Source organism: Nonomuraea sp. ZG12 (genome assembly GCF_052068115.1).
Classification (GTDB): Bacteria; Actinomycetota; Actinomycetes; order Streptosporangiales; family Streptosporangiaceae; genus Nonomuraea.
On record NZ_JBQHCW010000041.1, the window covers coordinates 1 to 56,214 of the forward strand.

Genomic DNA, 56,214 nt, shown 5'->3' on the forward strand with positions numbered 1-56,214 from the left:
CTGCTGCGGGCCGCGAGGTAGGCGGGTATGCCGCCCGGCGGCAGCTCGCGCTCCACGTACGCGACCACCCGGGCCGGTCCCGATCCGTCGGAGAGCTCGACCCTGCCCAGGACCGGGGCCGAAGCGTCATCGCGGGTGCTTCTCCCGGAAAATCTCACGGTCAGTACGCTGCTCACCCGACGCGCTCTCCTTCGTGCATGAGGCAGGTACGGCTCCAGTCAGGCCCACTCGGCATCTGTCAGACAACCCGCCCACAGGGGGCGAACGATACACCGGCCGACGGCCGGTCAAGGCACGCGGCCGCGGCGCGGGGTGACGCTGGTGGCAACGGGCTCGGGCATCGGACGCGCTGCCCTGGCCGACCTGTCCCCCACCCCGCCGATAGACTACGCCTGCGGTTCCGTCACGCTGGCCTCGTGAGGTTTACCCGCATCACCCGCCTCCCGCGAGGGGCCAACCGCCGCCGCGGGAGGGCGCTTGGGGCTCAGGCCCACATCCGAGCGCGTGAGCCCGGCTTCAGACTGACGACGCGCAGGCATGTGCGAGCCCATACCAGACCTGACGACGAAGGGAAGAAACATGACGATCGACCAGAACAAGGCTTCCGTCAAGAAGCTGGTAGAAGGCCTAGGAACGAACGGCAGCCCCGACGCCTTTGACCTTCTTCACGAGAACGCGGTGTGGACCGTCATGACTGACGCTGCCACTTTCCCGGTCTCCGGCGACATGTCGAAGCCCGCGTTCATCGAACACATGAAGAGGTTTCACGACTCGCTTCCCAGTGGTATACACATGTCGGTGACCAGTGTAATTGCAGATGAAGCCAATGCGTCAGTGGAGGCGACGTCGAACGCATTCCTCGTTAATGGGAAGACCCTCAATCAAGTATATCACTTCGCATTCGAACTAGTGGACGGCAAGATTGTCGCAGCACGCGAATACATCGATACGGCCCGCGCCCTCGCCGCGTTTTCCGGGTGAGTGATCTGTTGGCGACTCGACTCAGGCGTGATTGAGAAGATCGCCTCGCCCAGAGGAAGCTCTCGATGTCGTACGATTCCGGCCCGGCACTGCTCATATAGCCGCACCGCTGCATTGAGATCCCGCCGGTAAGTCACTCTTGAGACCCGTAACGATGAGGGACCAGAGTGAGTCAATCGTGTCGCTCTCTTCACACCCGAGAATCCGAACGTAGTCGACGGAGAACTCAATCGCGCCCTTAATGTACTTGTCCCGCGAAAAGTGAGCGCCACAACTTTCGACCGGCACAAACTTTCCCGAACCAACGCGTGAAAGTCCGCACCTTCGTAGCCACAGACTTGCCAGACCTTTCGTTCGGCGTCCACTAAGTAGAGGACTTCATCGGTTTTTCCACGCGGGCGATCGCGGAAGACCGGGTGCTGCGCGGCGATCCGCTCGTCCGACCTCTTCCGGGCGTACGGACTCGGTGCGGCCGTGCCGCAGCACCGCCCGCCCCTCGGCCGCGCGGACGTTGTGCACCCAAAGAAGGCATCCGTCCTGGACTGTGCCTATCAGGTCTTTTCAGCCCCAACAGCAAGACCATCATCTCCGCCCCCGACCAAGTCGTCGACGAATCCTCCACCGGCAAGCGACTGGTCTCGCCCAGCCCGGGACTGAATCACCCCATAGCGCTGAGTGGTCACGTAAGGGCGCGAAAGGCGGGTGCGTGCTCGGCCACCCACGACCGGAACGTACGCGCCGCGCTCGCGGTCACCTCCTCCACCGTGGCGGTGACCGGTGCCGGGCCGAGAGTCATCTCCGCCTGAGCGTGCAGGATGCCGTCCACGACCTCGGCCGGCCAGCCTCGGGCCAGCATCTGCTGCCGGGCGTCCTGGACGGAGGTCTCCGCCCAGCGCACCGGGCGGCCGACCACCTCGCCGATGACGCGTACCTGCTCGGCCTGGGTCAGTGAGTGCGGGCCGGTCAGTTCGTGGACGGCGCCGGCGTGTCCGTCCTGAGTCAGCGCCCGCACCGCGACCGCCGCGATGTCCCGCTCGTCCACCAGGGACATCGCGGCCTGGCCGTACGGCCCGCGCACCACGCCCTCGGCGCGAATCTGCTCGGCCCAGCGCAGCGTGTTGGCCGCGAAGGCGTGCGGGCGCAGGATCGTCCATTCCAGCCCGGATCGTTCGATCAGCTGCTCGGCCTGCCGTTCGTGGTCACGTATTGCCGCCGATGACAGGTAGACCACCTGGCGGGCATGCTCGGCCAGCATCGTCAGCACCGCCTCCAACCCCTCGGCCGAGGCGAACGGCCACACCAGGAAAACCGCCTCGATTCCCTGGACAGCGGCGCCCAGGGAATCGGCCACCGACAGATCACCCCGCACCTGCTCAACGGCAGGCGGGAGATAGGCCGGCCCGCGGGTCAGCGCGCGCACCTCGACCCCGGCCTCCAGCAGTTGCGCTGTCACCTGACGGCCGACAGTGCCGGTCGCCCCAGTGACCAAAATCTGTCCTGACATCCAACGCCTCCTATCGCGATCAACTGATAGTCGAACGTAGGCGAATCATTCGAGATGCCCAATACTTCGGAAGCCGGAATTCATACGCCATCGTCTGAGTGCTAGCTTCTTCCTGTGGATGTGCTCAGCGACGTGATCGCCGTCATGCGCTCCGGACGGCCTCGCTCCGCGCGTGTCGCCTGGCGCGCGCCGTGGGGGCAGCGCTTTCCCTCAGCTCCCGGATCGGCGGGCTTTCAGGTGATCCTGCAGGGCTCGTGCCGGCTCATCCCACCTTCTGGTGATCCGGTCGCGCTCAGCGTCGGCGATGTGGTGTTCTTCCCCCACGGTCACGCGTACGGTCTCGCCGACAGTCCATCGACGCCACTGGCCGAGCCGGTCTGCGACCCGCTGGAGGACGCCGAGCTGTTCGCCTCCGACGTCGTGGGGCAGGAGGGGCCCGTCACGGTGACCCTGTGCGGCGGTCATCAACTCTCCCCCGGTCACACTCACCCGCTGCTGCGCGACCTGCCTGAGGTGATCCACCTGCCCGCCCGGCTCGGGCACCACCCCGAGCTACGCGCGGCCATCGACCTGCTGGGCAACGAGATCGGCAACCCCCGTCTCGGCGCGGACACCGTCGTGCCGGCGCTGCTCGACATGCTGCTGCTGTACATCCTGCGCACCTGGTTCGAGAATCCACCTACTCCGGACACCGGCTGGGCTCCAGCACTGGCCGACCCGGCCGTCAGCGCCGCCCTGCACGCCATGCACCGTGACCTCGCACGCCCCTGGACCGTCCAGACCCTCGCCGCGCAGGCAGGCCTGTCCCGGGCCACCTTCGCCCACCGCTTCACCACCCTGACCGGTCGGCCGCCCCTGACGTACCTGACCTGGTGGCGTCTGACCGTCGCGGCCAAGCTCCTGCGCGAATCCGACGCCCCGCTGCACGAGGTGGCCACCCGCATCGGCTACACCTCGGAGTTCGCCTTCGCCAACGCCTTCAAGCGCCGGTACGGCATCGCACCCGGCAAATATCGCAGGCAGAGCGCTGTGATTCGGCCGTAGTGGACGGGGAGCCGGGTTACCAGTTGTCGGCGGGGGTGACGCGGAAGACCGGGTACTGCGCGGCGATCCGCTCGAACTCCGCCGGCGGCGCTTGCGGGTCCACTCGGATGTGGGTGCGGCCACCCGGTGAAAGCTCCAGGTAGCGGCGCAGGATCGGCGCACGGTCGCCGGGATCGACCTCTTCCAGGCGTACGGATTCGGTGCGGCCGTGCCGCAGCACCGCCTGCCCTCCGGCCGCGCGGACGTTGTGCACCCAGTTGGTGTCCTGGCCGAGCATCGCCACCAGGTAGCGGTCCCCCTCGTGATCCGCGACGACCAGCGGGAAGGAGATGACCCGGCCGGTACGCCGGCCCGGCACCTCCAGGGTCACCATCCGGTCCGGCTGCAGGATCCCGGCCGCGAACACGGTGGCCCAGGCCCGGTTGATCGCTCGCGCCAGGCGGTTGGGACGGCCACCGCGATACAGCCAGTGGTCGAAGCGGTGCGTGCGCGGGGGTTCGGTGCGGCTCATGTGGTGGCTCCTTGGGGATCTTGCCTGAGACGAGAAAGTACTTCTGAACAGTCCTGTACGTCGTTCATGAACAACGTACATGTACATTGCTCAGAAGACCTTGTAGCCCGTACAGTTGTCAAGTGACTCCGGAGAAGCTGACCCGCCAGGCCGTCATCGAGCAGGCGTTGAAACTCGCCGACACCGAAGGGCTCCAGGCGGTCACCATCCGCCGCCTCGCCACCGAACTCGGCGTCGCCCCTACGGCGCTGTACTGGCACGTCAAGAACAAGGACGAACTGCTGTCCGCGCTCGCCGACCGCGTGATCGCCGCGCTCGTCGCCGACGTGGACCCTGGCCGGCCCTGGGACCAGCGTCTCCGGACGATGATCACCGCGCTGGTGGACCAGACGCGCGCGCACCCGTACCTGTCCGCTCTGCTGCCGATGATCGACAACAACGCGACCGAGGAATTCCGGCGGGCCACTGACAGCCTGATCGGCCTGCTCACCGAGGCCGGGTTCACCCTCCAGCAGGCCGACCAGGTGGCCACCTACCTCGTCCTGGGGGTCGCGGCCATGGTGTCGTGCCAGCCTGGCGGCCTGGACGGCGACGACAAGGAAAAGGCCGCGGAGCTCCGGCGACAACACCGCCTCGACCTGGAACGCCTGCCCCCCGGCCGCTACCCCCACCTGACCGCGTTCGCCACCACCCTCAACGACCCCCCTGACCTCGACGCCTACTACACCTTCGGCATCGACCTGCTGCTGTCAGCGGTGGAGAGCACGGCCCCCATGGCAAGAAGAACAGAATGACCTGATGAGCCTTTCCGAGTGACAGTCGGTTGCGTTGGATGGTGGCACGGATACCGCTGCTCTTCCGTGGACAGAGCTGACGTTGTGTGAGCTACGGGCGAAACCTGTCAGGCTCGCGGAGCACGGCGTCCGCCAGACGGTGCGGGAACATACGCCTGACACTGTCTGCATAAGCCCCACCATCGGCGGGCTTCCTCACCTGATCTCCATCCACTCGCACCGGCATGGAGAGCCCTCCCGACGGAACGTCGGCCGTTGGCGTCATCTCGCAGATTGCCCAGGCAAACGATGAAGAGCCCTCTTTGCCGATTAGCCGGACCTTGCAGGTGCCCGTGCCCCAAAGCAACTCGTCTGGCAGGAGCGCGGCGAGGCGTTTCTCCTCAGCCAGCACAGCGGGCGTATTGCGGTCAGGCAACTGATACGGCGACTGCGAGCAACCGGACATCACCCCGATCACCACTCCAATGCCGACGACGTATCGATGAGACATTTCTCGATGATGTCATCTCCGCACAGCCTATTCGCAAAGCCCTACCACTCGGATTCCGCCGGGATGGCCACCTGCCGGACGGGTCGAAGGGCCGGGACAGCGCGGCTCAGCGGGCCGGTTTGGAGGAGGTCTTGGCGGCGGGCGGGGGCTTGACCGTGACCTTGGCGCCCCAGCCCCTGTAGCGGGTCTCGACCTTGTACGTCCTGTCCGCCCCGCCGAGCAGCCCTGTCGCCTCCCACGCCGTGCTCAGACGGCTCGGCAGGCCCTTACCGTCGAGCGTGAGGTCGTACGTGATGTCGGTGTCAGGCGCGGCGAAGATCGGCTTGTCGGCCCGGAGCGAGCGAGAGACCTTGCTGAGTTCCTTGAAGGTGAGGGTCCCGCTGTAGCCGGATGTGCCGCGCTTGCCGTTCTTCACCAGGGCGGCGAGGGTCGAGGGCTCGGCCGGGTTCACCACCTGGGTCACCAGCCCGGTGATGCCGCCGCTGGCGAGCGCGCCCGACCGCTTGTACCAGGTCTTGCCCTTGGGCAGGCCCGACCGGTAGAGGCCGCCCGACGTCCACGAGGTGCGGCCGATCGTGATCGTCCGCTCGGGCTTGTTGCCCTTCCCTGAGGCGAACGTGCCCGTGACGTCGGAGGCCACGACCTTGCCCTTGCCGAACTGCAGGGTGCCGGAGCGCCGCACCACCACGCTGGACGTGCCGTCGCCCACCTGTTTGACCGTCTCGCTGAACCGGACACCGTGACCGGCCACCAGGTGCGCCTTCACCGCCTTGACCGGGTCCTTGGGGGCGGCCTGCGCCGGAGCCGACGCGATGAGCACGGCCGCGCCGGCCACCATGATCGGGAGGAGGAGTCTCATGGCGCGTGATCTTGCCAGGGACGGATCACGGTGGCGTTTCGATCTGCCCCAGCCGACTATGGGTGGTCGAGCACGTCCGGGAGTCTGGCAGGGGCGGCGTCGTGCACCTGCTGGAAGATCACCGAGGTGCGGAAGCCCGCGATCTCCCGGCGCTTGCTGAGCCGGTCCAGCAGGAAGGCGTGCAGGTGGTCGAGATCCTGGACCGCGACGTGGAGAAGGAAGTCGTCGCCACCGCCCAGCACGAAGACGCTGAGCACCTCGGGCATGGTGCTCGCGGAGTCCTTGAAGGTGTCGATGACGGTACGGCTGAGAGGGCGTACCTGCACCGAGACCATGGCCTGGACGCCGCGGTTGAGCGCGGCCGGGTTGATCTCGGCGTGGTAACCGCGGATGACGCCACGACGGGTGAGCGCCCTGACGCGTTCCAGGCAGGTGGAGGGCGCGACGCCGAGCGTGCGGGCCAGCTCGCGGTTGGACTGCCGCGCATCTGTCTGGAGAAGGCGGATGATTGCCGAATCAAGTTCGTCCATGTACGGGATTCTGTCATTGATTCCGATCATTCGTACGGCTGAACCTCCCTCCTACGGTCGAATGCCCGATGCTTGTCATGAGGCAACGCTCGTATGAACACGGAGGTTCGATGACATGTCCACCCTCGACCACGAACAGGTCCTGATCCGCACGGGACCGCGCTCGGGCCTGCCGGTCATCGTCGCCGTGCATTCGACCACGCTCGGCCAGGCGGTGGGCGGATGCCGGCTCTGGCGCTACGCCGACTGGCGGGACGGCCTCGCCGACGCGTTGCGCCTGTCGGCCGGCATGACCGCCAAATGCGCCGTGGCCGGGCTCGCGAACGGAGGCGGCAAGACCGTCGTCGCCATACCCGAGGGCGCCGAACTGGACGCGGCCATGCGCCGCGCGGTGCTGGACGACGTGGCCGACGCCATCGCCTCACTGGACGGGATGTACGCGACCGGTCCGGACGTCGGTACGACTCCGCAGGACATGGCGGTCATCGGCGAGCGCACCCCGCATGTCTTCTGCAGGCCGGCCCAGCATGGCGGCAGTGGCGACTCCTCGCCGGCCACCGCGCTCGGCACGCTGGCGGCGCTGCGCGCGACCAGTCGGCGTCTCCACGGCACGCGCGCGCTCGCCGGTGTGCGCCTGTCGCTGGTGGGGCTGGGCAGCGTCGGCATGCGGCTGGCGCATCTGCTCGCCGATGACGGAGCCGACCTCCTGGTCAGCGACGTCGACCCCGCGAAACGGGCGAAGAACAAGGGACTCCGCGCCACCTGGGTCTCACCCGAGCAAGCCCTCACCGCGGACGTCGACATCCTGGTCCCGGCCGCGCTCGGCGGCCTTCTCACCGAAGATGTCGTGCCGTGGCTGCGCTGCTCCGCCATCGCGGGGCCGGCCAACAACCAACTGGCCACCGCGGCCGTCGCCGACCTCCTGCACCGGCGCGGCATCATCTGGGTGCCCGACTACGTCGTCAGCGCGGGCGGAGTCATCAACGCGCTCACCGTGGAACTGCACCATGAAACCCCCGACAAGGCACGCGAACGCGTCGAGGCCATTGAGCACACCGTCACCGACCTTCTCGACACGGCGGACCACCGACAGGTGACCCCCGCCCAGGCCGCGGCAGAACAGGCCCGGCTCCGCCTCGACACCCCGCGCCTCGCATCCACCTGAACGAGAACGGAAGATCCACCATGTCTCTGGCCACGAAGCTGGTCCTCGTCGTCCGCGACGACCTCGATCCCGCGCTGGCGGTGAACGCGGCGGCGGTGGTCGGGCTCAGCCTGGGCGCGCGCCTGGGCCAACCGCTCGGCGCCGACGGCGCCGACGCGTCCGGCCGGTCCCACGCGGGCCTGAACACCCATCCGGTGCCCGTGCTCACCGCCCCTGCCGACGAATTGCGGGAACTGCACGACCGCGCCCAGGCCCGGGAGGACCTGATCGCTGTGGGCTTCAACGAGGTGGCCCGCCGCGCCCGTGACTACGACGACTATCTCGCCACGTTGAAGACAACGTCCGCAGCGGACGTCGACTTCGTGGCCGTCGCCGTGTTCGGGCCACGCAACCGCGTGACCGCCCTCACCAAGCGCCTTCCCCTGCACGCCTGATCGGATGCCACCGGTCACGGTCATGGAGTGCGGCTTGCACGGCGGCCGGGACGCCGGATTCTGTCGGGGCGCCCTCCTAAGCTGGGGTCATGGCACGGGCAAATGACGAGGCGGCCGCCGCCCTCCAGGAGTACGCCGAGCTGTTCGCGTTGACGGGCGGTGACGCGTTCCGGGTGCGCAGCTATCAGAAGGCCGCCAAGGCGATCGCCGGGTTCCCCGAGGACATCGCGGCGGTCGACGTGCGTGGCGTTCCGGGTGTGGGCGAGGCGATCGCGAAGAAGATGGAGGAGTTCCTGCAGCGCGGGAGCTTCCGACAGCTCGACGACCTGCGCGGGCGGGTGCCCGACGGGGTGCGGCGGCTGACGCGGGTGCCGACGCTGGGGCCGAAGACGGCGATCATGCTGTTCGAGGACTTCGGCATCGACTCCCCCGCGGCGCTCGGCGAGGCGATCGCGGCCGGGCGGCTCGACGGGGTCAAGGGGCTCGGGCCCAAGACACTGGCCAATCTGACCAAGGGCATCGAGCAGCTTGAGCAGTCGGGGCTGCGGGTGCACATCGGGGTCGCGACGGGCGTGGCGGAGCAGGTGATGGCTTCGCTGCAGGCCGAGCGCATCGCCTATGCCGGATCGCTGCGCCGGATGAAGGACACGATCGGCGACATCGACATCCTCGCTGTGGGGCCCGATTCGATCATGGAGGCTTTCCGCGCTCAGCCGTACGTCGCGGAGGTGATCGCGGCGGGCGACAAGAAGACTTCTGTACGGACCACATCCGGCATGCAGGTGGACCTGCGCCTGGTGCCGGCGGAGTCGTGGGGCGCGGCGATGCAGTACTTCACCGGTTCCAAGGAGCACAACGTCGCCATTCGGGAGATGGCGGTCAAGAAGGGCTGGAAGCTGTCGGAGTACGGCCTGTTCGAGGGTGAGCGGGTGATCGCCTCGGAGTCCGAGGAGGAGATCTACGCCGCGCTCGGCATGCAGTTCGTGCCCCCGCCGATGCGGGAGGACGGCGGCGAGGTGCGGGCGGCGCTGCGCGGCGAGCTCCCTGTGCTGGTGCAGCTGCCGGACCTGCGCGGCGACCTGCACACGCACACCGACCTCACCGACGGGATCGCCTCGCTGGAGGACATGGTGGCGGCCGGTCACGCCCGCGGCTATTCCTACTACGCGGTCACCGATCACGCCCCTGACCTGGCCATGCAGCGGATGACGCTCGACAGGGCCCTGGAGCAGCGCCAGCAGGTCGCCAAGCTGCAGCAGCACTACCCGGACATGCGCCTGCTGCACGGCACCGAGCTCAACATCGCCCCCGACGGGTCCGTCGACTGGCCCGGGGAGATCCTGCGCGACTTCGACGTCTGTGTCGCGTCGGTCCACTCCCATTTCGGGATGACCCGCGATGAGATGACCCGCCGCTTCATCACCGCCTGCGAGAACCCGTACGTGGACATCATCGGCCACCCCACCACCCGCAAGATCGGCAAGCGGCCGTCGGTGGACGCCGACTGGGACGCCGTCTTCCGCGCGGCCGCTCGCACGGGGACGGCGATGGAGATCGACTCCTATCCTGACCGCTCGGACCTGCCCGCCGACCTGGTGCGGCTGGCGAAGCACCATGGGGTGAAGTTCTCCATCGACAGTGACTCGCATGCGATTCCGCATTTGAAGCATCAGCGGTTCGGGATCGGGATCGCGCAGCGGGCCTGGTTGACGACCGACGATGTGATCAACACCTGGCCGTTGGAGCGGTTGCTCGCGTTCTTGGGGCGATGAAGGCTTACTAGGCGTGGACGGCGGTCAGTGGACGGCGGTCAGGGGTTTCTGCGGCTCGGGTGCTGTGCCGGCCGGAGCTCGCCGTTGGTCTCGGACCTCTTGACCGAGGCCCTGCCCTCAGCCGGACCGGCTTCTGGGCATCGGCGGTGTGTGATTCCCATGCGTACGACCTGCAGCGGTCCGGTCATCTACGACCCCGGTATGACCTCCCACGGGCTGATGTGGCGACGCGGGTGGGTGCGCGAGAATCTCACGGCAAGGACGCACACACCTCGGAGGGCTGCGGCATGCAGGCGACGCGTACGAGATCGAGGTTCCGCAGGATCTGGACGCGGAGCCTCGCCGGCCTGGCCGCCTTGCTCGTCGCGGGTGCGGCAGGAGTCGCCTTGGCCTACCCGTCCGTGGCGGCGACCACCTGCCCAAGTTGCTACGGGTTGACGGAGTCGCAACCCGGCGTCCATGCCGAGCAGGGCCTGTCCGGCGAGCAGCGGGCGCGGGTGAGCCAAGTGGTCGAGGCCGCGCGACAACGGGTCGGCGACTTCTACGGCGGTCGGCTCAGCTCCCCCAAGCTGCTCGTATGCCTGACCGAAGAGTGCTACCAGCGCATCGGCGGCGGGAAGGAGCGTGGGATCGCGGTGCTCAACCGATCGGTGATGCTCTCACCGCGCGGCCTCGACCCGGTGATCGCCTCGCACGAGCTGTCGCACATCGAATTACACGAGCGCATCGGCGGAGGGGCCGACGTGCCGCAGTGGTTCGACGAGGGCTTGGCGGTGGTGGTCTCCGACGACCCCCGTTACCTCGCCCCCGCATCGGCCCCTGACCGCTGCCTGATCGAGCCGACTGGACCTCTGCCCGTCACGCTGGGCGAGTGGCTCCACGCCGCCGGCCAGGACCCAGGCACCTACGCCAAGTCCGCGTGCCAGGTGAGCCGCTGGCTCCGGCGAAACGGCGAACGAGCGGGCCTCCAGACCTTGATCAAGGGTCTCAACAACGGCGACCCGTTCACGACGCTGGTGAAGGTCGCGCCCCAGGCTCAGCCGACGAGCTGGTAGGCAATCTGCGGAGGTCTGCGTTTCCGGACACCGGCGCGCAGGAGGGTGACGGAGACGACGCGGTCACCGCAAGCGTTGTGCTCGTAGGACGGTGTCGTTGGTGTGCCGAGTGCCCGCGGGTGCGGGACCGGTTCGTGGGCGGGTCTCGTTGATCAGGACGGTCCAGTTGTCGTCAAGGAGCTTGGCGACGTCGGCGGGCTGGTAATAATCGCTCGGGTTGACGCCGTGCTCGTGGCCCGGTGGCAGGTCGGCCAGGTCGTGACTGGCGACGAGGAGGGTGCCGCCCGGGGCGACGGCGGCCAGCAGGCCCCGTAGCGCGGTGTGAGCCGGCTGGTGGGGAAGGGGGAAGTACTGGATGGATACCAGGTCGAACGCGTCGGCCGGTGGCGGCAGGGCGGTGAGGTCGGCGCGTGTCCAGGTCACGCGGTCGGCGAGGTCCGCGCCCGTGGTGGCGGCGCGTTGCAGGGCGATCCGGGAGATGTCGACCGCGGTGACCCGCCAGCCGCGCCGGGCCAGCCACAGCGCGTCGCCGCCCTCACCGCATCCCACGTCGAGCGCGTGCCCCGGCGGCAGGTCGGCGACTTCGGTGACGAGCACCCCGTTGGGGGCCCCGCTGAAGAGCTGGTCGCTGCTGCCATACTTCTCGTCCCACAACTGCGCGTCCATCGCTCTTGTCCTCCGGCCATCGTGTTGGGTCATCGTGACCACTTCCGGCGCCAGCTTGGCTCGGCCGGTGACCGGTGGACAAAGGCCTTTGCGGAAACTGCAAAAGCGGGGGCATAGTGGGGGCATGAGTGACGAGTTCGACGCCGTACTCAGCGCGGTCGGCCCGCGACTTCGCGAGTTTCGTCACCGTAGGGGAGCCACCCTGACCACGCTGTCGGAGACCACCGGCATCCCGGTCAGCACCCTGTCCCGCCTGGAGTCCGGCCATCGCAAACCGGGTCTGGAGCTGCTGCTCCCCCTGGCGAAGGCCTACCAGGTGCCGCTCGACGAACTCGTCGGCGCCCCGGCCAGCGGCGATCCACGGGTGTTTCCCCGGCCCGTCATGCACAACGGCATGACGGTCATCCCGCTGACCCGCAAGCCCGGCGGGCTGCAGGCGTTCAAGCAGATCCTCCCGGCCGGCCCCAACGATCTCGAACCCGATCCCCGCTCGCACGAGGGATACCACTGGCTGTACGTCCTCAACGGACGACTACGCCTGGTGCTCGGCGACCAGGACCTCGTCCTCGTCGCGGGCCAGGTCGCCGAGTTCGACACCCATCTCCCGCACTGGTTCGGCAACGCCGACGCGCAGCCGGTCGAGTTCCTAAGCATCCTCGGCCCCCAGGGCGAACGGTTCCACATCAGAGCCCGCTACCGACCCGCCTGATCTGCGCCACTCGCGTTCAGGCGCTCCTACATGGCGATCATGAGCCTCCTGGCCGGCCCCGGCGAGCTCACCGATCCTGGCGAGCTGCGCCGCGGAGTTGACGGCGCCGATCGGCAAGGGCCGCAAAACACCGGAAAGCCACCCTCAACGCCTTCCCCTGCTCACCCTCACCTTCGCCTTCCCCCTGCTCACCTTCACCTTCGCCTTGTCCACCTTCACCTGTTCACCTTCAGCTTCGCCTGTTCACCTTCAGCTTCGTCTTCGCCCTGCTCACCTTCGCCTTCGCTCTGCTCACCTCCGCCTGCCGCCTCCGCCTGTTCGCCTGTTCGCCTGTTCGCCTGTTCGCCTTCGAAGGCTGTCCGACCCCGACCACACGTTGGAGAACCGGTCGACGCCACAGAGCCGGGGCACGCCTTCGCGTTCTGGAGTGGGCCAGGCGCGATGGCGCCCTCCCTACCACTCCCGGACGGATTCCACTCCGGAGATGAGGCTGCTGCGGGCGTTCTCAAAGCTGGGGCCGTGGAGCGCTTCGGCATCGTTCATGATGTGGTCGAGGGCCTCGAAGAGTTCTTCGCGTTCGACGGTCTCGATAAAGCCCGACCGCTGGTCAAGCTGGTTGAACGCCTCTCCGTAGGCGCGCCCGATCTCTTCCATCCGAGTCGGTCGGACGTCGGCGGGCTCTTCAGCGCACGCCTCGATGACGGCCTTCCTCGTCGTCCTGTACTGAGCGACGGCCTTCTTGTATGTGGCGGCACTGATCTGTTCCCGGCCGTCCCAGTCACGCAGCGGATTGTTCCGGTTCTCCTCGATCCATTCAGGGTTGCGTGTCCGGCGGATGGACACATAGGTGCCGGCGGGGATCTCGGGACGCCAGGCCTTGCGCATCGCCGCGGCGTATTCGGCCGGGATGCCGTAGAGGTCCACCGATTCCAGCTCTGGCAATCGAGGCGGCCGGAGGCAGTCCTTCTGGGTCATCCCGAACAGATCAACGATGCCGAGCCGTTGAAGACAAGTGAGTTGGTGTAGATCGTCCGCATGGGAGAGCAGTCCGAGGCGTCCGTACAGATGAAGCCACGTCAACGCGGGGAACCGCTGGACCAGCTGAGCACAGTCGAGGGAGTCGATGTCTCTGATCGTCAGATGCATGATCTCTGGTCGTGGCGCTGCCGGCCGGCTGAACGATTCGTTGACCGTCGCGCCGGTGTACTCCGCCTTCCACGGCACGACCGGGTCCTCGATGACGCCGCGATCCCATCGTCGTTGTCGAGCGAGCTGGTCGCCCAGATGCCATCCGGTGGCCCAGCTGTTCGCCGGTCCGTCGTGGAGCAGCCGCGTCGCTCCGATGACCTTGTGACTGCGAGGGAGGACCCATTCGTGGTTGCAGAGGGACAGCGTCCCGTTCCATGAGTGGTGGGTGAGCTTGAGAGGGGTGACGTCACCGAGGTCGGCGACGGACGACGGCTCGGGGCCGGACCAGTTCAGTTCGAGCACCGCTGCCGTCTGTGAATCGGCGTTGAGCCCGATGACCTGCGCGGCCGTCCACTCCCCGAGATCGACGGAATGGGCGGCCACCACGTCACCGGCCGCGAGCGGCCTTGGCGGTGTGACCTGCTGACGAAGTGACATGGCGATCCCATTCGGGGAGGAGAGGGGCAGGGGCAGGTGGCTGCGGCAGGTTCGGTCATGTCCGTGGAGGGTCGAGGTCGTGGTGCCCACCCCGGACAGCAGGACCGTCACCACGGCCGGCAGCAGCGGCACGGGTGCCCGGCGGCGGGGCCAAGGCGGTGAAGTAGCCACCGCCCGCGCACCGGCCGACCGTGGACCGGGCCCTTGGCGAGCATGGTCCAGTAGCCGATACGCCGGGCAAGCCGAGCGGACCGAGGCCGTCTGGCCGGTCTCGCTCGACCGTGGCGCTGACCTCCACCGTAGCGCTGACCTCCACCGCGGCGCTGACCTCCACGGTGGCGCTGACCAGGCCTACGAGCGAGCTGTAGAAGTCGGCGAAACACGGGCCGTGAGCACCCGCAGCAGCGGCTTCAGGTGGCGTTCTCACCAGGTCTCCTGGACGGCGTAGGAATCGCCAGGCCTCCTGGACGGCGTAGGAAGGGAAGCCTCGGATGTTGTCCGGCCTGGCCCCGGCGTCGGAGCGGATGCGCTCGTGCCCGGAGAGCTGGGAGGCGCGGCAGAGGTAGTGCAAGCTCTGCCAGGGCGTGTCGTTGGCCGAGAGCACCCGCATCGCCTCGGCCGGCACTCCGTGGACACGCAGCACGTCAAGCAGGGTGAGGAAGCCGAGCCCGCCGCCCACGGAGACCAACGGCACGTCGAGGACCGGGATGCCGACCCGTCCCGGTAGCCCGTCGCCCCAGATGGGGACGTTCAGTAGCTGTGGTGATATCACCCTGAGTCATGCCATAGGGCACGGTAGCGGAAGGTGATCAGCCTCACCAAAGGGTCGGCGATCTGTGCAGGAGCCGATCGGCCCGCCCACCCAGCAGTCGCCGCACCTCGGCCCAGGCCAGGAACGGTCAGCCGGCGGCCTTTCCGGCCCCTTGGTCGGATGGTTTGCGCGCCCAGAACAGGGCATGGCCGCCGTTGCCTTCCGGGACGAACTCTTGGGAGACGATCTTCAGCACGACCGCGTCAAGGGAGGCGGGTGGCAGATCGAGGGTCAAGGCGTCGGCCCGCCTGAACGTCCCGGCGGGAACGAGGCGACGCGCCCGCTGGATCTGAACGTCGCTGATGTCGACACCCATCACCTCATGTCCGGCGGCGGCGAGCGACCGCGCGACGGGGAGACCGCAACCGCAGCCTAGATCCAGCACGGATGCTCGGTCGGGGAGACGAGAGCGGAGATCCTCCAGCCAAGGGGTGTATTCGCCCCGTCGGTGTCGTCGCCGCGGTAGCGGTAGGAGAGGGCGTCGTAGCCACGCCGGACCAGATCGGTTTGCTCGCTCATGCGGGCCAGATGATGAGCGGGCCAGATGATGAATCGCCGCGACCGGTTGCCGAGCGAATCACCCCAAAGGCGGCGTGACCGTCGTCAGGGGCGTGCACCGAGGCGAGGGTCGGGGCCCCGCAGACCTGCGGAGAGGAACCGTTCCTCCCTGCGCGTTTCCGGGTATGTCCTGATATGACGGGTTTCGGGATGCCGGGATCGGTTGAAGGCGCGCCGATGGACACGACTGGAAGGATTAGATGGTTTACAGGTAGGAAATATAGAGCTTAGGAGGTGGCCGACGTGAAGCAGGCGCTGGGGACCATCGTGAAGCCGCTGCCGGAGCACCTGTTCGTACGGCATGACGGCAACGCCGAGATGCGCTGGGAGAGCATGGCCGGCCAGGGCTACCACACCCCCGCCGACCGGTTCTTCGTCCGCAACCACACCTCCACTCCCCTGATCGACGTGACCGGGTGGCGGCTGCGGGTGCACGGGGACGGGGTGCGCCGGCCGGGCGTGTTCGACTACGAGCGGCTGCTGTCCATGCCTTCGCGGACGATCGACGCGGCCATCGAGTGCGCCGGGAACGGCCGGCGGTTCTACGGGTCACAGGAGGGGGACGCGGCACCGGGAGCGCAGTGGGGGCTGGGGGCGATCGGGGTCGCGCGCTGGCGCGGAGTGCCGCTGCGGGAGCTGCTGCGGGAGGCCGGCGTACGCGGGAACGCCGTGGACGTGGTGGCTCACGGGCTCGACGCGCCGTTCGAGGGGTACGGCCACGTACGCAGGCCGCTGCCCATCGGCAAGGCGATGGCCGACGTCCTGGTGGCCTACGAGATGAACGGCGAACCGCTTCTCCCCGACCATGGATTTCCGGCGCGACTGGTGGTGCCCGGCTGGGCGGGAATCGCGTCCATCAAGTGGGTGGGAGAAATTGAAGTTTGTACGACTTCCGCTTTCACGCCGTGGAACACGGTGTTCTACCGCAACGTCGCCGAGCAACCGGTGAAGAGCGCATTCGAGCTCGCCTGGAACGCCGTCCTGCCGGCGGGCGTGCCACACGTTCTGCGCGGCAGGTCGTGGTCGGGGCACGGACGGATCGTGCGGGTGGAGGTCAGCTTTGACGGCGGAGCCTGCTGGCACGAGGCGGAGCACCATGGCCCGCACCTGGTCAGCGCCTGGTTGCCATGGCATGTCTGGTGGATGCCCGAGCAGCCGGGCGAGCAGGTGCTCATGGCGCGGGCGACCGACGAGACCGGAGCCACACAGCCCATGATCACGCGCCGGAATCCGCTCGGCTATCACTTCGACGCCGTCGTACAACACCCCATTCGCGTGGTGCGTGGTTAGAGAAATGTCACGGATAGCGGCTGATCTGCGTAATTCATGAACCGGGTGCGCGAGGCGCTCGAATTCATCTGAGAGACTCGCGCGGAAACGTTCCGGTAATCCATTCATGTGATGGTGAACGTACCCGGCGAAAAGGAGAGCAGATGCGCCAGCTGTCCGCGCTCGACACGCAGTTCCTGAACGCCGAGTCCGCGACCACCGCCGCTCATGTCGCGGGTCTGGCGATTCTCGACCCGGCCGGTGGCCGCCTCAACCGGCAGGCGCTCGCCGGCCTGCTGCTCGAACGCCTCCACCTTTCGCCGGCGCTGAGCCTGCGCCTCGTGGAGGTGCCGCTCGGGCTGGACCGGCCCTACTGGGCTCACGATCCGGACTTCGACCTCGATCGCCACCTGTTCGAGCTGACCCTGGCCGCGCCCGGCGGCATGCGGGAGCTCGCCGACGCGGTGGCCGAGATCCACGCCCGGCGGCTGGACCGGGCGCACCCGCTGTGGGAGATGCACCTCATCCACGGGCTGGCCGACGGGACGGTAGCGGTCTACACGAAAGTGCACCACGCGGTCATCGACGGCGTCTCAGGCGCGGAAACGCTCGCCACCCTCCTCGACCTCGCCCCTGGCGGCCCCGAAATCCTCGAAATCGCTGAAAGCCCTGAAAGCCCCGACGTCCGTGACGGGGCCGACGGTCAGCACGGAAGCACCAAGAGCGGCAGGGGTGACTCCACCGTCAGGGAGGGTGATCGGCCTGACGGGCCCGGCGACCTCGACGAGCGCATGCCGGCCCACGACGCGGCGAACCGGCCGCCGGGTGCGCCCAGCCTGCTGGAGATGCTCGCCGCAGCCGCCGTGCAGGCCGCGACGCAGCCCGTGCGCACGCTGCGTTCCGCGGCCCGGATGGCGGGGGAGCTGGACGCGATCCCGCTGGCGGCCAGGGTGCCCGGCGCGCGGCTGATCGCCCAGGCGGCCCGGGTGGCGGCCGGCGACCTGGAACCACGCCCCGAACCGCCCGGCCTGGCGGTGCCGCGCACGCCGTTCAACGGGCCCATCAGCGCGAACAGGCGCCTGGCCTTCGGTTCGGTGTCGTACAAGGACGTCCGGAACGTGGCCAAGGCCAACGACGTCCGCGTCAACGACGTGATCATGGCGTTGTGCGCGTCGGCGCTGAGGTCATGGCTGCTGGAGCGGGACGCGCTGCCCGATCAGCCGCTGATCGTGGGCGTCCCGGTGGCGGTCCGTACGGCAGCGGCCAGTGAACGGGTCGGCAACCAGATCTCGGCGCTGGTCACCACACTGCCCACGCATGTCGCCGGAGCCAGGGAGCGGCTGCGGGTGGCCGGGGAGACGATGAGCGCGGCGAAGCGGCGTTTCGCGATGGCGTCCACCTGGTGGCTGGACGAGTTGTGCGCGCTGCTGCCCGCGCCGGTCGCCGGTCTGGCGACGCCGGCGATCTTCCGGCTCGCCGCGGTGGCGTGCCCGCCGATCAACCTGATCATCAGCAACGTGCCGGGGCCGCAGTTCCCGCTGTTCCTGTGTGGCGGGCGGGTCCTGTCGTACTACCCGATGTCGGTGCTGACCGACCTCAGCGGCGGGGTGAACATCACCTGCCTGTCCTACGACGGCATGATCGACTTCGGCATCGTCGCCTGTCCGGAGCGGATGGACGACGTGTGGAGTCTGCTCGGCCACCTGCGGGTGGCACTGGACGAGCTGCTGGACGATCGGGTGGGCGATGAGTTCCGTGACGGGGCCGCGGGCTGACGGTCAGCGGATGCGGTCGATCAGGGAGCCGCACACGTCGCGGAGGGCGGTGTCGCCGGGCAGGCACTCCTCCATCATCTTCATGGCGCTCCTGGCCCGGCGGGCCGCCAGGTCCAGCGCCGCCTGCCTGCCGCCAGCCTCCTCGACGAGACGGGCGGCCCCCAGTACGGCTTCCTCGTCCATGTCGGGCGAGCCGATCACGGCGGTCAGCTCGCGGGCGGCCGGGCCGCCCGCGGACAGGGCCGCGATGATCGGGAGGGTCTTCTTGCCGCGGCGCAGGTCGCCGTGGACCGGCTTGCCGGTGATGGCCGGGTCGCCCCAGATGCCGAGGACGTCGTCGTAGATCTGGAAGGCGACGCCGAACTCACAGCCCATCTCCCAGGCACGCTCGGCCAGCTCCGGCGCGCCGCCGAGCGCCACCCCGGTCGCGGCCGCCGCACCCAGCAGGCTGCCGGTCTTGCCCGCGGCCATCTCCTCGTACTCCTGGACGGTGACCTGGCCGGACCCGCTCCACGGGCGGCTCTCGAAGGCCAGGTCGAGGGTCTGCCCCTGGACGAGCTCGACCAGCGCCCTGGACAGATAGGCCATGGGGGCGCCGGTGCCGGCGAGCCGGTCGATCGCCAGCGCCAGCATGGCGTCGCCGGCCAGCAGAGCCGGGCCCGCGCCGTAGGCCCGCCACAACGTCGGCCGGTGCCTGCGCCGCTCGTCGAGGTCCATGATGTCGTCGTGCACCAGCGAGAACGCGTGCACCAGCTCCACGGCGACGGCTCCCGGCAGCGCCGTCTCCGGCGGGGCGCCGACGGCCTCGGCGGACAGCATGGCGATGGCCGGTCGCAGGTGTTTACCACCGTCACCGATGGCCGGCCGGCCGTCGACATCCGACCAGCCGAGGGCGAATCCCACCATCCTGGCCCCCGATGGGTGCAGCACCGAGACCGCTTCGCGCAGGGCGGGTTCGAGCAGGCGCCGACAGCGATTGATCGCCTCCGCACCCGCCTGGACGGCGTCAGGACGGCTGGCATTCATGACGAGCTCCTACTCAAGGCGATCTTGAACTATATGCATGATCATGTGATACTCCGTCTAGATTCGACTTTCGTCAGCTTATGTCCGTTATGTGAGACAGATGGCTGGGCTGAGGAGGAGGCACGCACATGGCGACCACCACTGCCTCCGTCAGAACCCTCCCCTTTCTCAGCAGGCTGACCAGGCACTGGCGCGTCCCGGTCAACGCTCTGGAGGAGGCGGGCGCGCAGGCGGGCGGCGAGCTCGTCCGCCTGAACATGGGACCGTTTCGCCCCTATCTGGTCACCCACCCCGACCACGTCCAGCACGTCCTGACGACCAACCAGCCGAACTTCGTCCGCGAAGGCATGTTCTGGGATCCGCTGGCCCCGCTCGTCGGTCACGGCATCCTGTCCGACGGCGACAACTGGGCGGACAGCAGGCGGATCCTGCAGCCGCTCTTCACCGCCAGGTACGTCAACTCGCTGGCCGAACGCATGGCGGACAGCATCGACAGGTCCATCGACGAGATCATCACTCCGGGACGGCCCCTCGACATCGCCAAGACGATGTCCGCGATCGTGCATCCGATGATCGTGCGGTTGTTCTTCGGCGAGAAGATCTCCGTGGCGGACATGAACCGGCTGGGCCCGGCCTACGACGTCGCCGTCACCGCCAACGCCATCCGGCACCTGATGCCGTTCGTGCCGGAGCGCGTGCCCTTACCGGGGGACCGGGCCTTCAAGCGCGCGATCAGGACCGTCGACGAGGTCGTCTACCTCCGCATCAAGCAGGTCAGGGCGCAGAAGCAGGACGGCGACGACGTCGTCTCGCGGCTGTGCCGGGCCCGCCGGGACGAGACCGGACCGGAGGGCGACCGGCGGATCAGGGACGACATGGTGGCCATGCACGGACCCTCCACCGACACCACGACCACGGTGCTCACCTGGGTCTGGCCGGCGCTCGCCGCCCACCCCGAGGCCGCTGCCCGGGTGTACGAGGAAGTGGACAGGGTGGTCGGCGACGCCCCGGTCAGCGTCTCCCATCTGCCGGAGCTGACGTACCTGCGGATGTTCGTCAGCGAGGTGCTGCGCCTGTACCCACCGGCCTGGATGCTCCCCCGCAAGGCCCTCGCCACGGACGTCGTCGGCGGAGTCACGATCGAAGCCGGGTCCACCGTGATGCTCAGCCCGTATCTGACCCAGCGCCTGCCGCAGTTCTGGGAGCGGCCACTGACGTTCGAGCCCGAGCGGTTCACGCCGGGGAACGAGTCCGGGCGGCACCGCTACGCCTACCTGCCGTTCATCGCGGGGCCGCACGTGTGCCTGGGGCAGGCCCTGTTCATGATGGAGGCTCCCCTGCTGATCGCCGGCATCCTCAGGAGGTACCGGCCGGTGGTCCACAGCGACGGCCCGGTCTCCCCCCAGCTCGCCTCGTCGCTACGGCCACCGTCCGGGCTGATGATGACGCTGCACCCGGCGGCCCGGCGATGAGGACGTCGTCCGAGCTGTTCGCGGATGGGCGGACGTGCGCCCTGGCCGTGGCCGGCAGCCGTGACCTGGCCCGCAGCGCGGCCAAGCATCCCGAGCTCTTCCCCGAGGGGTCCTTCGACGCCGGGCTCTACCTGTCCCTGGCGCTGGCCGGCGCGTTCGGCTCGCCGTGGGCCACGGTCGACGGCCTGCGTGCCGTCAACCGCTCCTCTCTGCTGGTGTTCGCCGTGGACCGGCTCATCGACCAGGAGGCGACCTGCCGGGAGGACGTTGCCGCCCTGGTGACCGAATGCCTGGCTGCGGCCGGCGGGGCCGCCCCCCGCTCGCCCGCCGGCGGTTTCCTCGCGGACCTGCGCGGCGATCTGGCCGGCACGCCCGGCTTCCCCGCGCTGGAAGCGGCCTGGCGCGATCAACTGGAGCGCATGCTCACGGCCATGGCCCGCGAATGGGACTGGAGCCGGGCTCCGCAGGCGCCGACGCCGGAGCGGTATCTGGCCAACGCCGACAGTTGCGGGGCCGGCTTCATCAGCGTCTCGCACTGGATCCACACCGGCCTGGCCGGCGGCCCCGGCGACCTGGACCGGCTGCGTCCGGCCTGCGACGTGGTGCAGCGCTATCTCCGGCTGCTCAACGACCTGGCCACACACCACAGGGAGCGCAGCTTCGGCGACCTCAACGCCTTCACGCTGGGCATGACCCGCGACGAGGTGACAGCCCGGCTGGCGGAGCTGTCACACGAGGCCGCCGGCCTGATCGAGCCGCTGAGGAACGTCCATCCCCGAGCAGCCGAGTATCTGTGGTGGCAGGTCCACTACAGCGCCGGCTTCTACGAGCTGACCGACTTCTGGGCGGGATGACCATGGACTTCGTCCAGAACGCCAGCGATCTCGTCGACGGGCTCATGGCACAGCCCTGGGGCCAGGTGTCCGCGTCGGTCTACGAGACCGGGCGGCTGGTCACGCTCGCCCCATGGCTGCCCGGCCATGGCGAGAGGGTGGCCTTCCTGCTGGCCGAGCAGCACGGCGACGGCTCCTGGGGCGCTCCCGACGGCTACGGCCTGGTGCCCACGCTGAGCGCCACGGAGGCACTGCTGAGCACGGCGGCACAGGACCCCGCCGTCGTCCCGGCGGCCCGGTCCGGGCTGCGGGCGCTGCAGCACCTTCTCCGGCAGCCGCCCGACCTGCCCGACACGCCGGCGATCGACCTGATCGTGCCCGCCCTCGTCGAGCTGATCAACGCGCACGGCCACGGTGACCCGCTGACGGCGCCCGGCATGGACACCACCCGCCTCGACGGGGTCAAGCGGCTGCTGTCCTCGGGGCAGGAGCCGCCGCAGAAGGTGCTGCACGTCCTGGAGGTCGCGGGCACGGACGCGGCCCGAGCCGGCGCCGTCCGGCCCGCGCCGCTCGGCACCGTCGGCGCCTCCCCCGCGGCGACGGCGACCTGGCTCGCCGCACTCGCCCCGATCGACGCGGCCCTGACCCACGCGACCCCGGCCGACACGACGCAGACCCACGCGACGTTGACCGACGCGGCCGCCGCCGCCCGGCATCATCTGGAGGCGGTGGCCCGGCGGAGCGGCGGGCCGGTCCCGGTCGGGCTGCCCATCACCGTCTTCGAGCGCGGCTGGGTGCTGAGCTGGCTGATCAGGGCGGGCGTGCCGGTACGGGTGCCGCCCGAGATGATCGCCGACCTGAGGACCGCGATCCGCCCCCAGGGCACGCCCGCGGGCGCCGGGCTGCCGGCCGACGCGGACACCACCAGCGTCGCGCTCCACGCCCTGGCCCTGCTCGGCGTGCCCTGCGATCCCTCGTCCCTGATGACGTTCGACACGGGCGCCCACTTCTGCACCTGGCAGGGCGAGGACGGCGTCTCGGTCAGCGTGAACGCCCACGTGCTGGACGCGCTCGGTCAGTACGTGCGCGCCAGGCCGGCGGCGGCGGCGGTCTACGGGCCGGTGATGGCGCGCGTAGGAAGCTGGCTGGCCGCCCGGCAGCGGCCCGACGGAAGCTGGGAGGACCGCTGGCACGCCTCCCCCTTCTACGCCACGCTCAGCTGCGTCCTGGCGCTCGGCGAGTTCGGCGGGCCACGGCACGCCGCGCCGATCCACCGAGCCAGGGAATGGGTGCTGGCCAACCAGCGTGCCGACGGATCGTGGGGGCGTTGGGCGGGCGGCCCGGAGGAGACCGCCTACGCCATGCAGATTCTCCTGCTCTCCGGCCCCGAGCCGGACGAACGATGCCTGAAAGCCGCCTGGCGAGGATGCGCATTTCTCACCCAAGAAGAGGCGTTATCAGATTTTACACCGCTATGGCATGACAAGGACCTTTACTCGCCGACAGCAATCGTGCGAGCAGCCATCCTAGCCGCTCTTTACGTAGCAAAGAGCTCAAAGGGATAATTGTACGGGAAATCGGGACATAGCGTCCCGATGGTATCGATTCGCGTTGAGAGAGCAACCCTGCGTTGCTAAGGTGACCCGGGTGTCTGATTCTTGGGTTGCTCATCTTTCCGTCTTGACAAGGCAGGCTGACTACCCTGCTTTCTCCAGGGGTGGGCTCGATGCGCTTCCGTAACGCCAGTGTCCGGTCAAAGGTCACTGCACTAATCGTGTCGCTCGCACTCCTGTGGGCCTTCGCCGCCTGGGTGACGCTCCGGGAGGGCGTCAACATGCTATGGGCCGCCACCATCAACAGCAGCGTGGTGGAGCCGAGCGAGCCACTGCTCGTCGAGCTGCAGCGCGAGCGCCGGCTGACCGTCGCCAGCCTCGGCAACCGTTTGCGACCCGCCGGCGAGGCGACGCTCCGCGAGCAGCGAGTCAGGACGGACGCGGCGCACGCCGTGTTCGCCGACTCCGTCGACGGCACCGCGGTGCGGTTGGGCGCGGACGCCCTGCTGGAAGAGCGCGTGGCCGCCGTCGAGAGCCGGCTGACGGGCCTCGACGCCATCAGGAAGGCGATCGACACGGGCGTCACGCCTCCCTCACAGGCGGCGACTCCCTACAACACCATCATCGACGACTTCTACCGCATGTACGACTCCGTCGCCGCGTTCGACGACAAGGAGGTCGCCAAGGACGGCCGGACGCTGGCCGAGATGCACCACTCGCGCGAGTTCCTCGCCCGCGAGGACGCGATCATGGCCGGCGTGTTCGCCCGCGACGGGTTCACCGAGGTGGAGCACGCCGACTTCGTGGCCGCCGCCGGAGTCTTCCGCCAGACCCTGTCCGAGGCCATGGCCAAACTTCCGGAGGTGGACAGGCCCCACTACGAGGCCTGGCTCAAGAGCGCGCCCGCCACCCGGCTGCTGAGCATGGAGGAGCGGCTCATCCGGCACCGGGCGGGCACGGACGTCCTGCCCGTCAGCAGCGAGGAGTGGCGCAAGGCCGCCGAGGCGACCCTGGCCGACATGCACAACGTGACGGTCGCGGCCGGGGACCGGCTGCTGGAGCGGATCACACCCGTCGCCATCGGCGTCATCGTCCGGCTGGTGCTGGCCGGCGGCCTCGGCCTGATCGCGGTCATCGCCTCGATCGTGCTCTCCATCACCACGACCAGGCAGCTGCTCGCCCAGCTGAAGAAGCTCCGCGACGCCGCCCACGAGCTGTCCGACGAGCGACTGCCCGGCGTGGTGGAGCGGATCGGCCGCGGCGAGGTGGTCGACGTCAGCCGGGAGGTCCCCGACCTCGACTTCGGCGACGACGAGATCGGCCAGGTCGGTCAGGCGTTCAACACCGTGCAGCGCACCGCCATCAGCGTCGCCGCCGAGCAGGCCGAGCTGCGTCGCGGCATCCGCGACATCCTGCTCAGCCTGGCGCGCAGGACGCAGGGCCTGGTGCACCGGCAGCTCACCGTCCTGGACGTGATGGAGCGGCAGGAGACCGACCCCGAGGAGCTGAAGCAGCTCTTCCGCCTGGACCACCTCGCCATCCGCATGCGCCGCAACGCCGAGAACCTCATCGTGCTGTCCGGCTCCTCCCCCGCGCGCACCTGGCGCCGCTCGGTGCCCATGGTGGACGTGGTGCGCGGCGCGCTGGCCGAGGTCGAGGACTACACCCGGGTGACGCTCATGCCGATGGGCGAGGTGGTGCTCGTCGGCCGCGCCGTCGGCGACGTGATCCACCTGCTGGCCGAGCTCATCGAGAACGCCGTCTCCTTCTCGCCCCCGTACACCAACGTGCGGGTCAGCGGTCAGCTCGTGGCCAACGGCTACGTCATCGAGATCGAGGACCAGGGGCTCGGCATGAAGCCCGAGGACCTGGCGGCGGCCAACGAGCGCATCGCCGACCCGCCGGAGTTCCGCATCAGCGGCACCGCCCGGCTGGGCCTCTACGTGGTCAGCCAGCTGGCCGAACGCCACGACGTCAAGGTGGTGCTCAAGCACTCGCCCTACGGCGGCACCACGGTGGTCGTGCTGCTGCCGCAGGAACTGGTGGAGGTGGACGCCGGGCCCGAACCGGCCGACACGGACTCCTCGCCGCGGCTGCCGCGCAGGACTCCCACGTCGGCGACGGCCACGACGACACGCCCGGTGACGGAGCGCCCGGCGACCGAGCGCAACGTCCGCGCGCTGAAGGTGGCCGGCTCTTCCAGGCCGCCTCAGCAGCCTCAGCCCGACCCGCCCCAGCGAATCGAGAAGGGGGCGGCGACGGAGCCCACGCCCGAAGCACCATCCGTGTTCACCCCGGGAGGACTGCCGCTGCGGGTGCCGCAGGCCAACCTGGCCGCGGCCCTGCGTGAGGACGGCCCGCCCACCACTCCAGATCTTGAGGACGACGATGACGAGCGCTCGCCAGAGGAGATCCGGGCGATGATGGGATCCCTGCAGTCCGGCACCCGGCTCGGCAGGACCGAGGCGGCCAGGCTCATGGAAGAACAGTCGGGAGGCGACACGTGACACCAGGTGCCGGCACAGACCTCAACTGGCTCCTCGATGACCTGACCGGCCGCGTCAAGGAGGCCGAGCACGCGATCGTGCTGTCCTCCGACGGGCTGCTCATGGCTTCCTCCGCCGCGCTCCAGCGGACCGACGGCGAGCACCTGTCGGCGGTGGCCTCCGGGCTGCAGAGCCTGGCCAAAGGCGTCTCCGATCATGTGCGGGGCGGCCCGGTCAAGCAGACCGTGGTGGAGTGGAGATCGCAGTTCCTCATCGTGACCGTGGCGGGCGAGCGGGCCTGCCTCGCGGTGCTCTGCGGGCAGGGCGCCGACATCGGCCTCGTCGCCTACGAGATGGCCATGCTCGTGGCCCGCGTCGGCCAATATCTCACCTCGGGGACCCGCGCCGGGGCCGAGCGGTGAACGGGGACTACGGATCCTCGGGCGAGCCGAGCGACGAGCAGCACTGGATCGATCCGGAGATCATCCGGCCCTACGTGGTGACGCGGGGGCGGACCGCGCCCGTGCACGGCAGGTTCAACCTGATCTCCATGGCCCTCGCCGTGGGACCGCCACCGGGCCCCGACGCCGGGCTCGATCCGGAGCACCACTCGATCCTCCGGCTCTGCAGGGAGCCGAAGTCCGTGGCGGAGATCGCCGCACATCTCAACCTGCCCGCGGGCACCATCCGCGTGCTGCTCGGCGACCTGTTCGACAGGGAGCTCGTCTCGGCCCAGGAGCCGCAATCCGAAATGGACATGCGTGACATGAAGATGTACAGGGCGGTGCTCGATGGCCTTCGATCGCTCTAACCGGCCGCGCCTGCCGACGGCGATCAAGATTCTCATCGCCGGCGGGTTCGGCGCGGGCAAGACCACGATGGTCGGCGCGGTCTCGGAGACCAGACCGCTGCGCACCGAGGAGGTGCTCACCGACCGCGGCATCGGCATCGACGACCTGTCCAGCGTCGAGGCCAAACGGACGACCACGGTGGCGATGGACTTCGGCCGCATCACGATCGGCGAGGAGTACGTCCTCTACCTGTTCGGCACGCCGGGGCAGGAGCGGTTCTGGTTCGTCTGGGACGAGCTGGCGGAAGGCGCGCTGGGCGCGGTCATCCTGGCCGACACCCGCCGATTGGCCGACTGTTTTCCCTCGGTCGACTACTTCGAGCGGCGCGGCACCCCGTTCGTGGTCGCGGTCAACTGCTTCGAGAACTCCGAGACGTTCGAGCTCGCGGAGGTACGACTCGCGCTGCAGCTCAAGCCGTCGATCCCGATCATCATGTGCGACGCCAGAAAGCGTGACTCCAGCCGGGAGGTGCTCATCTCGCTGGTGAAGCACTCGGCGAAACTCCGGGCGGAGCCGGTCGGCTCCTGACCGCACGAAACGGGCCCGGCACGGCGTGCAGTCCGTGCCGGGCCCCGCTGTGTGCGCGTCAGTGCGCGTCAGTGTTTGGTAGCCTGCTCCGCGCCCACGCCGGTGAGGGATCGGACCTCGATCTCGGCGTACTTGGCGGCGTTGTACTCCTTGCTCAGGACCGTGCCGAGCCAGCCGCAGAAGAACCCGAGCGGGATCGAGATGATCCCCGGGTTGCTCAGCGGGAACCAGGCGAAGTCGGCGTCCTTGAACAGCGCCGTGGGTCCGCCCGAGACCACCGGCGAGAAGATGACCAGCAGCAGCGCGGAGACCAGGCCACCGTAGATGGCGCTGACCGCCCCCGCCGTGTTGAACCTCTTCCAGAACAGGCTGTAGAGGATCGCCGGCAGGTTGCCCGAGGCCGCGACCGCGAAGGCCAGGGCCACCAGGAACGCCACGTTCTGCCCCTGGGCGAGGATGCCCAGCCCGATGGCGGCGGCGCCGATCACCAGGGCGGAGAGCCTGGCCACCACGACCTCCTGACGCTCGCTGGCCTGGCCGCGCTTGAAGACGTGCGCGTACAGGTCGTGGGCGAAGCTGGAGGAGGAGGCGAGCGTGAGGCCCGCGACCACCGCCAGGATGGTGGCGAAGGCGACGGCGCCGATCAGCGCGAGCAGGATCGTGCCGCCCACCGGCCCGAAGATCTCCTCACCGATCCGCTGCGCCAGCAGCGGGGCGGCCGTGTTACCGGCCGGGTCCTCCGCGCGGATGGTGTCGGCGCCGACCACAGCGGCGGCACCGAAGCCGAGGACCAGCGTCAGCAGGTAGAAGGTGCCGATGAGGCCGATGCCCCACATGACCGACTTGCGCGCTGCCTTGGCGGTCGGGACCGTATAGAAGCGGATGAGGATGTGCGGCAGGCCCGCCGTGCCGAGCACCAGGGCGAGGCCGAGGCTGATCAGGTCGATCTTCCCCGCGAGTCCCTGCGCCTCGGTGCCGTACCTCAGACCCGGGCTGAGGAAGCTGCCGGTGTTGCCGGAGGGTCCGCTGGTCGTGGCGGCCTGGCTGAGCAGCGCCGACAGGTTGAAGCCGAACTTGCCCAGCACCAGGATGGTCACCAGGGCGGCGCCGCTCATCAGCAGCACGGCCTTGACGATCTGCACCCAGGTGGTGCCCTTCATGCCGCCGAACACCACGTAGATGACCATCAGGGTGCCGACGGCGATGATCGTCCACATCTTGCCGGCGTCGGAGGTGATGCCGAGCAGCAGGCCGACCAGGGCGCCCGCGCCGACCATCTGCGCGAGCAGGTAGAAGATGCTGACGACGATGGTCGAGACGCCGGCCGCGGTGCGCACCGGCCGGGGGCTCATCCTGAAGGCGAGCACGTCGGCCATGGTGAACTTGCCGGAGTTACGCATCAGCTCGGCCACCAGCAGCAGCGCCACCAGCCAGGCGACCAGGAAGCCGATGGAGTAGAGGAAGCCGTCGTAGCCGTACAGCGCGATGATGCCTGCGATGCCGAGGAACGAGGCCGCCGACATGTAGTCGCCGCCGATGGCCAGGCCGTTCTGCACGCCGGTGAACGAGCGGCCGCCCGCGTAGTAGTCAGCCGCGGTCTTGGTCTGGCGGCTGGCCCAGACCGTGATGCCGAGCGTGGCGGCCACGAAGGAAAGGAAGAGGATCGTGGCGAGGACTTGTGAACTCACTTGGCCTTCTCCTCGACCTCGTGGCGGAGCTTGTCGGAAATGGGGTCGAGCACCTTCTCCATGTGCCTGGAGTAGGCCCACGCGATGCCGAAGGTCGTCACGAACTGGAGCAACCCGAAGATCAGTCCGACGTTGATCTCACCGAGCAGTTTGATGGCCATGAAGTCGCGGGCCCAGCCCGACATCACCACGTACAGCAGGTACCACACCAGGAACGCCGCCGTCATCGGGAACGTCCACCGGCGGAAACGCCTCTTCAGATCTTGGAACTCACTGCTCCTCTGGACTTCTTCATAGACAGACGCGTCATGTTCTTGGGTTGTCACGAGACCTCCACTGTGATGCGGATCACGCTCACGGTAAGAGGGACACCTACCCCACGTGGAGGGGGAGCATGAACTTGTTCGGCGAGCCGCCGCTCAACGGCGTTCAGTTGGGCGGCGGCTGCGACGAATGGTCCGTTCGGTACGACGAACGGTTGGTCATCCTTTGACCGCTCCAGCGGTCAGCCCTTCGACGATGTAGCGCCGGATGACGGCGAACATCACCAGGGTCGGGATCACCGACACCACCGTGGCGGCCGCCATCGCGCCCCAGTCGATGTCGTACTGCGTGATGAAGGAGTTCATCGCGACCGGGATGGTCTTGGCGTCCTCGCTGTCGATGAACGTGATCGCCAGGAACAGCTCGTTCCAGCACTGCACGAAGGCGAAGATGAACGTGGCCGCGATGCCGGGCAGCATGACCGGCATCACCACTCTGATCATGGCGACCATCCGCGACGCGCCGTCGACCTGCGCGGCCTCCTCCAGCGCCACCGGCACCCGCTCGTAGAAGCCGCGCATGATGATCGTGGCGAACGGCACCAGCATGGCGACGTAGACCAGCATGAGCCCGGCCAGCCTGTTGAGCAGGTCGAGATCCGACATCAGCAGGTAGAGCGGGCCGAGCGCGATGAACAGCGGGATCATCTGGGTGACGAGGAAGGCCAGCATCAGCGCCCCCCTGCCGGGGAAGGCGAACCGGGCCAGGACGTAGCCGCCGAGCACCCCGGTCACCGTCACGACGCCGGCCGAGACCAGGGAGACCATGAGGCTGTTGAGCAGGTACGTCCCGAAGTCGGCGAAGGAGAACAGCTCGGCGTAGTGCTCGAACGTCACGGCGCCGGGCCAGTAGCGCAGCGGCAGGGAGAAGATCTCGGCCTTGGGCTTGAGCGAGGTGACGACGATCCAGTAGAGCGGGAACAGCGTGATCAGCAGCCAGACGGTGAGCACGATCACCTTGGCGAGACGTCTCATCGGGCCTTCTCGAATCGGGTCGCGTTCAGGTAGAAGACGCTGAAGGCCAGCAGCAGGCCGAGGACCAGCAGCCCGACCGCGCCCGCCCGGCCGTAGTCGCCGCCCGCGACCTGCTGGATGAGGAACGTGGTGATGATGTCGGTGCTCCCGGCCGGGCCGCCGCCCGTCATGGCGTAGATGAGGTCGGGGAAGTTGAGGATCCAGATGATCCGCAGCAGCACGATCAGCGCCAGCGTGGGCCGGATGTGCGGCAGCGTCACGTGCCAGAACTGGCGCAGCCGCGACGCCCCGTCCACCGACGCCGCCTCGTACAGCTCGCGGGGCACCGACTGCAGCGCGGCCATGATCATGATGGCGAAGAACGTCACGCCGTACCAGACGTTGGCCACGATCACCGAGGTCATCGCCCAGCCGGGCGAGGCGAGGAAGCCGATGCGCTCGTCGATGATCCCCGCCTTGAGCAGCAGGTCGTTGATCACGCCGAACTGCCCGTTGAACATCCAGCGCCACAGCAGCCCGATCAGGAACCCCGACATGGCCCACGGGAAGAACACCCACGCCTGGTAGAGCCCGCGCCCCCGGAAGTGGCGCCGCAGCAGCAGCGCCAGCCCGAACCCGAGGAAGAACTGGAAGAACAGCGACACGACCACCCAGGTGCCGGTGTTGCGCAGCGCCGTCCAGAACCGGTCCTCGGCCAGCACCGACCGGAAGTTCTCCAGCCCGACGAACGGCGTGGCGGTCAGGTCGAACAGGTTGTAGCGCTGGAAGGCGATGATCGCGCCACGCACCATCGGGTAGTACGTGAACAGCGCCACGAACACCACACCGGGCAGCAGGCACAGGGCGATGAACCTGGCCTTGCGCCCGGTGAACGCGGGTTTCGCGCGGGTGCTCAAGAGACCTTCTTCGCCTGGTCCGTCCAGAAGGCGTCCCACGACTTGAGCACCTCGGCGGTGGTCTTCTTACCGGTGATCAGCGCCTGGATGTCACGGTCGGAGTCGACGTTGAACTGGCTCCAGCCGGGATAGTCCACCGGGCGGATGGTGATGACCTGCTTGGGGTCCTGCTGCGCCTCCAGGTAGGCCTTCCAGGCGCCCTGGGAGAACTGCGGGTCGCTCTGGGCCTGCTTGGAGATGGGGATCAGTGAGTTGCCCTTGGCGAAGGCGATGCTCTGCTCGGCCTCCGACAGGAACTGCACGAGCTTGACCGCCTCCTTGGGGTGCGCGCTGAAGGAGGTGGCGCCCCAGCCCGCGTAGCCGACCGGCTGGAAGGCGTAGCCGCTCGGGCCCTTGGGGATGGGGGCGGTGGACCAGGCGGTGACCCCGCTCTCCTCCACCGTCTTGATCACTTCGGGGTCCTGGATGAGCATGCCGGTGACGCCCGAGGTGAAGCCCTGGACCATCTCCGGGTAGCCCCACGACACCGAGTCGGGCGGCGACGCCTCCTTGAAGATCTTGACGTAGAGGTCGAGGGCCTGCGTGGCCTCCGGGGTGGAGAAGATGGTGCGCTTGTCCTTCAGGAAGAAGGATTTTTCGGGATTCAGGGCCTCGCCGTTGTAGGCGCTGATCATCATGACCGCGTAGTCGGCGCCGCCCTTGCCGCCCCGGAAGGAGTAGCCGAACCGGTCGCCGGTGGTCATCTTCTTGCCCGCCTCGTAGAGCTCCTGCCAGGTCTTCGGCGGCGCGGTCATGCCGTAGTCGGTCCGGTAGAACAGCGTCCGCTGGTAGAAGCCGTAAGGGATCAGGTAGGGCTTGCCGCCGACCTCGACGGCCTTGGTCTGGGCCAGCTCGGTCAGGTCCGCCCAGCCGGGCCAGTCGGTGGTGGGCAGCTCGGCCAGCCAGCCGTTGTTGGTGAAGGACTTGGCCGTGTGGTCGCGGACCTCCAGCACGTCCAGGTCCTTCTTGGTCTGCAGGATCTGGGTGATCTTCTGGTCGGCGCTGTCCAGCGGTGGTGAGACCAGCTCGACGGTGACGCCGGGGTTGGCCTTCTCGAAGTCCGCGAGCAGCGTCCTGATCAGCTTGGTCCGCTCGGGGCTGGTCAGGCTCTCGATCATGCGCAGTTGTACCTCCCCGGAGGAGGAGGACGAGCCGGAGCCGCATCCGGCCAGCACCAGCGTGGCGGCGGCTGCTGCCGCCAGGAGGGGGGATTTCATGGTGGGGCCTCCAGAGAGGTAAGACAGCGCTGTCAATCACGCTAGGCGACTGGGCCGTTCCGGCGCTAGACCGGGACGCCGGATCGGCCGATTCGCCACCGGACCGAGACCGGCCCGGCGATCAACCGATCCGCTCCAGCGCCAGGCCCAGATCCTTGATCAGCGTCTCGGCCGCCTCCAGCCCGACCGACAGCCGCACGAGCCCGACGGGGATGCCCATGGTGACGCGCACGCTCTCCTCGGTGGACAGCGCCGGGGCGTTGACCAGGCTCTCGAACCCGCCCCACGACACTCCGATCCGGAAATGCCGCAACGCGTCGAGGAAGGAGGCGACGGCCGCGCGGGACTCCGTGGCCAGTTCGATGCTGAAAAGGCTGGAGAAGCCGGACATTTGACGAATGGCCATGCCATGACCGGGATGTGAGGGCAGTCCGGGATAGTTCACCTGCCGCACCGCCGGATGGTCCGCCAGGAACCCGGCGACCGCCATCCCGCGCTCCTGGTGCGCGACCATCCGGACGGGCAGCGTACGCAGTCCCTTGATCACCTTGGCCGCGTCGTGCGGCGACATCGCCGCCCCGTAGAGCTGGTACTCGGTCAGCGCCAGCGGCCTGATCAGCCGCGACGGCCCGGCGACCACCCCGCCCACCAGGTCGCTGTGGCCGCCCACGTACTTCGACAGGGAGTGCACGACCAGGTCCACGCCCATCGTCAGCGGCTTCTGGAAGATCGGCGTGGACCAGGTGTTGTCCATCACGGTCACCAGGCCGTGCTCGCCGGCCCAGCGGGTGACGGCGGGGATGTCGAAGATCTCGTACCGCATGTACGAGGGCGACTCGAAGTACAGTAGGCGGGTGCTCTCCCTGATAGCGCTGTCACCGGCTGCCAGATCGACGACATGCGTATGCGTGACGCCGAACTTCTCCAGGTAACGCAGAAACTGGGTGGTCGGCCCGTAGACCGCGCCCAGCACCAGCACGTGGTCGCCGGCCGAGACCAGCGAGGAGATCGTCGCCGCGATGGCGCCCATGCCCGAGGCGAAGCACTTGGCCCGCTCCGCCCGCTCCAGCGCGGCCAGCTTGCGCTGCGCCAGATCGACGGTCGGGTTGGTGCCACGCCAGTAGACGTACCTCTCGTCCTCGTTCCTGATCGCCTCGCCGAGCTCGCCCGCCGTGTCGAAAGTGAACAGGGAGTTCTCGAAGATCGGCGGGTTGACCGCGCCCATCACCCAGGGCTCGTCCTCGCCCAGCCGGCCGCAGATCCATTCATCATCCATGGGGGCAGACTATGACAGCGCGGAAACCGACCATGGTCGACGTGGCCAGGCACGCCGGGGTGAGCCTCAAAACGGTCTCGCGGGTGGTCAACCAGGAGCCGCACGTCAGCGCCGTGCTGCGGCAGCGGGTGCTGACCGCCATCAGCACGCTGGGCTTCCGCCGCAACGAGGCCGCCAGCCGCCTGGCGCGCGGCGCCACCATGCTCACCCTCGGCCTGATCATGGAGAACATCTCCAACGAGTTCTACTCCCGCCTTGCCAAGGCGGTCGAGGCGGCCGCGGCCGACCATGAGGCGCTCGTGGTGTTCGGCTCCTACGAGGAGCGGCCGGAACGGGAGCGGATGCTGGTCGAGTCGATGTACGCCCGGGGCGTCGACTCCCTCATCATCGTCCCCTCGGCCGCCGACCACGGCTGGCTGGGCGAGCATCCGGGCCTGACGGCGGTGTTCGTCGACCGGGTCCCGGCGGGCCTCGAACAGGCGGACGTGGTGGTGCTCGACGACGTCAAGGGCGGTCTCGTCGCGGCCGAGCACCTCATCGCGCGCGGCCACCGCCGCATCGCGCTGATCTCCGACGACGACGGGCTGAGCTCCGTGCACGACCGCGCGTCCGGCTACCGTACGGCGCTGCGGGCGGCGGGCCTGCCCGTCGACGAGTCCCTGGTGGTGCGGGGGGTGTTCGACCCGTGGCGGGTCTCCCGTGAGGTGAGCCGGCTGCTCGACCTGGCGGACCCGCCGACGGCGCTGTTCGCCACCAACAACCGGGCCGCGATCGGCATCCTGCAGGCGCTGCGGGAGCGTCCGGAACGGCCCGCGTACGTGGGCTTCGACGACTTCGCCCTGGCGGACGTCTTCAACCCGGGCGTCACGGTGGTCCGCTACGACGTGGCCAGGCTGGCGCGCAGCGCCGTCGACCTGCTGCTCGACGGCGAGTCGGGCAGGCGCCGGGTCAAGGTGCCGGTCGAGCTGGTCGCCCGCGGCTCGGGCGAGCTGCCCGGCCGCGCGCCGAGTCGTAGAATCGACGCCTCGCCCACCGGAGGTCGCCCATGACGTTACCCACCTCGCCCGTCCGGCTGACCGGCCATGACCTCGTGCTGCGCGAGTGGGAAGAAGCGGACCTGCCGGTCATGGCGGAGCTGTTCGACGATCCCGGCGTCGCCTACCGCACTCCGCTGGCCTCCCCCTTCGGCCTCGACGAGGCGCGCGCGTACCTGGAGAAGGCCCGCCGCACCCGCGCCGCCGGGGAGCGGCTGCACCTCGCCGTCACCACCGACGGCCACAAGCCGCTCGGCGAGGTGCTGGTCAGCCTCTCCCGGGGCAGCATGGGCTACGCCATCGGCGCCGCCCACCGCGGGCAGCGGCTGGCCCCGCGCGCCACCCGGCTGCTGATGGACTACGCCCATCAGGTCCTGGAGATCCCCCGCGTCCTGCTGGAGATCGAGCCCGACAACGCCCCCAGCATCTCCGTCGCGCGGGCCCTGGGCTTCCGGCTCACCGGCGACGAGCCGGAGCGGGTAGAGGAGAAGGGCCGCGTCCTCTTCCTGCGGACGTGGGCGCACGACCGCTGACGACGTCAGCGGGGACCGTTCCGGTCGAAGGCGGCAGCGTACTCCTCCCCTGGATCCACGAGTACGGCATAGCCGTCGGGGAGGAGGCCGAGCAGGTCCGCGCCGAGGGTGGAGAAGTAGCGCGGCTCCTGGGACTCTACGTCGCTCCCCTTGGCCGTGACGTAGTGGGCCAGCGCCTCCGGCGAGGTGAACGCGGGCACCAGGCCCTTGCCCGGCGGGCCGACGGCGATGACCCCGGGCTTGTCCATCGCCTCGCAGTAGAGGCGGGCGCGCTGGAACGCCTCGAACGACCCCTGGCGGATCCCGCCGGCAGTGCTGTCGCGCCGCAGCGTGTAGGCGAGCCAGCCGGTGCCCGCGCCTCCCCGTGAGAGGGGGTCCACGCCGTCGGTGAGATCGTCGATCTCGTCCAGGGTGAAGCCGGTGACGTGCAGGAACGCCGCCAGCACCGCCTCGGGGGCCTTGTCGGCGTCGCGCCGGGACAGCACCGCGACGTGCTCGCTGTCCGGCCACCACGGCTCGGCCAGGGCGACCTCGTCCCCCGAATTGAGCCGCAGCGTCAGCCAGTGGCGCAACCGCTCGTCCTCGCGGACCTGTGCGAGATGCCGATGGAGGCGCTCCGTCACCCGCATTTCGTTCATCCGGATCCGCGCGATCACCCGGGATTCCGCGTAGTCGTGCCACGGGGACGCACGTAGTGAAATGAACGGTAGTTCGGGCCAGGGCCGCAGCGCGTCCATGTGGTCGAGCACGCGTTGCGCGAAATCCCGGTGCTCCTGCTCGGAATGCGGCACCGGAAGCGGGGACGGAATGAGGTCGGCGAGCGGGGGGCCGGTTCGCAGTGACGCGCCGATGGCTTCGTACTCCTCCTCCGGCGTGTAGCCGAGGACGGGCTCCAGGATCAGCGCGCGGGCCCTGACGAGGGCGAGGGCGTCATCGAGCTCCGCGTTGAACTGGACGCTGTAGAACAGGACGGAGACCACCCGGTCCCTGTCGGACTCCAGCCAGTCAGCCACCGTCGTACCCCTCCCTCTGCACACCGTCGACATCGATACCCGCGCGTTTCAGAGCGCCTATGACGCGGTCCAGGTCCTCGGGTTTCGGCCTGTAGTGGCCGCTATGGCGGGAAATGGCCGTCAGCACGCCATTTTCCACCTCGATATCCCCGGCTCCGGTGACTCGTCCACCGCTCAGAAAGCTGGAGTGGTGGAACTCTCCGACCACATGCTCCTTCTCCGCGTAGAGATTGCCGTATCGATCCATGACGAAGATCGCGCGGCCTCCTCCCGGAGCCCAGTGAGAATGGGCGTCTTCGGTGTCGAAAGGCTTCCCGGTTATGTCATGGAGCCTTCCATCATGCACCACGAGACGCCTTCTCTCTAACGCCTCGGGGGTCAGGTAACGGACGCCCCGCTGGTCCTCGCCGACGTGTCGTTCTCTCATCGGAATGGTGTCCAGGGGTGGCCCGTCGGCCGCCGTTCGCGCCGGGGGGATCCGGAAGCCGCCGGGCGTGGCTGCGGGGGGTACGCCGAGGCCGTCGACGGTTCGGCCGGCCCGGCCCGCCAGCCCGCCGCCGGTGATGGCGAGGAGAGCGTCGGGGACGAGCCTGCCGAACCAGCGGACCGGCTCCTCGGTGAGGGTCTCCCAGTCGACGACCGACTTGCCGAACTCGACCGGATGCTCCGCGGCGAAGACGCCGGCGTCGCCGGCTTTCCCGATCAGGTCGGGGATCGCGCCGGGATCGGTGATCAGGCCGCCGATGGACGTGGTCCAGCCGAACTCGGCGATCCCGATGGTGGCCTCGGCGGCGCCCTGGACGAGGGGGATCGCGCCGTACTCGGCGTACCCGCGGGCCAGCTCCCCGACGCCGGGCAGGCCGAGTGCGCCGGCCGCGGCGCCCACCTGGCCGGCCCAGGCGCTCCCCGCCCAGGCCACGACGTCGTTGACCGCACCGGCCAACCGGCCGAACGGCGTCTCCTCAGCCGCAGACGTACCGGGCCGCCCGTCCTGAGCCGGGGGCGCCACGTCCTCGTGCGGGGGCGCCATGTCCTCGTGCGTGGGCGAGGAGGACTCCGGCGGGGGCGAGGAGGACTCCGGCGGGGGTGGGGTGGTTTCCTGCGGGGGTGGGGTGGTGGGGGCCGGGGTGGTCTTCAGGAGTTCGGCGCGGCGGCGGCGGAGGTCGGCACGCTGGTCGTCGAGCCAGTTCCCCGCGCGGACCAGGTCCTGGGCGGGGGCGGTGCCGACGCCGAGCCGGGCCAGCGCGCTCGCCAGGACGTGGCCCGCCTGCCGCCAGTCGCCGCCGGCTTCGGCCAGCTCCGCGTCCACGGCCCGCATGAGGTCGGGGTCGCCGCCGACATAGCCGCCGGGCGGGTCACGCAGCGCCTCCGGCGGCCGGCCGAACTGCGGGGCCGGGATCCTGACAGGGTCGCCGCCGGCCAGGGCGAGCCGTTCGACCTGCTGGAACGCCTGCTCGAAGGCGCGTCGTACCTCGGAGTGACGCTCCACCAGGCCGCCGTGCAGCCGTGCGGCGCCCGACCCGAGCAGCGCGCCGTCGCCGAAGAGCCGGAACACCCTGTCCAGCGCGCCGCCCTGCTCGTCGGCCAGGCGCGCGATCATGCGCAGTGCCTGCTCGGCCTCTTGCGGGGTCGCCATGGCGCTTCCCTTGTCCGTGGGCTCCCTCGAGCGTAGAAAGGCGGGAAGGTCTGCGGCGGGAACCATTCCTGATGCCTATGGGGTCGCTAGAGTCGTCAGGTGCCTCGGACGGACACCGAACTCGCCACACTTCTCGCACACCGGCCGGAGCTGGCCGCAGCCTCCTCCCTCGACCTGCTCGAACGGATGCTGGCCTCGCCCGAGCTCGCCATCCCGGCGCTGCTCGCCCTCGACGCCGACTGCCACACCGTCAGCCAGGCACTCCAGGTCCTCGGCGGCGATACGGGCCGGGCCGAGCTGAAGGAGATGCTCGACGACCCGCACGCGCGGCTGGACGAGGTGATCGGCACGCTGGCCGAGTGGGGGCTGGTGACGCTGGAGGGCGAGAGGGTGCTGTCACCGCACCGGCCCGGACTCTGGCAACACCCGTTCGGGCTCGGCAGGCCGTTGCGCGAGATCGCCGGCGACATCACCGCCGAGACGCTCAAGAGCATGCTCAAGGCCCTCGGCGCGCAGCCGAAGGGGCGCAAGGCCGAGCTGGTCGCACAGCTCACGCAGTGGCTGCGCGAGGAGCGGCGCGCCGTGGCGGCGCGCGCGGCCAAGCTGCCCCGCCAGTCGCGCACGCTGCTGGAGCAGATGACGGCCAGGCAGCCGGTCCAGTCCGACACGCAGGCGTTCTACGGCGGCCGGGCCACCGGTCCCCTGCAGCGGCTCGCCGAGGCCGGTTTCGTCGTCCGCGCCGGCTGGGAGTACGAGATGCCCAGGGAGGTGGCCCTGGCGCTGCGCGAGGACGGCTGGAAGCCGAGGCTGACCGGCCAGCCCGAGGTGGCCGGTGTCGCCCGTCCGGCCACTGACGGGGTGGGCGCGGCGCTGGCCGCCGTGGACCGGGTCGCTGCTCTGATGGAGCTGGCGGGGACGGAGCCCATCGCGGAGCTGAAGGCGGGTGGCGTGGGCGCCCGCGAGCTCAAGCGGCTGGGCAGGGCGCTCGGCCTGCCGGAGCCGGAGGTGGTGCTGTGGCTGGACGTCGCCTTCGCCGCCGAGCTGCTGGCGCCCGTGATGGGTGACGGGCTGGTCGCCACCACCGTCCTGGACGAGTGGCTCGCGGCCGGGCCCGCCGAGCGGTGGGAGACGCTGGCCGGGGCGTGGCGCGCGCTGCCGCACTCCCCCACGCACCGCGTGCTGGGCTGCTGCGAGGAGCACCTGTCGCCGCAGGCTCCGCCGCACCCTCTCGACTCCGGCGCCGGTGACGTGCGGCGGGCCACGCTGCGGGTGCTGCACTCGCTGCCCGCCGGGCTGGGCGCCGACGCCGCCGGGCTGCGGGCGGCCGTCGACTGGCGTACCAGGGCGACGGCGGAGTTCGCGCTCGCGGCCACGGAGTTCGTCGCCGCGACGCTGCGCGAGGGTGAGCTGCTCGGGATGGTCGCCGACGGCGGGCTGACGGTGCTGGGCCGGGCCGCGCTCGACGGTGGCCCGGCGGCGTCGCTCTTTCCCGCGCCGGCCACGACGGCGACGCTGCAGAACGACCTGACCGCGGTCGTCACCGGCTCGCCCGCGCACGAGCTGGCCGCCTTCCTCGGCGGCTGCGCCGACCTGGAGTCGCGCGACCGGGCGAGCGTGTGGCGGTTCTCCGGCGCGAGCGTGCGCCGGGCCCTGGACACGGGCGTCTCACCGGATGACCTGCTCGCCGAGCTGGAGCGGATCTCCGCCAAGGCGGTGCCCCAGCCGCTGCGTTACCTCGTCGCCGACACCGCGCGCAGGCACGGCGCCATCCGGGTGGCGGCCGCGATGTCCGTGCTGACAGCGGACGACCCGGCGCTGCTGACCGAGCTGTGCGGGGCCCGGTCGCTGCGCAAGCCGGCGCTGCGCCAGGTGGCGCCGACCGTCGCGCTGTCCGGCCTGGCTCCGGACGAGACACTGCGCCTGCTCAGGACGGCGGGCTACGCGCCGGTCGGCGTGGCGGCCGACGGGACGATCCGCGCCGAACGCCCGCAGCCGCGGCGGCTGCCCGTCGACCCGCTCCCCGGCGAACGCCTCGACCCCGCCGCGGCGGCCAAGGCGATCCGCGACGGCCGCCCGCCCGGCCTTCCGGGAGGTGACGCGGTCGACGCCGCCGCCATCACCGGCGAGGCGATCGTCGTGGTCAGGCGCGGGCGCGAGCACTACATGGACGACCTGCGGCTCACCGGGGAGATGGTGAGCGGCTACTGCCACGACTGCCAGGGCGGCCACACCTTCGACCGCGCCGAGATCGAGGACGCCTTCCTGCTGGAGCCCTAAGAAGAGCGGGGCCGCCAGTCTCCCCGGTCGAGGTCGAGGTTCTCCGGCGTGTGCAGACGCACCATGGTCCTGGCCACGCCGAGCGGCACCCGGTCCGGCGTCAGGAACGACACCGAGATCATCGCCGCGAACGCGATCGGCACCGTCCACGCCGCCGGCTGCGCCAGCAGTGCCCCGGCCAGGCCGGCGTGCGGGCCGCCGGTGATCGTGGCCAGCACGGCGAGACAGGCCAGGCCGCCACCCACGTACAGCCCGGCCAGCGCGCCGGTGGTGCTGAGCCTGCGCCACCAGATGCCGAGCACGAGCAGCGGGCAGAACGACGAGGCCGCCACCGCGAACGCCAGCCCCACCACGTCCGCCACCGGCAGGGCCCGCGCCCACAGCGCCAGCGCCAGCGGCACCGCGACGGCCATCAGCGTGGCGATCCGGAACGAGCGGACACCACCCTTGAGCAGGTCCTGCGCGATCACCCCGGCCACGGACACGGTCAGCCCCGACGACGTCGACAGGAACGCGGCGAACGCTCCCCCCGTGATCAGCGCCGTCAGCGCGTCGCCGAGCGTCCCGCCGATCATCCGCGCGGGCAGCGTCAGCACGACGGCGTCGGTGCGCACCAGGTCGGGCGCGTAGATCCGGCCGAGCCAGCCGTACACGGGCGGCAGCAGGTAGAACGCGCCGAGCAGCGTCAGCACCACCAGCGTGGTCCGGCGGGCGGCCCGGCCGTCGGGGTTGGTGTAGAAGCGGACCAGCACGTGCGGCAGCCCCATGGTGCCCAGGAAGGTGGCCAGGATCAGCGAGTACGTCGAGTAGAGGCCGTACTCCCTGGCCCCGGACAGCGGCATCTGCCAGCCGGCGGCGTCCTGCGCGGACAGGCCGGGGGCCCCGTCGGACTGCCAGGCCAGCAGCAGGAAGATCACCGGTACGGCCAGCGCGGTGAGCTTGAGCCAGTACTGGAACGCCTGCACGAACGTGATCGACCGCATGCCGCCCGACAGCACGTTGACCACGACCACGACCGCCACCAGCAGCCCGCCCGCCCACACCGGCGCGCCGGTGATCGTGCGCAGCACCAGGCCGGCGCTCTGGAACTGCGGCATCAGGTACAGCCAGCCGATGAGCACGACGAGCACGCTGGCGGTCCGGCGCACCACCATGGACTCCAGCCTGGCCTCGGCGAAGTCGGGCAGCGTGTAGGCGCCCGAGCGGCGCAGCGGCGCGGACACCAGCACCAGCAGCACCAGGTAGCCGCCGGTCCAGCCGACCGGCAGCCAGAGCATGTCCACGCCGTAGCTGAGGATGAGCCCGGCCACACCGAGGAACGACGCCGCCGACAGATACTCGCCGCCGATCGCGGAGGCGTTCCAGAGGGGGCTGACGGTGCGGGAGGCGACGTAGAAGTCGGAGGTGGTGCGGGAGACCCGGATGCCGAACGCGCCGATGAGCACGGCCGCCACCATGACGATGACGACCGCGGCCAGGCTCACGAGCGGTCGACCAGGTCGGCGAAGTGGCGCTCGTTGCGCTCCGCCTGCCGTACGTAGAGCCAGGCGCCGATGACGAAGGCGGGATAGATGAGCCCGGCGAGCACCGCCCACGGCAGGGGGACGCCGAGCACGTGCACGTCGCGCAGTTCGGGGATGAGCAGGAACAGCACCGGCAGGCTCCCCACCACGCACCCCAGGACCGTGCACACGAACGCGGCCAGCCTGAACTGGGTGCGCAGCAGCGAGCGCATGTAGACCTCGCCGAGGTGGGTCTGCTCGTCGATCTCCCGGGTGGCGGGATAGCGGGGGCGGCGGGCCGCCGCGGTGCGCGGGCTGGTGATGGCGACGCGGCGGCCAGGTTTCGGCTCAGGGCTCATTCGGGCCTTCCCTTCCTGGCGCGGCGGACGAGCAGGTCGCGCAGTTCGCGGGTGTGGCGGCGGCTGACCGGGATCTCCGTGTCGCCGACCCTGACCACGCACCTGCCAGAGTCGATGTGCAGCTCCTCGATGTGCTTGACCGCGACCAGATGGCTGCGGTGCACGCGGACGAACCCGGCCGCCGACCAGCGCTCCTCCAGCGTGGCCAGCGGGATGCGGACCAGATGGCTGCCGGTGGCGGTGTGCAGGCGAGCATAGTCACCCTGGGCCTCCACGTAGATGACGTCGGCGGTGGAGACGAATCTGGTCACGCCGCCGAGCTCGACGGGGATCGTATCGGTCTCGGCGCCCTCGACGGGCACGTCGGCCGAGACCGCCACGCGCCTGATCGCCTCGGCGAGGCGCTCCGGGCGCACCGGTTTCAGCAGGTAGTCCTCGGCCTTGATCTCGAAGGCGTCGACGGCGTGCTCCTCGTAGGCGGTGACGAACACCACCCTCGGCGGGTTGGCGAACCGCGACAGCAGGCGACCGAGCACGACGCCGTCGAGGCCGCGCATCCTGATGTCGAGGAAGACGGCGTCGATGGGCCTGCCCTCGGCGATGGCCCGGTCGAGCAGCCGCAACGCGGCAGCGCCGTCCCGGGCGGTGGCGACCTCGCCGATCCGTGGGTCGGCGCGGAGCAGGTAGGAGATGTCTTCCAGCGCGGGAAGCTCGTCATCCACCGCGAGGACCCGAAGGTGTGCCATAGACAGTGATAAAACCGACAACAAAGGTCCAGGTCAACGGGCTGAGACGCCTGGGTGATATTTCGGCAACCTCACGTTGACCTTAGTGCCCGCGCCAGGGGCCGTCTCGACGACCAATCCGTACTCGTCGCCGTACACCTGGCGCAGCCGCTCGTCGACGTTCGCCAGCCCGACGCCGCCCGATGAGGACGCCTCACCTGCGAGGATGCGGCGCAGCCGGTCCGGGTCCATGCCGAGGCCGTCGTCCTCGACGCTGATGCCGCACTCTGCTCCGGCGTCCTCGGCGACGATCGTGATCCGGCCCACGCCGTCCTTGCTCTCCAGGCCGTGCCTGACGGCGTTCTCCACCAGGGGCTGCAGGCACAGGAACGGCACCGCCACCGGCAGCACCTCGGGCGCGATGCGCAGCGTCACCTGAAGCTGGTCGCCGAAGCGGGCGCGTTCGAGGACGAGGTAGCGCTCGACCGAGCGCAGTTCCTCGGCCAGCGTGGTGAACTCGCCGTGCCGGCGGAAGGAGTAGCGGGTGAAGTCGGCGAACTCCAGCAGCAGCTCCCTGGCCCGCTCCGGGTCGGTGCGGACGAACGAGGCGATCGCGGTGAGCGAGTTGTAGATGAAGTGCGGCGAGATCTGCGCGCGCAGCGCCCGTACCTCCGCCTCCATCAGCAGCGTGCGCGAGCGGTGCAGCTCGGCCAGCTCCAGCTGTGAGTCCACCCAGCCGGCCACCTCCTGGGCGGCCCTGACGAGCCCCGCGGAGGCGTGCGGGCCGAAGGCGGCCAGCGTGCCGACCACCCGGTCGTCGGTGGTGAGAGGGACGACCACGGCGTGCCTGACGGGGCACTCCAGCAGGTCGCAGGAGATGGCCAGGACCTGGGTGCGGCCGTCGGCCAGGGTCGCCTTGGCCTGCTCGAAGGCCTCCGGGGCGTGGTGCTCGCCGGCCCCGTCGTAGACCAGCAGGCGCTCGCCGTCGGTGATGGCCAGGGCGGAGGAGCCGAGCAGCTCGCGCAGGTGCCGCGAGGCGCGCAGCGCGCCCTCGGAGGTCAGCCCGGCCCGCAGCGGCGGCCCGGCCAGCGAGGCCGTGTGCAGCGTCTCGAAGGTGGCCCGCTCCGCCGGGCTGGTGCCGAGTTCGCGGCGGCCCCGCATGACCCGCCAGAGCACGAACGCGGGCACCCCCACCAGTCCCGCGATCACGGCCGCGCCGAAGACGTACTCCATGACTCAGCCCTCGGGCAGCGCTTTGGCGATGCGCTCGGCGTAGAGCTGCGCCTCCGCGTCGGAGGCGTAGGTGGTGCGGGGCCAGAAGAAGCCGCGCAGGCCGTCCTTGCGGTGGCGTGGCACCACGTGCACGTGCAGGTGGGCGACGCTCTGGCTGACGCGGTTGTTCATGGCGACGAACGTGCCGCCGGTCTCCAGGCCCTCCTCCACGGCGCGGGCGATCGCCTGCACCCGCTCGAAGAACGGGCCGACGTCGGTCAGGTCGGTGAGCACCTCGACGTGGGCGCGCGGCACCACGAGCACATGCCCCTTGAAGACGGGCCGGGTGTCGAGGAAGGAGACCGACACCTCGTCGGAGTGCACGACGCGGGCCGGCCGCTCCCCGGCGATGATCTCGCAGAACAGGTCGTTGCTCACCGGCCGACTGTATCCGCCCGCCCGGCGTAGGCCGTCCAGCTGGTCATGTTGGGGCCCGACCACCGCTCCGGCGCGTGCAGGAAGCGCTCGCCGACGCGCTCGCGCAGCCGCTCGGGCACCTCGGCGGTCTTGCCGCCCCGGCAGTGGTAGACGAGCCCGCCCGGCCGCTGCGCCATCGCCATCCACGGCAGCCAGGGCGACACCCGGCACCAGGAGAACACCGACGGCACGTCGGCCATGCCGGAGCCGAGCTCGGCGGCCTCGGCGAAGAACTGGAACAGCTCCAGCGCCCGGTAGGTGTCGCCCGCCGAGTTGTCGGGGTAGTCGGCGACCTTGAGCGGCGAGGGGTAGGCCAGGCGGACGTCGACGTTGAAGACCACCTGGTCGCCCAGCCGGGTGACCGGCACCGGGCGGTCGCCGAGCCGCTGGTTGACCGGGTCGTTGAAGACGTGCCGCACCTCGGTCCGCCGCCCGGTGAGCGGGTTGTCCCACACGTCGAGCACGTCCCTGCCGACCGGGTCGAGGTAGAGGGCGGCCTCCCTGGTCAGCAGCTGCCAGCCGTCGTCGGCGCGGACCGCCCGGGCCACGTTGAGGCCCTCGAAGCCGAACAGGTGGTGCGGGCCGCCGTCCGGCTCCCATCCGTAGACGTCACCGGTCCACCACGAGATCGTCTCGGTGCCGTCGGACGACGCGCGTACCCGGATGAAGTCCATGACAGGCAGCCTTACCCGGCCGCGATGAGGTTGCAAGCCCCACGGTCAATCAGGGAGATTGTCGGGCTTGGGCGGGTCGCGCGGCACCACGTACGGCTCCTGCTCGGCGGGCTTGCCGGCGACCGCGTTGCGCTCCCTGATCAGCTCGGCGTCCAGCTCCGCTCCGAACAGCAGCGCCATGTTCGACAGCCACAGCCAGACGAGGAAGACCACGACCGCCGCGAGCGTGCCGTACGTCTTGTTGTAAGAGCCGAAGTTGGCCACGTACAGCGCGAAGCCGCCGGAGACGAGCACCCAGAGCAGGACCGCCAGCAGGCCGCCGGGGGTGAGCCAGCGCACGCCGAGCTGGCGCACGTTCGGCGCCGCCCAGTAGAGCACCATGATCAGCCCTGCCGCGATCAGCGCCAGGACGGGCCACTTGGCCAGGTCCCAGACGGTCACCACGGTCTCGCCCAGGCCCAGCGCCTCACCCGCCAGGCGCGCGAAGTCACCGGTCAGCGTGACCGCGACCGCCGCCACGGTCAGCAGGACCGCGAGGAGGACCGTGAGGCCGACGCGCAGTGGGGTGATCTTCCAGAAGGGGCGGCCCTCCCGGATGTCGTAGATCTGGTTGCCCGCCCTGATGAAGGCCGCGATGTAGCCGGAGGCAGCCCACAGCGCGACCACGAGACCGATGATCGCGGCGAGGCCCGCCCGGGTGTCGCGCACCTGCGACAGGCCCTGGCCGAGCAGATCGCGCACCTCCGCGGGCGCCGGCGCCGTCAGGTTGCCGACGACGGCGGCGGCGTCCTGACGGCCGAGCAGTCCGAGCAGCGACACCAGGACGATCAGCGCGGGGAAGATCGACAAAACCGCGTAGTAGGTGAGGGAGGCCGCCAGGTCCTGGACGCGGTCGTTGTTGAACTCGGCAACCGTGCGCCTGATCACGCGCCACCAGGACCGGCCTGGCAGTTCGGTGGGCCGCTCGGGACGTTCCACCGCTCACTTGGCCCTGTTGCGCCTCATGATCCACCGCACGACGAAGGCCAGCACCGCGCCCATGGCCGCGATCATCAGCACGGGCCGCTTCCTGGCCTGCTCAGGCGTCGCGTCGTGCACCTTGTCCGCCATGACGGCGGCCTTGCCCTTGACGGTCCCGGCCACCTCGGTCGCCTTGCCCTTCGCCGTACCGGTCACTTCGGCCGCCTTGCCCTTGGCCGCACCGGTCATCTCGGCCGCCTTGCCCTTGGCCGTGCCCGTGAGCTCGGCCGCCTTCTCCTTGGCCGTCTCCGTCATCTCCGCCGCTTTTCCCTTCGCGGTCTCCGCCATGTGTCCTGCCCTTCCCTTCGCTGTAGCCGCCGCCTCGCCCGCCCGGCTCTTGACGTCCGCCTTCTGGGCCAGGGCGTGCACGGTCTCGCCGAGCTCCTGGCGGGTCTGCCTGATGTCCTGTCGTACGTCGTCCGCGTCCTGCTGTCTCACGCCGTCCTGACTGTGGCGCCGCTCGTGCCGCTCGCGGCTGTGGCGCTCGTGGCTGTGCCGCTCGTCGCTGGGGTGCTGCTCGTGGCGGGGCTCGCCGCCCTGCAGCGACTCCTCCTCCACGGCGCGCGACCTGACCGCGTCGGTGCGGTCGTCGCGCTGGGGGGCCTCGGGGACGAAGGTCTCGTGACCCTCGCGGGCGCGCTCCGCCTCGTGCGCGTTCTCAGCCGCGCCGGGCCTGGTGGGGGGCACGTTGATGGACTCGTGGTCGAAGGGCTCGCCCACTGCCGCGCGCCGGGCGCCCACGGTGCCCGCGTGCTGCTTGTCGGTGCGACCGGGGTTCATCTCGCTCATCGCCGCGCCCCCTCCTTGACCGCGTCGAGGTCGGCCCGGACGCTCGCCATCGTCTCCGCCGGGACCATCGGCGTGGCCTGCTGGACCTTCTTCTTGCCGACCAGGCCGAGCAGCGCGGCGGCGACGAACAGGAGCACCGCCACGATCGCGGCGGCCAGCCACGCGGGCATGACCAGAGCGAGAAGCAGCACGAGCGCGGCCACAAGCGTGGCTCCGCCCAGGAACGCGATCACGCCGGCCGCGCCGGCCAGCCCCGCGCCGAGTCCCGCGCGCTTGCCCTTCTGCGTGAGCTCGAGCTTGGCCAGCCGCAACTCGTCCTTCACGAGCCGGGAGACCTGTTCCGACAGATCGTTCACTAGCTTGTGAGTGTCGTTCACGCCGTCGCCTCCTCCGTTCGAGGGGGCGACTACCCAGGGAACCGGCCTTCTATCAACGGCACGGCGGCGCGCAGGGGGTCAGCGCCCGGTCAGCGCTGAGTCAGCGCTCGTCAGCGCTTGGCCGCGCGCAGCAGGAAGTCGAAGACCGCCACGACGGGCGACTTCTGGGTCTCGCACCAGTTGTCGGGCTTCTTGGGCGCGCTCCACGGGGATGGGAGCTCGCACGAGGGAGCCTGCGGCTTGGGCCGCTCACACCACGATCCGGGAGGGTTCATATTTTTATCGTACGCGCCGTGGCCGTGTCTCGGCGGGTAACCTGCCGAGGTGCTGGTCGTACATGGTGTCTGGGCAGGAGACGGGCTCGCCTTCTGGGCGGAGGACGCGGCCGTCGACCCGCGCCCCGCGGCCGGAGCCGCCCCGCGCTCCCACCCCTTCGCCGCCTCGGCGAGCACCCTGGCCGCCGCCCTCGCCCTCCCCGAGGCTGCCCGGGACGCGTCGCAGGGTCCTGGTGAAGGCGTCCGCGAGCTGGAGCTGCTGCTGCCCGGCTCGGTGAAGGAGCCGCTGCCGTCTCCCGAGACGGGACGGCTGTCCGCGATCGCCCGGCCCCGGCTGCACCTGTGGCGGGTCGACGCGCTGGTTCCGCCCGTCGGCGAGGCGCTGCGCCTGGTGGACGAGCAGGCCGCCGGCGCTGCCACCCTGCGTCACTGGGCCACCGTCGTGGCGTTCGCTCGCGATCTCGTACGGCGCGGCCGCGTCATCCCCCGGCTCGTCACCGTCGGCGACGGCGGCACGGGCGAGCGGCCCGATGACGGCGGCGTGGGCCAGTGGGCCGGAAAGTGGGCTCAGCCCGAGGCCGACGCCAGGGCGGTGTGGCAGCCGGTGCTGACCGGCGCGGACGCGTCGTACTTCAAGGAGCTGGCCCTGGCCATGCCGCCCGCCTGCCGCACCTGGAGGGCCGAGCGGCCGTCCGGTGAGGTGCTGGGTGAGGCGCTGGGGGCGTTCGCCGACGCGCTGGTGCGGGCGGCGCTGGGCGAGCCGCTCGTCAGGCGGCCGGGCACGCCGCAGGAGCGATGGCTGGCGGCGCTGACCGGGCCTGACGGCGCCTGCCCGGACGTGCCGGGGCTGCGGAAGGAACTCGACGCCTGGCGGGCGTCCGTGGTCGCCGCCGACGGGGCCGCCCGCGTCTGCTTCCGGCTGGTCGAACCAGCCGACGCGGGCACCGACGCAGGAGCGGGCGGGGGCTCTGGGGAGTGGCGGGTGGAGGTGGCGTTGCAGGCCGCCGATGACCCCAGTCTGTACGTTCCCGCCAGGCGGGTGTGGGCCGGCGAGCCGGTGGTGGGGTTGCCTCGGCGGCCGGAGCGGGAGCTGCTCGCCGGGCTGGGGCGGGCCGTGCGGCTGTATCCCGAGCTGGATCGGGCGCTGCGGGTGGCCGAACCTAGCGAGCTGACACTGGGCACGCGGGGCGCGTTCGAGTTCCTGCGGCAGGCGGCGCCGCTGCTGCAGGCGGCCGGGTTCGGGGTGCAGCTGCCGAGGTGGGCGGGGCGCGCCCGGCTCGGGCTGAAGCTCACCACCCGCACCCAGCGGCAGAGCGCGGCCACGGGGCAGGGGTTCGGGCTGCGGGAGCTGGTGGACTTCAGGGTCGACCTGGCGGTGGGCGACGAGACCGTCACCGAGGAGGAGCTGGCCGAGCTGGCCAGGCTCAAGGTGCCGCTGGTACGAGTGCGGGGCCAGTGGGTGGAGCTGGACGAGCGCCAGCTCGCGGCGGCGTTGAAGGCGGTCGAGGGCGGCCGGGCCGGGCAGGCGCCGGCGGCCGACATCCTGCGCGAGGTGATGCAGGGGGACGATGAGCTGCCGCTGCTGACGGTGGACGCCGACGGGGTACTCGGCGATCTGCTGTCGGGGCAGGCGGAGCGGCGGCTGCTGCCGATCGGCACGCCCGCCGGGCTGGACGCGACGCTGCGGCCCTACCAGGAGCGCGGGCTGGCGTGGCTGAGCTTCCTGTCGGAGCTGGGGCTCGGCGGGGTGCTCGCCGACGACATGGGCCTGGGCAAGACGGTCACCACGCTGGCGCTGCTCGTGCACGAGCGGGCCGGGTCAGGGCCCACCGAGCCGACGCTGCTGGTCTGCCCGATGTCGCTGGTGGGCAACTGGCGCCGGGAGGCGGCCCGGTTCGCGCCGGAGCTGCGCGTGCACGTACACCATGGCAGCGGCAGGGACGTCGGCGAGATCGACGGCGCGGACCTGGTGATCACCACTTACGGGACCGCCCAGCGGGATCTGGAGGCGCTGCGCGGGCTGCGGTGGCGGCGGGTGGTCTGCGACGAGGCGCAGGCCATCAAGAACAGCTCCACGCTGCAGGCGCGGGCGGTCAGGGCGATCCCGGCGGGCACCCGGCTGGCCCTGACCGGGACTCCGGTGGAGAACCATCTCGCCGAGCTGTGGTCGATCATGGAGTTCGCCAATCCTGGGCTGCTCGGGTCGCGGTCGAGGTTCAGGACGCGCTTCCAGGAGCCGATCGAGGCCCGTCAGGACGAGCAGGCGGCGCAGGCGCTGCGGCGGGCGACCGGGCCGTTCGTGCTGCGCCGGCTCAAGACGGACACCTCGATCATCTCCGACCTGCCGGAGAAGCTGGAGGTCAAGGAGTGGTGCACGCTGACGGCCGAGCAGGCGTCGCTGTACCAGGCGGTCGTGGACGACATGCTGGCCAAGATCGACGACAGTGAGGGGATCGAGCGGCGCGGCCTGGTGCTGAGCGCGATGGCCAGGCTGAAGCAGGTCTGCAACCACCCGGCTCACCTGCTCAAGGACGGCTCGCTGCTGGCGGGCAGGTCGGGCAAGCTGAGCCGGCTGGAGCAGCTCGCGGAGGAGATCGTGGCCGAGGGCGAGAAGGCGCTGGTGTTCACGCAGTACTCCGAGTTCGGCACGATGCTGCAGCCCTATCTGGCGCAGCGGCTGGAGCGGCCGGTGCTGTGGCTGCACGGCGGCCTGCCGAGCCGGACCCGCGACCGCCTGGTGGACCGCTTCCAGCATGACGACGAGCCGATGCTGTTCCTGCTGTCGCTCAAGGCGGCGGGCGTGGGGCTGAACCTGACGGCCGCGAGCCACGTCATCCACGTCGACCGCTGGTGGAACCCGGCCGTCGAGGACCAGGCGACCGACCGGGCGTTCCGCATCGGCCAGCGCCGCAACGTCCAGGTGCGCAAGCTGATCTGCGCCGGCACCTTGGAAGAACGGGTGGACGAGATGATCGAGCGGAAGAAGGCGCTCGCCGAGCGGGTGGTCGGCGCGGGCGAGGACTGGCTGACGGACCTGTCCACCGGTGAGCTGCGCGAGGTGTTCCGTCTGACGGCCGAGGCGGTGAGCTGAGCATGCCGGTCGGCAGGGACGGCTGGTTCGAGGCGGGCCGGCCCATCAGGGTCGAGGGCGGCATCCGAGCCCGGACGCAGCGCGGCTCCATCGGCTCGACGTGGTGGTCCAGGCGCTTCATCGACATCCTGGAGCGGATCTGCGACCAGGGCCGGCTGTCGCGCGGCCGCCGCTACGCCCGCGCCGGCCAGGTCCTGTCCATCGACCTGTCGCCCGGCCTGGCGGCCGCGTCGGTGCAGGGCTCGCGTGCCGAGCCGTACGACGTGACGATCTCCGTCGAGGCGTACGACGAGACGCGCTGGACGGCGATCGAGGAGGCGATCGGGGCGCAGGCCGTCTACCGGGCCAAGCTGCTGGCCGGGGAGATGCCCACGGAGATCGAGGAGCTGTTCGCCTCGCTCGGCGCCGACCTGTTCCCGCGCGACCTGGACATGGAGTGCTCGTGCCCCGACTGGGGCTTTCCGTGCAAGCACGTGTCGGCGGTGCTGTATCTGCTGGCCGAGTCGTTCGACGACGATCCGTTCCTGGTGCTCGCCTGGCGCGGCCGCACCCGCGACCAGCTGCTCGGCAACCTGGCCGACGACCCGGTGGCGGACGCGGTGTCGCTGGAGGTGGCGGACGTGCCGTTCGCCGACCGCCTGGCGGACTTCTACGCGCCGGCGGCCACCGTCCACCGCCCCGAACGCAGGCCCGCCGCCGCGCCGCCGGACCTCCTCCCCCGCGTCTTCCCCCCGCCCCCGGAGGTGGCGGGCCCGCTCACCGCCGCCTACGGCCGTCTGGGATCCGGCTAGGGGGTCAGCGGTCCTCGAAGCTGTCGGGGACCATCACGCGGACGCCGTTGGGGACCACGCGCAGGCGGATGGGCGTGCGGAGGCGTACTTCGCCGTCGACGTCGGCGGCCATCGGCGGGTCGGTCTCCAGCAGCATCTCGCGGCCGACCACGAAGGGGCCGCCCGCCAGGCTGCGCCAGCGGCCGGTGGTGGCGCGGGCCAGCGTCTCGACCAGGAGCCGCACTTTCTTGCCCGAGCCGAGCTGGTAGGCCACCAGCATGCCGTCGTCGATGCTGATGTCGCGGGCCACCTGCCAGCCGCCGTGGAAGCGGCCGTTGGCGATGTTGAGCTGGTGGGTGAGCAGCTCGTGGCGCTGGCCGTCGACGGTGATGTAGGCGCGGAAAGGCGTGTGCCCCGGCAGCACGGTGAGGGCGGTCAGCGGGTAGGCCGGCCGGCCGAGCACCCGCTTGAGCCACGGCTTGACCTTGCCCGCCACCTCGACCGACACGCCGAAGCTGGCCAGGTTGGCGAACGGCCGGTCGTCGGCCATGCCGAGGTCGATGTCGGCGACCTTGCCGGTGTCGAACACCCTGATCGCGCCCGCCAGGTCGAGCGGCAGGCCGAGGCTGCGGGCGAAGTTGTTGGTGGTGCCGAGCGGCAGCACGCCGAGCGCCACGTCGCGGTGGGCGACGTGGCGCACGGCCGAGGAGAGGGTGCCGTCGCCGCCGCCGACGATGAGCAGGTCAGGGCCGGTGGCGAGCGCGGTGTCCAGCAGGTCGCGCAGCCGCTTGGGGTTGTAGACGCCGATCTCGGCCAGTGGTTCGTAGCCGAGCTTGTGCAGCTGCTCGATCACCTCGAAGTAGTGGCGACGGCCGCGGCGCGAACGAGTGTTGATCACCACCGCGACCCGGCGGTCCTGCCGGATCGCCTTGGTGTGCTCGGCCTTGGCGCGCAATTCGCTCATGGTCGTCAATCGTAGGTCCTGATCCCCCGGCCTTCAGCCGCCGGACCAGGTCGGGTGGAGGGCCGCCGGGACTTCTCCCGGCGGCCCCGTGGCTCACTTCTTGGGCGGGACCACCTGGACGATGGCGCCCAGGTTGCCGGGAAGCGGCGAGACGAGCTTGAACTGCACGCCCAGCGCCTTGCCCTCGTCACCGGGGTTGCCGGTGCCGAGGACGTGGCCGCCGCCGATGTCGGTGCCGTAGAACTCGGTGGCGGGGGTGCCGTCGACGTTCACCACGCGGGTGCTGTACGGCTGGTCGTCCTTGCTCGGGACCACGACGGAGGCGTCGAAGTCACGGTAGAAGAGGCCGCCGTCCTGCACTTCGAGGCCGGGGTACCAGGTCTTGGCATCGGTGAAGGTCCGCACGCCCTTGAGCCCCTTGATCTCGGTGCAGTACTCGCTGAACGGCTCACCGGCTGCCTCCAGACACTCCTTCAGCGGGTAGGTGTTCTTGAAGGAGAAGGCCGCGTTGGACGTCTGCGTACGGCCGTCCATGTTCTTGTGCCGGCTCGGGTCCTTGGCGGCGGCGTCGCCCGTGCGGCGCAGCGGGTCGAAGTGGGAGTCCACCAGGAGGAGGGAGCCCTTGGAGCCGATGCTCGGCCCGGCTTCGAGGTTGTTGGCCAGGCTGTTGTTGGTGAAGGTCGAGTCGCGGTACCAGACCAGCAGGCCGGGCGCGTTGTACTTGACCTTCTCCACCTTCCACGCGCCGTCACGCGAGTAGTTGGTGTCGTAGGCGTACTGCAGGCCCTTGTCGAACCCGTCGAAGTTACGCCATTCGGCCAGGTAGAACCGGTCGATCTGGCGTTCGCCGTTGTTGATCGTCCAGCCCGAGCCGCTGGTGTTGGTGAACGTGCCGCCGGCGGCGCGCCAGCCGTTCTCGCCGCCTTCGACGTCGTCGCTCCACACGGCGGCGCCGCCGTTGGTGAGCTCGAAGTCGTCGGCGTGCCAGCCGCGCGGGGTGAAGGCCGCGTCGGTGTTGTACGCCAGCCGCAGCTTGATCGTCTGACCGGCGAACGGGGTCAGGTTGACGTAGTCGTGCCGCCAGCCGTCGGTGTTGCCGGTGATGCCGTACTTCTTGTCGCCGAACGCCTGGAGGTTCTTGTTCGGGTCCGGGTAGTCGTCGGCGGTGGTGATCTCGTTGCCGGCCTCGTCGAAGACCTTCTGCTGGGCCCACGTCTGGCCGCCGTCGGTGGACACCTCGACGAAGCCGAAGTCCCAGTCGGCCTCGATCTCGTAGTTGTTCCACATCCAGAACCGCACGTCGGTCCCGGCGGGCACCTCCACGTCGCGGTTCAGCGAGACGTTGGCCCACTCCTGGTCCATGCCGGACCACCAGGCGCCGGTGCCGCTGTGCGGGTCGATCATCTTCAGCGGCTCGGACTTGAGGTTCACCCGGACGCCGTCCTCGGTGAACTTGGGGGTGCGGGAGGACTGGCCGACGGTGACCAGGCGCTGGCGGTCACCCGGGTCGAGCACCTCGGGGTTCGCCCAGCCGAGCACCCACTTGTCCCACAGGCCCATGTGGGTGGGCATCGACTGGAAGATCGGGCCGGAGTGGGAGCCGCTGGACATCAGGTCCCAGAAGTCCACCGCGGAGCTGGCCGCGCCCGAGGTGTCGTAGAGGTCGGGCAGGCCCAGGTCGTGGCCGTACTCGTGGGCGAAGACGCCGACGCCGGAGTCCTCGGGCTGCACGATGTAGTTGGAGATCTTCTTGTCGCTGCCGGGCACCTGATAGCCGCCGGCGACCGCGCTGGAGTGCGCCCAGATGGCGTAGGTGCCCTCGGCGCCGCCGCCGGAGGACTTGTCCTTGCCGGCGTGCACGAGCACGAGGTGGTCGATCACGCCGTCGGGCTCGGCGAAGTTGCCGTCGCCGTCGGCGTCGGAGACGTCCTCGACGTCGTAGTCGGCCCACGGGAAGTCGGGCTGGGTCTGCGCGAGCACGTCGACGGCGTCGATGGCGAGCTGGCCGGCGCCGCGCGGGTTGTCGGGGTGGCCGGACATGTCCTGCTGGACGTTGCCGCAGGCCGCCGCGCCGTACCACGCCTCGGAGTGCGGGGCCTTGATCCAGCCGACGGCGGAGCCGGTGACGGAGTAGGCGCCCTTGGACATCTCCTCGTACATCTTCTTCATGGTGAAGCCGGAGATGTCGATGCCGCGCCTGCCGTCGCGCGGGTCTCTCAGGTCGGTGCGCACCCGCTCGGTGATGCCCCGGTCGGTGTAGAGCATCTTGTTGAAGTGCTCGGGGCTGAAGTCCTTGACCCAGAAGGAGTTGTTGTCCTTCGCCTGCAGGGTGGCGGGGTCGGGGATGTTGTTGTGCAAGGGGCCGTTCAGCACCGTGCCGGCCGGCTCGGTGACGCAGTCGTCGGGGGCGCTGCCGACGGTCCGGGGCCGGCTGAAGCCGGAGAAGTCGTCGTTGGCGCCCTCGTTGAACTCGACGAGCAGAGTCAGCAGCTTGGCCGTCGTGGTCTGCTTGGAGTTCTTGAAGATGAAGTCCGCCGGGTTGCGGCCCGTCTTGATGGCCTGCCTCTCGCGAGCGGCGAGGACGCGGCCGGCGGCGGGGTTGCCGGTCTTGAACTTCCGGTCGAACTTCTGCGCCCGGGACAGGCGCTTGTCGCTGCCGGGCACGGCCGGGTCCTCGGGCGAGTCCTCGACGCTGGGCGGCGCGTAGTTAATGTAGTAGTCAGAGGCACTGGGCTCGTATCTCGCCACCGAGGATGCCTGAGCGGTGGGGACCGTCAAGGCAGCGCCGAGGAGGGCTACCGCCGGGACCAGGGTTAACAGGCGCTTTGGGCTGGACAAAGTAACCCCTTCTGCCCGGGATCGCCGGGCGCATGATCATAGGGAGTCGCAATGCCGGACGGTAGAGCTTCCTAAAGAATCCGTAAAGTAGGTTGTTGAAATGTAACCAAATAAGGACATTTCACAACAGCAGACCCATGGCTATGGTCACGCGCGCCCGTAACAGACGAACGCGAGGCCCCAGTAGGGACCTCGCGTAAGGAGCCGCCCGGGTCAGCCGGTCGTCTTCTCCGGCTTCCTGTGCGGGTAGTGCAGGTCGAAGGCGGGCCGTTCGGACCGGATCGGCGGCATGGACGTGAAGTTGTGCCGGGGCGGCGGGCAGGAGGTGGCCCATTCGAGTGAGTTGCCGAACCCCCACGGGTCGTCCATCCTCACCTTGGGCGCTCTCTTGGCCGTTTTGTAGATGTTGTAGAGGAACGGGATCGTCGAGGCGCTGAGCAGGAACGCCCCCACGGAAGAGATCTGGTTGAGCGTGGTGAACCCGTCCAGGGCGCCGTAGTCGGCGTAGCGCCGGGGCATGCCGAGCACGCCGAGCCAGTGCTGCACCAGGAACGTGGTGTGGAAGCCGATGAACAGGGTCCAGAAGTGGACCTTGCCGAGCCGGTCGTCGAGCATCTTGCCGGTCATCTTCGGCCACCAGAAGTAGAAGCCGGCGAACATCGCGAACACCACCGTGCCGAAGACCACGTAGTGGAAGTGCGCCACCACGAAGTACGTGTCGGTGACGTGGAAGTCGAGCGGCGGCGAGCCGAGGATGACCCCGGTGAGCCCGCCCAGCAGGAACGTGATGAGGAACCCGATCGCGAACAGCATCGGCGACTCGAAGCTGAGATGCCCGCGCCACATCGTGCCGATCCAGTTGAAGAACTTCACCCCGGTCGGCACCGCGATGAGGAAGGTCATGAACGAGAAGAACGGCAGCAGCACCTGGC

54 protein-coding genes are annotated in these 56,214 nt (G+C 69.8%); 22 read left to right on the top strand and 32 right to left on the bottom strand.

Features of this window, described 5'->3' with window-relative positions:
- The first annotated feature begins 579 nt into the window (after positions 1-579).
- Complete coding sequence (locus ACTMTF_RS46585; RefSeq protein ID WP_441116516.1) at positions 580-981, top strand: nuclear transport factor 2 family protein; 402 nt, start codon at positions 580-582, stop codon at positions 979-981.
- Positions 982-1,660: 679 nt separating this feature from the next.
- Here the strand turns inward: ACTMTF_RS46585 and ACTMTF_RS46590 are convergent.
- The gene (locus ACTMTF_RS46590) at positions 1,661-2,485 is read right to left on the bottom strand and encodes an NAD(P)H-binding protein (RefSeq protein ID WP_441116517.1); all 825 of its coding nucleotides are present in this window, start codon (positions 2,483-2,485) and stop codon (positions 1,661-1,663) included.
- Positions 2,486-2,599: 114 nt separating this feature from the next.
- Between ACTMTF_RS46590 and ACTMTF_RS46595 the strand changes: the two genes are divergently transcribed.
- Positions 2,600-3,529 (top strand): AraC family transcriptional regulator, encoded by a 930-nt coding sequence (locus tag ACTMTF_RS46595; RefSeq protein ID WP_441116518.1) that lies wholly within the window; start codon positions 2,600-2,602, stop codon positions 3,527-3,529.
- Between the two features lie 16 nt (positions 3,530-3,545).
- Here the strand turns inward: ACTMTF_RS46595 and ACTMTF_RS46600 are convergent, their stop codons facing one another.
- Positions 3,546-4,040 carry a nitroreductase family deazaflavin-dependent oxidoreductase gene (locus ACTMTF_RS46600; protein ID WP_441116519.1) on the bottom strand — a complete coding sequence of 165 codons (495 nt, stop codon included), beginning with the start codon at positions 4,038-4,040 and terminating at the stop codon, positions 3,546-3,548.
- Between the two features lie 122 nt (positions 4,041-4,162).
- Here ACTMTF_RS46600 and ACTMTF_RS46605 point away from each other — a divergent pair, with 122 nt between their 5' ends.
- A complete protein-coding gene (locus tag ACTMTF_RS46605) occupies positions 4,163-4,834 on the top strand; it encodes a TetR/AcrR family transcriptional regulator (protein WP_441116520.1) in 672 nt (223 codons plus the stop codon).
- A 91-nt stretch (positions 4,835-4,925) separates the two neighbouring features.
- Here ACTMTF_RS46605 and ACTMTF_RS46610 read toward each other — a convergent pair whose 3' ends face one another.
- From ACTMTF_RS46610 to ACTMTF_RS46620, 3 genes are all read right to left on the bottom strand, one after another.
- Complete coding sequence (locus ACTMTF_RS46610; RefSeq protein ID WP_441116521.1) at positions 4,926-5,324, bottom strand: hypothetical protein; 399 nt, start codon at positions 5,322-5,324, stop codon at positions 4,926-4,928.
- A gap of 106 nt (positions 5,325-5,430) precedes the next feature.
- The gene (locus tag ACTMTF_RS46615; RefSeq protein WP_441116522.1) at positions 5,431-6,183 is read right to left on the bottom strand and encodes a hypothetical protein; all 753 of its coding nucleotides are present in this window, start codon (positions 6,181-6,183) and stop codon (positions 5,431-5,433) included.
- A 56-nt stretch (positions 6,184-6,239) separates the two neighbouring features.
- The gene (locus tag ACTMTF_RS46620) at positions 6,240-6,713 is read right to left on the bottom strand and encodes an Lrp/AsnC family transcriptional regulator (protein WP_441116523.1); all 474 of its coding nucleotides are present in this window, start codon (positions 6,711-6,713) and stop codon (positions 6,240-6,242) included.
- A 115-nt stretch (positions 6,714-6,828) separates the two neighbouring features.
- On the opposite strand from ACTMTF_RS46620, the gene ACTMTF_RS46625 reads away from it, so the two are divergent.
- The 4 genes from ACTMTF_RS46625 to ACTMTF_RS46640 all read left to right on the top strand — a co-directional run bounded on the left by ACTMTF_RS46625 (position 6,829) and on the right by ACTMTF_RS46640 (position 11,139).
- Positions 6,829-7,878, top strand: a complete 1,050-nt coding sequence (locus tag ACTMTF_RS46625; RefSeq protein ID WP_441116524.1) for a Glu/Leu/Phe/Val dehydrogenase dimerization domain-containing protein — start codon at positions 6,829-6,831, stop codon at positions 7,876-7,878.
- Positions 7,879-7,898: 20 nt separating this feature from the next.
- Entirely contained in the window at positions 7,899-8,312 is a 414-nt protein-coding gene (locus ACTMTF_RS46630; protein WP_441116525.1) for a DUF2000 domain-containing protein, read from the top strand.
- Between the two features lie 89 nt (positions 8,313-8,401).
- Positions 8,402-10,084, top strand: a complete 1,683-nt coding sequence (gene polX, locus ACTMTF_RS46635; RefSeq protein WP_441116526.1) for a DNA polymerase/3'-5' exonuclease PolX — start codon at positions 8,402-8,404, stop codon at positions 10,082-10,084.
- Positions 10,085-10,518: 434 nt separating this feature from the next.
- Positions 10,519-11,139, top strand: coding sequence for a hypothetical protein (locus tag ACTMTF_RS46640; protein ID WP_441116527.1), 621 nt, complete (start codon positions 10,519-10,521; stop codon positions 11,137-11,139).
- A 63-nt stretch (positions 11,140-11,202) separates the two neighbouring features.
- On the opposite strand, the gene ACTMTF_RS46645 is transcribed toward ACTMTF_RS46640, so the two are convergent.
- Positions 11,203-11,805, bottom strand: a complete 603-nt coding sequence (locus tag ACTMTF_RS46645) for a class I SAM-dependent methyltransferase (RefSeq protein WP_441116528.1) — start codon at positions 11,803-11,805, stop codon at positions 11,203-11,205.
- A gap of 124 nt (positions 11,806-11,929) precedes the next feature.
- Here ACTMTF_RS46645 and ACTMTF_RS46650 point away from each other — a divergent pair, with 124 nt between their 5' ends.
- The gene (locus ACTMTF_RS46650; protein WP_441116529.1) at positions 11,930-12,514 is read left to right on the top strand and encodes a helix-turn-helix domain-containing protein; all 585 of its coding nucleotides are present in this window, start codon (positions 11,930-11,932) and stop codon (positions 12,512-12,514) included.
- A gap of 453 nt (positions 12,515-12,967) precedes the next feature.
- On the opposite strand, the gene ACTMTF_RS46655 is transcribed toward ACTMTF_RS46650, so the two are convergent.
- From ACTMTF_RS46655 to ACTMTF_RS46670, 4 genes are all read right to left on the bottom strand, one after another.
- Positions 12,968-14,272: a hypothetical protein gene (locus tag ACTMTF_RS46655; protein WP_441116530.1), complete on the bottom strand. Its 1,305-nt coding sequence runs from the start codon at positions 14,270-14,272 to the stop codon at positions 12,968-12,970.
- Positions 14,196-14,912 carry a hypothetical protein gene (locus tag ACTMTF_RS46660; RefSeq protein ID WP_441116531.1) on the bottom strand — a complete coding sequence of 239 codons (717 nt, stop codon included), beginning with the start codon at positions 14,910-14,912 and terminating at the stop codon, positions 14,196-14,198. The genes ACTMTF_RS46655 and ACTMTF_RS46660 overlap by 77 nt, the downstream gene beginning before the upstream one ends.
- A gap of 127 nt (positions 14,913-15,039) precedes the next feature.
- A complete protein-coding gene (locus ACTMTF_RS46665) occupies positions 15,040-15,375 on the bottom strand; it encodes a class I SAM-dependent methyltransferase (protein WP_441116564.1) in 336 nt (111 codons plus the stop codon).
- On the bottom strand, positions 15,324-15,470 hold the full coding sequence (locus ACTMTF_RS46670) for a hypothetical protein (protein WP_441116532.1): 147 nt from the start codon (positions 15,468-15,470) through the stop codon (positions 15,324-15,326). The genes ACTMTF_RS46665 and ACTMTF_RS46670 overlap by 52 nt, the downstream gene beginning before the upstream one ends.
- Before the next feature lie 273 nt (positions 15,471-15,743).
- Between ACTMTF_RS46670 and ACTMTF_RS46675 the strand changes: the two genes are divergently transcribed.
- Both ACTMTF_RS46675 and ACTMTF_RS46680 read left to right on the top strand, forming a co-directional pair.
- Positions 15,744-16,799, top strand: coding sequence for a sulfite oxidase (locus tag ACTMTF_RS46675; RefSeq protein ID WP_441116533.1), 1,056 nt, complete (start codon positions 15,744-15,746; stop codon positions 16,797-16,799).
- A 143-nt stretch (positions 16,800-16,942) separates the two neighbouring features.
- Complete coding sequence (locus ACTMTF_RS46680; protein WP_441116534.1) at positions 16,943-18,553, top strand: wax ester/triacylglycerol synthase family O-acyltransferase; 1,611 nt, start codon at positions 16,943-16,945, stop codon at positions 18,551-18,553.
- A gap of 3 nt (positions 18,554-18,556) precedes the next feature.
- On the opposite strand, the gene ACTMTF_RS46685 is transcribed toward ACTMTF_RS46680, so the two are convergent.
- Positions 18,557-19,579: a polyprenyl synthetase family protein gene (locus tag ACTMTF_RS46685; RefSeq protein ID WP_441116535.1), complete on the bottom strand. Its 1,023-nt coding sequence runs from the start codon at positions 19,577-19,579 to the stop codon at positions 18,557-18,559.
- Between the two features lie 128 nt (positions 19,580-19,707).
- Between ACTMTF_RS46685 and ACTMTF_RS46690 the strand changes: the two genes are divergently transcribed.
- The 7 genes from ACTMTF_RS46690 (at position 19,708) to ACTMTF_RS46720 (ending at position 27,302) form a co-directional block, all read left to right on the top strand.
- Entirely contained in the window at positions 19,708-21,051 is a 1,344-nt protein-coding gene (locus ACTMTF_RS46690; RefSeq protein WP_441116536.1) for a cytochrome P450, read from the top strand.
- A complete protein-coding gene (locus ACTMTF_RS46695; protein WP_441116537.1) occupies positions 21,048-21,905 on the top strand; it encodes a terpene synthase family protein in 858 nt (285 codons plus the stop codon). Before ACTMTF_RS46690 ends, ACTMTF_RS46695 begins: the two co-directional genes overlap by 4 nt.
- Before the next feature lie 2 nt (positions 21,906-21,907).
- Complete coding sequence (locus ACTMTF_RS46700; protein ID WP_441116538.1) at positions 21,908-23,449, top strand: prenyltransferase/squalene oxidase repeat-containing protein; 1,542 nt, start codon at positions 21,908-21,910, stop codon at positions 23,447-23,449.
- Between the two features lie 209 nt (positions 23,450-23,658).
- Positions 23,659-25,944 (top strand): sensor histidine kinase, encoded by a 2,286-nt coding sequence (locus tag ACTMTF_RS46705; protein ID WP_441116539.1) that lies wholly within the window; start codon positions 23,659-23,661, stop codon positions 25,942-25,944.
- The gene (locus ACTMTF_RS46710; RefSeq protein WP_397002041.1) at positions 25,941-26,345 is read left to right on the top strand and encodes a roadblock/LC7 domain-containing protein; all 405 of its coding nucleotides are present in this window, start codon (positions 25,941-25,943) and stop codon (positions 26,343-26,345) included. The genes ACTMTF_RS46705 and ACTMTF_RS46710 overlap by 4 nt, the downstream gene beginning before the upstream one ends.
- Positions 26,342-26,734 carry a DUF742 domain-containing protein gene (locus tag ACTMTF_RS46715; protein ID WP_441116540.1) on the top strand — a complete coding sequence of 131 codons (393 nt, stop codon included), beginning with the start codon at positions 26,342-26,344 and terminating at the stop codon, positions 26,732-26,734. The genes ACTMTF_RS46710 and ACTMTF_RS46715 overlap by 4 nt, the downstream gene beginning before the upstream one ends.
- Entirely contained in the window at positions 26,715-27,302 is a 588-nt protein-coding gene (locus ACTMTF_RS46720; RefSeq protein WP_441116541.1) for a GTP-binding protein, read from the top strand. Before ACTMTF_RS46715 ends, ACTMTF_RS46720 begins: the two co-directional genes overlap by 20 nt.
- A 68-nt stretch (positions 27,303-27,370) precedes the next feature.
- On the opposite strand, the gene ACTMTF_RS46725 is transcribed toward ACTMTF_RS46720, so the two are convergent.
- The 6 genes from ACTMTF_RS46725 to ACTMTF_RS46750 form a co-directional block, all read right to left on the bottom strand.
- Positions 27,371-28,990 carry a solute symporter family protein gene (locus ACTMTF_RS46725; protein ID WP_441116542.1) on the bottom strand — a complete coding sequence of 540 codons (1,620 nt, stop codon included), beginning with the start codon at positions 28,988-28,990 and terminating at the stop codon, positions 27,371-27,373.
- A complete protein-coding gene (locus tag ACTMTF_RS46730; RefSeq protein WP_229699447.1) occupies positions 28,987-29,217 on the bottom strand; it encodes a DUF485 domain-containing protein in 231 nt (76 codons plus the stop codon). Before ACTMTF_RS46730 ends, ACTMTF_RS46725 begins: the two co-directional genes overlap by 4 nt.
- A gap of 255 nt (positions 29,218-29,472) precedes the next feature.
- Positions 29,473-30,288 (bottom strand): carbohydrate ABC transporter permease, encoded by an 816-nt coding sequence (locus ACTMTF_RS46735; protein WP_441116543.1) that lies wholly within the window; start codon positions 30,286-30,288, stop codon positions 29,473-29,475.
- A complete protein-coding gene (locus ACTMTF_RS46740) occupies positions 30,285-31,184 on the bottom strand; it encodes a carbohydrate ABC transporter permease (protein WP_441116544.1) in 900 nt (299 codons plus the stop codon). Before ACTMTF_RS46740 ends, ACTMTF_RS46735 begins: the two co-directional genes overlap by 4 nt.
- Positions 31,181-32,440: an ABC transporter substrate-binding protein gene (locus tag ACTMTF_RS46745; RefSeq protein ID WP_441116545.1), complete on the bottom strand. Its 1,260-nt coding sequence runs from the start codon at positions 32,438-32,440 to the stop codon at positions 31,181-31,183. The genes ACTMTF_RS46740 and ACTMTF_RS46745 overlap by 4 nt, the downstream gene beginning before the upstream one ends.
- 121 nt (positions 32,441-32,561) lie before the next feature.
- Positions 32,562-33,716, bottom strand: a complete 1,155-nt coding sequence (locus ACTMTF_RS46750; protein ID WP_441116546.1) for a trans-sulfuration enzyme family protein — start codon at positions 33,714-33,716, stop codon at positions 32,562-32,564.
- An 11-nt stretch (positions 33,717-33,727) separates the two neighbouring features.
- On the opposite strand from ACTMTF_RS46750, the gene ACTMTF_RS46755 reads away from it, so the two are divergent.
- Complete coding sequence (locus ACTMTF_RS46755) at positions 33,728-34,765, top strand: LacI family DNA-binding transcriptional regulator (RefSeq protein WP_441116547.1); 1,038 nt, start codon at positions 33,728-33,730, stop codon at positions 34,763-34,765.
- Positions 34,762-35,283, top strand: coding sequence for a GNAT family N-acetyltransferase (locus ACTMTF_RS46760; protein WP_441116548.1), 522 nt, complete (start codon positions 34,762-34,764; stop codon positions 35,281-35,283). The genes ACTMTF_RS46755 and ACTMTF_RS46760 overlap by 4 nt, the downstream gene beginning before the upstream one ends.
- Positions 35,284-35,288: 5 nt before the next feature.
- Here the strand turns inward: ACTMTF_RS46760 and ACTMTF_RS46765 are convergent, their stop codons facing one another.
- Together ACTMTF_RS46765 and ACTMTF_RS46770 are read right to left on the bottom strand one after the other, a co-directional pair.
- On the bottom strand, positions 35,289-36,296 hold the full coding sequence (locus tag ACTMTF_RS46765) for an SseB family protein (RefSeq protein ID WP_441116549.1): 1,008 nt from the start codon (positions 36,294-36,296) through the stop codon (positions 35,289-35,291).
- Positions 36,289-37,932, bottom strand: a complete 1,644-nt coding sequence (locus ACTMTF_RS46770; protein WP_441116550.1) for a hypothetical protein — start codon at positions 37,930-37,932, stop codon at positions 36,289-36,291. Before ACTMTF_RS46770 ends, ACTMTF_RS46765 begins: the two co-directional genes overlap by 8 nt.
- A gap of 99 nt (positions 37,933-38,031) precedes the next feature.
- Here ACTMTF_RS46770 and ACTMTF_RS46775 point away from each other — a divergent pair, with 99 nt between their 5' ends.
- Positions 38,032-40,209, top strand: coding sequence for a helicase-associated domain-containing protein (locus ACTMTF_RS46775; RefSeq protein ID WP_441116551.1), 2,178 nt, complete (start codon positions 38,032-38,034; stop codon positions 40,207-40,209).
- Here the strand turns inward: ACTMTF_RS46775 and ACTMTF_RS46780 are convergent.
- From ACTMTF_RS46780 to ACTMTF_RS46825, 10 genes are all read right to left on the bottom strand, one after another.
- Positions 40,206-41,693 (bottom strand): cation acetate symporter, encoded by a 1,488-nt coding sequence (locus ACTMTF_RS46780; RefSeq protein ID WP_397002067.1) that lies wholly within the window; start codon positions 41,691-41,693, stop codon positions 40,206-40,208. The two genes, ACTMTF_RS46775 and ACTMTF_RS46780, sit on opposite strands and share 4 nt — an antisense overlap.
- Positions 41,690-42,070, bottom strand: a complete 381-nt coding sequence (locus ACTMTF_RS46785) for a hypothetical protein (protein ID WP_441116552.1) — start codon at positions 42,068-42,070, stop codon at positions 41,690-41,692. The genes ACTMTF_RS46780 and ACTMTF_RS46785 overlap by 4 nt, the downstream gene beginning before the upstream one ends.
- Entirely contained in the window at positions 42,067-42,816 is a 750-nt protein-coding gene (locus tag ACTMTF_RS46790; RefSeq protein WP_441116553.1) for a LytR/AlgR family response regulator transcription factor, read from the bottom strand. Before ACTMTF_RS46790 ends, ACTMTF_RS46785 begins: the two co-directional genes overlap by 4 nt.
- 33 nt (positions 42,817-42,849) lie before the next feature.
- Positions 42,850-44,028: a sensor histidine kinase gene (locus tag ACTMTF_RS46795; protein ID WP_441116554.1), complete on the bottom strand. Its 1,179-nt coding sequence runs from the start codon at positions 44,026-44,028 to the stop codon at positions 42,850-42,852.
- A 3-nt stretch (positions 44,029-44,031) separates the two neighbouring features.
- Positions 44,032-44,445, bottom strand: coding sequence for an HIT family protein (locus tag ACTMTF_RS46800; protein WP_441116555.1), 414 nt, complete (start codon positions 44,443-44,445; stop codon positions 44,032-44,034).
- Positions 44,442-45,158 carry a DUF1838 family protein gene (locus ACTMTF_RS46805; RefSeq protein WP_441116556.1) on the bottom strand — a complete coding sequence of 239 codons (717 nt, stop codon included), beginning with the start codon at positions 45,156-45,158 and terminating at the stop codon, positions 44,442-44,444. The genes ACTMTF_RS46800 and ACTMTF_RS46805 overlap by 4 nt, the downstream gene beginning before the upstream one ends.
- Positions 45,159-45,203: 45 nt before the next feature.
- Positions 45,204-46,136 carry a YihY/virulence factor BrkB family protein gene (locus ACTMTF_RS46810; RefSeq protein ID WP_441116557.1) on the bottom strand — a complete coding sequence of 311 codons (933 nt, stop codon included), beginning with the start codon at positions 46,134-46,136 and terminating at the stop codon, positions 45,204-45,206.
- Positions 46,137-46,139: 3 nt separating this feature from the next.
- Positions 46,140-46,967, bottom strand: a complete 828-nt coding sequence (locus ACTMTF_RS46815) for a DUF3618 domain-containing protein (RefSeq protein ID WP_441116558.1) — start codon at positions 46,965-46,967, stop codon at positions 46,140-46,142.
- Positions 46,964-47,344 carry a phage holin family protein gene (locus ACTMTF_RS46820; protein WP_441116559.1) on the bottom strand — a complete coding sequence of 127 codons (381 nt, stop codon included), beginning with the start codon at positions 47,342-47,344 and terminating at the stop codon, positions 46,964-46,966. Before ACTMTF_RS46820 ends, ACTMTF_RS46815 begins: the two co-directional genes overlap by 4 nt.
- A gap of 110 nt (positions 47,345-47,454) precedes the next feature.
- Complete coding sequence (locus ACTMTF_RS46825; protein WP_397002085.1) at positions 47,455-47,619, bottom strand: hypothetical protein; 165 nt, start codon at positions 47,617-47,619, stop codon at positions 47,455-47,457.
- Between the two features lie 49 nt (positions 47,620-47,668).
- Between ACTMTF_RS46825 and ACTMTF_RS46830 the strand changes: the two genes are divergently transcribed.
- Together ACTMTF_RS46830 and ACTMTF_RS46835 are read left to right on the top strand one after the other, a co-directional pair.
- Complete coding sequence (locus tag ACTMTF_RS46830) at positions 47,669-50,710, top strand: DEAD/DEAH box helicase (protein ID WP_441116560.1); 3,042 nt, start codon at positions 47,669-47,671, stop codon at positions 50,708-50,710.
- A gap of 2 nt (positions 50,711-50,712) precedes the next feature.
- Positions 50,713-51,501, top strand: coding sequence for an SWIM zinc finger family protein (locus ACTMTF_RS46835; RefSeq protein ID WP_441116561.1), 789 nt, complete (start codon positions 50,713-50,715; stop codon positions 51,499-51,501).
- 4 nt (positions 51,502-51,505) lie between these two features.
- Here ACTMTF_RS46835 and ACTMTF_RS46840 read toward each other — a convergent pair whose 3' ends face one another.
- The 3 genes from ACTMTF_RS46840 to ACTMTF_RS46850 all read right to left on the bottom strand — a co-directional run.
- Positions 51,506-52,444 (bottom strand): diacylglycerol/lipid kinase family protein, encoded by a 939-nt coding sequence (locus tag ACTMTF_RS46840; RefSeq protein WP_397002091.1) that lies wholly within the window; start codon positions 52,442-52,444, stop codon positions 51,506-51,508.
- Between the two features lie 93 nt (positions 52,445-52,537).
- Complete coding sequence (locus ACTMTF_RS46845) at positions 52,538-55,192, bottom strand: immune inhibitor A domain-containing protein (protein ID WP_441116562.1); 2,655 nt, start codon at positions 55,190-55,192, stop codon at positions 52,538-52,540.
- Positions 55,193-55,495: 303 nt separating this feature from the next.
- On the bottom strand, positions 55,496-56,214 hold a 719-nt coding region (locus tag ACTMTF_RS46850), incomplete at its 5' end, for a cytochrome c oxidase subunit I (RefSeq protein WP_441116563.1).

What these genes read in the sequence shown, in the direction of transcription:
- ACTMTF_RS46650 (WP_441116529.1), top strand. Translation starts at nt 11,930, where the DNA reads ATGAGTGACGAGTTCGACGCCGTACTCAGCGCGGTCGGCCCGCGACTT.
- ACTMTF_RS46825 (WP_397002085.1), bottom strand. Translation starts at nt 47,619, where the DNA reads ATGAACCCTCCCGGATCGTGGTGTGAGCGGCCCAAGCCGCAGGCTCCC.
- ACTMTF_RS46790 (WP_441116553.1), bottom strand. Translation starts at nt 42,816, where the DNA reads ATGGCACACCTTCGGGTCCTCGCGGTGGATGACGAGCTTCCCGCGCTG.
- ACTMTF_RS46680 (WP_441116534.1), top strand. Translation starts at nt 16,943, where the DNA reads ATGCGCCAGCTGTCCGCGCTCGACACGCAGTTCCTGAACGCCGAGTCC.
- ACTMTF_RS46720 (WP_441116541.1), top strand. Translation starts at nt 26,715, where the DNA reads ATGGCCTTCGATCGCTCTAACCGGCCGCGCCTGCCGACGGCGATCAAG.
- ACTMTF_RS46835 (WP_441116561.1), top strand. Translation starts at nt 50,713, where the DNA reads ATGCCGGTCGGCAGGGACGGCTGGTTCGAGGCGGGCCGGCCCATCAGG.
- polX (WP_441116526.1), top strand. Translation starts at nt 8,402, where the DNA reads ATGGCACGGGCAAATGACGAGGCGGCCGCCGCCCTCCAGGAGTACGCC.
- ACTMTF_RS46735 (WP_441116543.1), bottom strand. Translation starts at nt 30,288, where the DNA reads ATGAGACGTCTCGCCAAGGTGATCGTGCTCACCGTCTGGCTGCTGATC.
- ACTMTF_RS46610 (WP_441116521.1), bottom strand. Translation starts at nt 5,324, where the DNA reads ATGTCTCATCGATACGTCGTCGGCATTGGAGTGGTGATCGGGGTGATG.
- ACTMTF_RS46600 (WP_441116519.1), bottom strand. Translation starts at nt 4,040, where the DNA reads ATGAGCCGCACCGAACCCCCGCGCACGCACCGCTTCGACCACTGGCTG.
- ACTMTF_RS46670 (WP_441116532.1), bottom strand. Translation starts at nt 15,470, where the DNA reads ATGAGCGAGCAAACCGATCTGGTCCGGCGTGGCTACGACGCCCTCTCC.
- ACTMTF_RS46585 (WP_441116516.1), top strand. Translation starts at nt 580, where the DNA reads ATGACGATCGACCAGAACAAGGCTTCCGTCAAGAAGCTGGTAGAAGGC.
- ACTMTF_RS46590 (WP_441116517.1), bottom strand. Translation starts at nt 2,485, where the DNA reads ATGTCAGGACAGATTTTGGTCACTGGGGCGACCGGCACTGTCGGCCGT.
- ACTMTF_RS46805 (WP_441116556.1), bottom strand. Translation starts at nt 45,158, where the DNA reads ATGGACTTCATCCGGGTACGCGCGTCGTCCGACGGCACCGAGACGATC.
- ACTMTF_RS46620 (WP_441116523.1), bottom strand. Translation starts at nt 6,713, where the DNA reads ATGGACGAACTTGATTCGGCAATCATCCGCCTTCTCCAGACAGATGCG.
- ACTMTF_RS46795 (WP_441116554.1), bottom strand. Translation starts at nt 44,028, where the DNA reads ATGGAGTACGTCTTCGGCGCGGCCGTGATCGCGGGACTGGTGGGGGTG.
- ACTMTF_RS46770 (WP_441116550.1), bottom strand. Translation starts at nt 37,932, where the DNA reads ATGGCGACCCCGCAAGAGGCCGAGCAGGCACTGCGCATGATCGCGCGC.
- ACTMTF_RS46625 (WP_441116524.1), top strand. Translation starts at nt 6,829, where the DNA reads ATGTCCACCCTCGACCACGAACAGGTCCTGATCCGCACGGGACCGCGC.
- ACTMTF_RS46630 (WP_441116525.1), top strand. Translation starts at nt 7,899, where the DNA reads ATGTCTCTGGCCACGAAGCTGGTCCTCGTCGTCCGCGACGACCTCGAT.
- ACTMTF_RS46745 (WP_441116545.1), bottom strand. Translation starts at nt 32,440, where the DNA reads ATGAAATCCCCCCTCCTGGCGGCAGCAGCCGCCGCCACGCTGGTGCTG.
- ACTMTF_RS46840 (WP_397002091.1), bottom strand. Translation starts at nt 52,444, where the DNA reads ATGAGCGAATTGCGCGCCAAGGCCGAGCACACCAAGGCGATCCGGCAG.
- ACTMTF_RS46760 (WP_441116548.1), top strand. Translation starts at nt 34,762, where the DNA reads ATGACGTTACCCACCTCGCCCGTCCGGCTGACCGGCCATGACCTCGTG.
- ACTMTF_RS46785 (WP_441116552.1), bottom strand. Translation starts at nt 42,070, where the DNA reads ATGAGCCCTGAGCCGAAACCTGGCCGCCGCGTCGCCATCACCAGCCCG.
- ACTMTF_RS46700 (WP_441116538.1), top strand. Translation starts at nt 21,908, where the DNA reads ATGGACTTCGTCCAGAACGCCAGCGATCTCGTCGACGGGCTCATGGCA.
- ACTMTF_RS46750 (WP_441116546.1), bottom strand. Translation starts at nt 33,716, where the DNA reads ATGGATGATGAATGGATCTGCGGCCGGCTGGGCGAGGACGAGCCCTGG.
- ACTMTF_RS46755 (WP_441116547.1), top strand. Translation starts at nt 33,728, where the DNA reads ATGACAGCGCGGAAACCGACCATGGTCGACGTGGCCAGGCACGCCGGG.
- ACTMTF_RS46695 (WP_441116537.1), top strand. Translation starts at nt 21,048, where the DNA reads ATGAGGACGTCGTCCGAGCTGTTCGCGGATGGGCGGACGTGCGCCCTG.
- ACTMTF_RS46730 (WP_229699447.1), bottom strand. Translation starts at nt 29,217, where the DNA reads ATGACGGCGGCGTTCCTGGTGTGGTACCTGCTGTACGTGGTGATGTCG.
- ACTMTF_RS46615 (WP_441116522.1), bottom strand. Translation starts at nt 6,183, where the DNA reads ATGAGACTCCTCCTCCCGATCATGGTGGCCGGCGCGGCCGTGCTCATC.
- ACTMTF_RS46815 (WP_441116558.1), bottom strand. Translation starts at nt 46,967, where the DNA reads ATGAGCGAGATGAACCCCGGTCGCACCGACAAGCAGCACGCGGGCACC.
- ACTMTF_RS46685 (WP_441116535.1), bottom strand. Translation starts at nt 19,579, where the DNA reads ATGAATGCCAGCCGTCCTGACGCCGTCCAGGCGGGTGCGGAGGCGATC.
- ACTMTF_RS46690 (WP_441116536.1), top strand. Translation starts at nt 19,708, where the DNA reads ATGGCGACCACCACTGCCTCCGTCAGAACCCTCCCCTTTCTCAGCAGG.
- ACTMTF_RS46645 (WP_441116528.1), bottom strand. Translation starts at nt 11,805, where the DNA reads ATGGACGCGCAGTTGTGGGACGAGAAGTATGGCAGCAGCGACCAGCTC.